Source organism: Streptosporangium nanhuense, assembly GCF_059358815.1.
In genome coordinates, this window is sequence record NZ_JCADBG010000029.1 from 57,672 (window position 1) to 113,869 (window position 56,198).

The window sequence follows — 56,198 nt, forward strand, 5'->3', positions numbered from 1 at the left end:
TGGAGGTCACATCCCGCAGCCCGCCCAGGTCGGCCATCGTGGTGCGGACCGCCTCGCTGGCCGTGCGCAGCGTCGCCACGTCCGGCGCCTGCACGATCACCTGCAGCTGGTTGGTCGACCCGCCGCCGGGCGCGCCCTGGCCGCCGCCGATCGTGACCTTGCCGATCTCGGCCTCGGGCAGCTCCGCCAGCCGCGTGCGCAGCTGCTCCTCCAGCGCCGCGCTGTCGGTGTCCTCGGCCACCGTCAGCGAGTACGAGGCCCGGTCGCCGACGCCACCGCCGCCGCCCATGCCCAGGAAACCGCCGCCGCCGCCCACGTTGACCTGGTAGTCGCGCACGCCCTTCAGCGACGCCAGGACCTCCTCGACCTTCTTGGCCGCCGCGTCCGTCGTCTCCAGGTCGGTGCCGGCCGGCATCCGCTGGCTGACCGAGATCGTGTCCTGGCCGGAGGAGTCGATGAAGTTGGTCTCCAGGCGCCCGGCCAGTCCCATCGTCGCGGCGAACACCACCACGCCGATCAGGATCGTCACCAGCCGCCGCCGCGTCGCGAACCGCAGCACCGGCAGGTAGGCCCGCTGCAGGGGGCTGCGCATCTCCTTGGCCTCGGCCTCCTCACGCACCGCCCGCGCCTGCTCCGGCGAGAGCACCGGCGCCTTCAGGAACCAGTACGCCAGCACCGGGACCACCGTCAGCGACACCAGCAGCGACGCCAGCAGCGCCACCGTCACCGTGATCGCGAACGGCGCGAACAGCTGCCCCACCATGCCGCCCACCACCGCGATCGGCAGGAACACCGCCACCGTCGTCAGCGTCGAGGCCGTCACCGCGCCGCTGACCTCGCGCACCCCGGCCAGTACCGCCTTGCGCTTGGCCTCGCCGTATCCCAGGTGACGTTTGATGTTCTCCAGGACCACGATCGAGTCGTCGACCACCCGGCCCACCGCGATCGTCAGCGCGCCCAGCGTCAGCAGGTTCAGCGAGTAGTCCCCCACCCACAGCGCGATCAGCGCGATGACCACCGACAGCGGGATCGACGCCGCCGTCACCAGCGTCGAGCGCACCGACAGCAGGAAGACCAAGATGACCAGCACCGCGAACGCCAGGCCCAGCAGGCCCTCGGTCGTCAGGTCCTCGATCGAGCGCTCCACGTAGGGCGCCTGGTCGAAGATGACCGTGATCTCCGAGGAGTCCCCGATGGCCCGCACCAGATCCGGGATCTTCTCGTTCACCTCGTGCGAGATCGCCACCGCGTTGCCGTCCGGGGTCATCGTCAGCGACAACCCCAGGCTCGGCTGGCCGTTGGTCCGCGTCAGCGACGTGCCCTCGGCCAGGGTCCGCTCCACCGTGGCCACATCCCCCAGCCGCACCGGCTTGGGAGCCGCCGCCGGGCGCTGCGCCTGGGCCTGGGCGGCCCGCTGGGCCTGCTGGAGCTGCGCCGCCGAGCCGCCGCCGGGCGGCGCCTGGCGGGCCTGCGCGGGCGCCTGCTGAGCCGTCGGCGCCGCGGGCGCGGCCGGCGTCAGGTACAGGTCCTTCAGCTGCTCCAGGGTCGAGATCCGCGCCCCCACCTGGACCGTCAGCGACACCTTGTCCTCGGTCACGCTGCCGGCCGGGATCGGCTGCCCGTTGGCCCGCAGCACCTCGGTGATCGCCGTCGGCGACACCCCCAGCAGCGCCATCTTGCGCAGGTCCGGAGTGATCGTCACCACCTCGTCGCGGGTGCCCGTCACCGTCGCCGAGCGCACTCCCTCGATGGCCTGCAGCTCCGGCACCACCAGCCGCCCCAGCCGCTCGGCCATGACCCGCTGATCGCCGCCGTCGCCCACCGCCAGCTGCATCACCGGGATGTCGTCGGTCCCGCCCGACAACACCTGCGGATCGACCCCCTCGGGCAGCTGCGCCTCGATCCGCGAGACCGCCTGCTGCATGTCGGCGACCGCGGCGTCGATGTCGGTGCCGTACTCGAACGCCACCTGGACCTGCGCCATCCCCTCCCGGGACGTCGAGGTCACCTCCGAGACCCCCTCCAGCCCCTGGAAGCTGTTCTCGATCGGCTCGGTCACCTGCTCCTCGACGATCTCAGGAGAGGCGCCCGGGTAGGAGGCCGCCACGAACGCGCCCGGGAACGACAGCGAGGGCAGCAGCTGTTGTTTCAGCGAGGGAATCGCGAACAGGCCGAACGCGCTCAGCACCAACGCGATCATTATGACGAGGCTGCGGTTGGCGAGGCTCAACCTGGCCAGGGAGGTCATGGGGGCGGGCTCCTCAAGGAGGGATGTCACAACAAGATTCGCCCTAGACTAACACTTCGCCTCATACGAATATTTAACGATGCTTACCAATCCTGATAACCTTCTCAGGAAGCGAGAGGTGAGCGTGAACGACGACCGCGAACAGCTGATCGACCATATCGGCGCCATCCAGCGCGACCTGGGCAGGCTCCTGGCCCAGCACCGCGCCCCCTCCCCTCTCTTCGACTCCAACCTGACCATGCGCCAGCTCAAAGTCGTCATGATCCTCTCCGGCCAGGGCTCCGCCTCGGGCCAGGACCTGGCCACCCACCTCGACGTCGGCCTCGGCACCGTCACCGGCATCGTCGACCGCCTCGTCGCCCACGGCCTCGTCGCCCGCCGCGAGGACCCCCGCGACCGCCGCATCCGCCGCGCCGAACTCACCCCCGCCGGGCGCGCCCTCATCGAGCAGATCGCCGACGCCGGCCTCACCGAGTTCCGGCGCCTGCTGCAACACCTCGACACCCCCACCCTGCGCGACATGTCCGTCATCATGGACAAGATCCAGCAGGCCGCCCGCACCCTCCGCAACACCGCCCCCCACAAAAAGGTCGGATGATAGGTTCTGTCGACGTGACAGCACCCACAGCACCCACAGCACCCACCGGCACCCTCTTCTCCCTCACCGGCCGCACCGCCCTCGTCACCGGCGGCAGCTCCGGCATCGGACACGCCATCGCCCGCGCCCTCGGCGACGCCGGCGCCAACGTCGTCATCGCCGCCCGCCGCGCCCCCCAGCTCGACGACGCCCTCACCCAGCTGCGCGACCACCACATCAACGCCGCCGCAGTCACCGCCGACCTCGCCGACCCCGCCGACGTCACCCGCCTGTGCCACCAGGCCCCCACCCACTTCGGCGACATCGACATCCTCGTCAACAACGCCGCCAACAACATCCGGCCCCCCATGGCCGAACTCACCCCCGGCGACTACGAGCAGACCATGGCCGTCAACATCACCGCCCCCTACCTGCTCGGCCAGTACTTCGGCCCCCGCATGGCCCGGCGCGGCTGGGGCCGCATCATCAACATCGGCTCCCAGCAGTCCCACAAGGCCTTCGGCGACAGCGGCGCCTACGGCATCTCCAAAGCCGCCATCACCGGCCTCACCCGCTCCCAGGCCGAAGCCTGGTCCCCCCACGGCGTCTGCGCCAACACCGTCATCCCCGGCTTCGTCCTGACCCCCCTCACCGAACCCGCCCAGGCCGTCCCCGGCCGCGTCGAAGCACTCGCCGCCCGCACCATGACCGGCCGCAACGGCCGCCCCGCCGACTTCGCCGGCATCGCCGTCCTCCTCGCCAGCGACGCGAGCGCCTACATCACCGGCCAGGCCATCTGCGTCGACGGAGGCTTCTCCGTCCACTGACCCGTCCACTGACCCGCCCGCCGATCGCCCACCGATCGCCCACCGACCCCGTGATCTTCCCGGACCACCGTGATTGAATACGCCCCGGAGCCCAACACACCCGGGGAGCCCATGACCACCACCCACCGGCCCCCCACGGGCGCCCGCAGGGCCGTCTCCCACTTCTTCATCCTCCTCGGCATCACCTCCGGCGCCTGGGCCGCCCGCATCCCCGCCGTCAAACACGACCTCCACCTCAGCGACGGCCAGCTCAGCTACGGCCTCCTGGCCGTGGCCATCGGACTCGTCACCGGCATGCGCTTCGCCGGGCACCTCACCGACCGCCTCGGCAGCGCCCGCCTCATCACCCCCGCCGCCGTCGCCACCGCCCTCACCGTCATCCCCCCCGGCTACGCCCCCACCCTGCCCGCCCTCATCGCCACCCTCTTCCTCTTCGGCTTCACCAACGCCTTCCTCGACGTCTCCATGAACGCCCACGGCGTCGAGGTCGAACGCGCCTACGGCCGCCCCCTCATGTCCTCCTTCCACGGCATGTTCAGCCTCGGCTGCCTCACCGGCGCCGGCATCGGCGGCCTGTTCGCCGCCCTCGGCCTCAGCGCCGCCACCACCCTCACCGCCGTCGGCATCCCCCTCGCCCTCACCTCCCTGTACGCCCGCCGCCACCTGCTGCCCGCCACCCCAGCCCCCGCCGCGACCACCACCGCCCCACGCCGGCGCGCCCCGTGGACCGGCTGGATCATCCTCATGGGCGTCGTCGCCTTCTCGGGCCTCGTCGGAGAAGGCGCCGCCAACGACTGGACGGCCGTCTACCTCTTCCAGAACCTCGGCGCCTCCCAGGCCGTCGCCGCCGCCGGATTCGCCGCCTTCTCCACCGCCATGACCCTCGGCCGCTTCGCCGGGGACCACCTCGCCCAACGCCTCGGGCCCGTACGCCTGGTCCGCTACTCCGGCCTCCTGGCCGCCGCCGGCCTGGCCGCCGCCCTGCTCGCCGGCCAGATCCCCATCGCCATCGCCGGATTCACCCTCTTCGGCCTCGGCCTGGCCACCATCGTCCCCCAGGTCTTCTCCGCCGCCGGCAACCACGACCCCGCCCGCGCCGGACAGGCCATCGCCCAGGTCGCCACCGTCGGCTACGCCGGCCTCGTCGCGGGCCCGGCCATCATCGGCGGCGCCGCCGAACTCGTCGGCCTGCCCGCCGCCCTGGGCATCCCCGCCCTCCTCGCCGCCTTCATGGCCGCCTCCGCCGGGGCGCTGCACCCCCGCAAGACACCACGGCCACACACCCACCCCACCGGCACCGGCACCGGCACCGGCACCGGCACCGGCGCTGACGCTGACGCTGACGCCGGCATCGACGCCGGCGAGACGGACACACGCTCACGATGAGCGGACGGCCCCGCCGGGGCGCGGGGCCGATTCCGGCGTACCCACCGGGCAAAACGCCGACACGGCCACGGCTCTAGGGCTCTTCGGGGGGTGCGGCGCGCCGGTCGTGGTGATCCAGCAGCCTGGACAGCACCTCGGTCAGCCCCCGCCGCTCCTGGGGTGACAGCGGAGCCAGCAGCTCGTCCTGGCATGCGGCCAGCCGCTCCTCAAGCCGCCGCAGCCGCCGCTCGCCCGCCGGGGTCAGCGAGATGACGTTGCGCCGCCGGTCGGCAGGGTCGGGGGCGCGCTCGACCAGCCCGCCCTCGGCCAGCTCGTTGACCGTCGCGACCATGTCGCTGAGATGGATGCCGCTACGGCGGCCCAGCGCGGCCTGGCTGGCCGGGCCGGACTCCTCCAGCGTCGCCAGCAGGCGGTAGTGGTAGCCGCGGGCACCGACGGAGGAGAACCCCTCACCCACCAGGCGGTGCGCGTGCTGGGCGGTCCGGCCGAGCAGCCAGCTGGGCAGGTTCTCCCACCGGGCGGGCGTCCTCTCGGTCTCCATGCGGCCAGTTTAACGACTCGTTCGGCGCACTAATGATTTGCTATCGTTAGTCGAGTAAACGTTAGCCAGCCAAACGAATCCCCGGAGCCCAGAAACCATGATCAAGCCATTCCGCATCGACATCCCCCAGACCGACCTCGACGACCTGACCGACCGGCTCACCCGCACCCGCTGGCCCAACGAGGTCACCGGCGCCGGCTGGGACTACGGCTTCCCCCTCACACGACTCAAAGAACTCGCCGAACACTGGCGCACCAGATACGACTGGCGCGCACACGAGGCCGAACTCAACAAACTCCCCCACCACACCACCGAGATCGACGGCCAGAACATCCACTTCGTCCACGTCCGCTCCCCCAACCCGGACGCCCTCGCACTCATCCTCACCCACGGCTGGCCCGGCTCCTTCCTGGAGTTCCTCGACGTCATCGAGCCACTGTCACGCGACTTCCACCTGGTCATCCCCTCCATCCCGGGCTACGGCCTGTCCGGCCCCACCCACGAACGCGGCTGGGACATCCCCCGCATCGCACGAGCCTGGGCCGAACTGATGCACCGCCTCGGATACGACCACTACGGCGCACAAGGCGGCGACTTCGGCTCGGGCATCTCCATGGCACTCGGCGCGACCGCCCCCGAACACGTCCTCGGAGTGCACGTCAACTTCCTGCCGACCCGGCCGATCCCCGACACCGACCTCGAACTGTCAGAAACCGACGAAGCCCGGCTGGACAAGGTCCGACAACTGATGGCGAACCGCCCGCCCTACCAGGCCCTGCAAGCCCTCACCCCGCAGACCATCGGCTACGCCCTGACCGACTCCCCGGTCGGCCAGCTCGTCTGGATCGCCGAACGCTTCGCCCACTGGACCGACCCCCGCTCACAGATCAGCGACGAACGCATGCTCACCAACGTCTCCCTGTACTGGCTGACCGCCACCGCCGCCTCCTCCGCACGACTGCACCACGACACCCCGCGAGCGACCACACCGTGCCCGGTACCGGTCGGCGTGGCGGTGTTCGCCCACGACATCACCCAATCGGTGCGACCCCTCGCCGAGCGGCTGTACGACATCAGGCACTGGTCGGAGTTCGACCGCGGCGGCCACTTCGCCGCCATGGAGGTGCCGGAACTGCTCGCCGAGGACATCCGCGACTTCTTCCTCACCCGCCTCGGGCACGCCACCCGCTGAGCGCCGACGACCGACGCGGCGTCGGACACGGCCGCCCGTCACAGCCTGACGTACGCCCCCCGAACCGGCCGCCGCCCACGACCGGGTCGCGCTGCCCGAAGCCGACGGGCCGACGGGGCGGCGAAGCCTGCGCACGTGCCTGACGGCGATCGATCGTCGGCCCTGGTTTCGGGTGCGACCGAAAACAGGACGCCTTTGTTTGTGGGTGATGAGTCTTTAGTCCATCGTAAATGATCTTGAACTCCAGCCGATCGCCTTTACAATGTAGATTTATTCAGTGGGCGCCTCGAAGCGGGCCAGCCAGGTGGTGAGGAGCGCCTCCAGGAGTGCCGCCTCCTCGGGAGACAGGCCGTCCAGGAGGCGGCGCTCGTTGCGCATGTGCTCGGCGAAGGCCCGGTCGATCAGCTCCCTGCCCGCGGCGGTGAGCGCGACCACCCGCCCCCGGCCGTCGCTCTCGCTCGGGCGGCGGGCGACGAGCCCGTCGCGCTCCAGCCGGTCGATGCGCTTGGTCATCGCGCCGGTGGTGACCATGGTGAAGGCGGCGAGCTCCCCGGGGGCGCGCTCGAAGGGCGCGCCCCCGCGCCGCAGGGTGGCCAGGACGTCGAACTCCCCCTCCCCGAGCCCGTACCGCCGGTAGACGACGCACAATTGCTCGGTGAGGTGCCCGGCGAGGCGGTGCAGGCGCCCGATCACCCCCTGCGGGCTCACGTCCACATCCGGGCGCTCACGGGCCCACTCGCGCTGGATGCGGGCGACGTGGTCGAAAGTTTCGCTCATGTCCCCATAGTAGCTTCCCGGGAAGGTATATTGCTTCCATGGAAGCCACTTTTCGCTGGACGCTGCTCACCGCGACGGCACCGATCGCGTGGGGGACGACCTACTTCGTCACCCACCAGTTCCTGCCGCCCGGCTACCCCCTGTACGGAGCGGCCATCAGGGCACTGCCCGCGGGGCTCCTGCTCCTGCTGCTGTGCGGGAGGCTCCCACGCGGGTCGTGGTGGTGGAAGTCCCTCGTGCTGGGCACCCTCAACATGAGCGCGTTCTTCGCGCTGGTCTACCTGGCGGCCCAGCTGCTCCCGACGAGCGTCGCCTCGACGATCATGGCGACGTCGCCCGTGGCGATGATGCTCCTGGCCTGGTCGATACTCTCGGAACGGCCGCGGCTCGCGCACCTGGCCGGAGCGGGCATCGGCATCGCGGGGGTGTGCCTCATGCTGTTCACCGGCGCGGCCGCGGTCGACGGCCTGGGCGTGCTCGCCTCCGTCGCGGCCATGGTGATGTCGTCGTTCGGCTACGTACTGGCCAAGAGATGGACCACCGGCACCGACGCCCGCGCCGGCGCGCTGGCGTCGACCTCGTGGCAGCTCATCGCCGGGGGCCTGGTCCTGCTGCCCTTCGCCGTCGCGGTGGAGGGCCCTCCGCCGGCCCTGGACGGACCGGCGATCCTCGGGTTCGGCTACGTCACCGTCGTCGCCACGGCCCTCGCCTTCGCCGCCTGGTTCGCAGGGCTGCGCCACCTTCCGGCCGCGACGGTGGGCCTGGTCGGGCTGCTCAATCCGGTGACCGGGGTACTGCTCGGCACGATGGTCGCCGGGGAGGCGCTCACCGCCCGGCAGCTGTGCGGGCTGGCGCTGGTCCTGCTCGGGATCCTGCTCGGCCAGCCCGTCGCGGCCCGCCTCGCCGCGCGCCTTCGAAGCCGGGCCGAGCTGCCCGGCCCGGCTTCGGCGGGCCGGGCGGGAGACGGCGTGCTCACCGGCGCGCACGCCGGGTGTGCGCGCCGGTGAGCACGCCGCTTCGCGGTGCGGTCACGACCGGCGCGGACCATGCCCTTGAGGCGGGGCCGGCAGGCCGGGAGGGCCACCCCCGTCGCGGCGGCCCGGATCAGGCGGGCTCCGCCGCGCAGGCCAGCTCACGCACCGGGCGCTCGCCCGTGGTCAGGAACGCCGTCACCGCGGTGTCCGCGCACGTGTTCTCGCCGAACAGGTAGACACCGTGGCCGCCCTGGTCGACCGTCACCATCCGGGCCCGGTCGCCGAGCGCCCGCCGCATCTTCATGGCGTCGGCCAGCGGCGTCCCCGCGTCACGGAGGAACTGCGCCATCAGGACGTTCGACGGGCCCCGGTCACCGACGCGCACCGGCGGCTCGACGGGGCCGGACGGCCAGAACGCGCACGGCCGGATGTTGGCCGCCGCCGCGCCGAACATCGGGTACCGCCTCCGGTCGGCTTCGACGTCGCGCTGATAGGCACGGACCGACCGGGGCCAGCGCGAGTCGCCGCAGACCACGTACTGATGGCTGGACAGCGCGTTGTCCGCGTCCAGCACGGGGACCTCCGCCGGCGGCGGCGCCTGGCCGGTGTCGGCCATCTTCCAGAAGTCGGCCAGCGCGGGGAAGGTCGTGTCGCGAAAGAGCATGCCGAACGTGATCATCCGGAACATCGCACCGTCGACCCCGTGCACCGCCGTCCTGTCCAGCCGCTTGACGAGCTCGAAGTACTTCTCGGTCACCTGCCGCGGTGTGCCGCCCAGCCCGTGCTCGGGGTGGGCCGCGGCGTACTCGGCGAAGTCGGGGAGCCGGTCCTCGAAGCCCCGGGCGAACAGGCTCCTGTCCCTGTAGGTGATGCCACGGGGAGGCAGGTTGCTGTCGATCACGATCCGGTCGCCGCGCCGCGGGAACAGCGTGGCGTACACCGCGCCGAGGTGGCTGCCGTAGGAGTAGCCGAGATAGGAGAGGTTCGGCTCGCCCAGCGCCTCGCGGATGCGGTCCATGTCGCGGGCGGTGTTGGCGGTGGTGACGTACGGCAGCATCCAGGCCGTCTTCGACGTGGCACACTGCCTGGCGACGGCCCTGACCTCCTTGGCCCGCCTCGCCACGTCGGCCGTGGTGGCCGCGTACGGCGGGACGTTGCCCTGGAACTGCTGCTCCTGCGTCAGAGCGCAGGTCACCGGCGTGCTGCGGCCGACGCCGCGCGGGTCGAACCCGATCACGTCATAGGTGTCCAGCACGCTCCGCGGCAGGCCGGCGGCCACGAGATCGACCGGGAAGCGCAGGCCCGTCGCGCCCGGGCCGCCCGAGTTGAGCAGCAGCACGCCACGCCGCCGCGCCGGGTCCCCGCTCGCCAGGCGGGACATCGCGACCTCGATCTTCCGCCCGTCCGGGTCGCGGTAGTCCAGCGGCACCTTGAGCGTCGAGCACTCCAGACCGGGCGCGGCGACGTCCTTCGGGCACGTCCCCCACCGCACCGCGCCCGGCGCGCCCGGCGCGCTCGATGCGGCCGTCACCGCGGCCGGCGCCCCCTGCGGGAGGACCGTCGCCACGATGGCGACGGCCAGGGCTGTCAGGGGGGTCAGGGCTCTTCGCAGGCTCAAGTGCTTCATCTGGTCGATTACAGCCGTCTCGGCGCTCGTCCGGCAGTGCGGCCACGTCACCACCTCACCGTGACATTTTCGCAGGTGAGGTCATGACGTGGCGTCACTGGTACCCCCCCGAAGCGATCCGGGGCCCCCTCAGCCGACGTGGACCAGGGGGCGGCGGGCGGTCTCCTGCTCGGCCTGGCGCAGCACCTCGCGGGTGAGCGGCGGGATGTCGCCGCCGCCGAAGACGAGGTAGCGCAGCAACGCGCCGACCGGGTTGCCCTCGGCGGCCCAGTGGAAGTAGACGTGCGGGGTCTTGCCGGTCTGGTCGCGCAGATACAGCAGCAGGGCGGCGATGGCGTTGGCGATGGTGGGGCTCTCCATCCGCAGGATGCGAAACCCGTGGCGCTCCTCACCGATGACGCGCAGCTCGCCGGCGAACTCCGAGGCGTCGGAGACGCTCACCTCCAGGAACAGCAGCCCCTCGCCGGTACGCAGCCGGTGCAGCTCCCAGGCCTCGCGGGCCTTGTCGACGTACTCCTTGCAGTCGCGCTCGTGCGGCTCGTTGGCGATCAGCCGCAGCTCCCCCGCCTCGCTGACGTAGCGGCGGGCCAGGTCGTCCAGGGTGACCTTGGTGACGCGCAGCTCGGTGGAGCGGGTGGCCCGGGAGATCAGCGAGGTGATCACGATGGCCAGCACGAACAGCAGGGCGATCACCAGGCCGTCGGGACGTTCGACGATGTTGGCCACGGTGGCGTAGGCGAAGATCAGCGTGATGACGCCGAAGGAGAGCGCCGCCCGGGTGCGGCCCTCGTTCCAGGCGGCCAGGGTGACCGCGACGGCGGCCGACAGGATCAGCGCGAGCACGCCGGTGGCGTAGGCGCCGCCCTGGGACTCCACGTCGGCGCCGAAGAACAGGGTGATGAGGAAGGAGATGGCGGTGAAGACCAGCACCATCGGCCGGGCCGCGCGCGACCAGTCGGGGGCCATGCCGTAGCGGGGAAGGTAGCGCGGCACGATGTTGAGCAGCCCGGCCAGCGCCGAGGCCCCGGCGAACCACAGGATCGCGATGGTGGACAGGTCGTAGACGGTGCCGAACCCGTCACCCAGATACTCGTGCGCCAGGTAGGCCAGGGCGCGCCCGTTGGCCGCGCCGCCCTCGGCGAACTCCTTGGCCGGGATGAGCACGGTGGTGGCGAAGCTGGAGGTGATCAGGAAGGCGCTCATGATGACCGCCGCGGTGGTCAGCAGCGTGCGCGCGCCGCCGATCCGCCGCTCCAGGTCCCCCTTGACCAGCGGCATCACGGCCACCCCGGTCTCGAAGCCCGACAGGCCCAGGGCGAGTTTGGGCATCACGTACAGCGAGACGGCGACCATCGCCAGCGGGCTGGAGTGCTCGGCCGTCAACGCCTCACCCCAGTTGGTGACCAGCGCGGGGTCGGCGAGCACCCGGTGCAGGGCCGTCCCCAGGACGACCACGTTCAGCACCAGGTAGACGGCCACCAGGACGACGGCGATCGAGATGGCCTCGCTGAACCCGACCAGGAACACCCCGCCGAGGGCGGCGATCAGCGCCAGGGTGACCGGGACCTGCCAGCCGGCCAGGAAGTGCGGCACGAACGGGTTGTGCAGGATGTGGGCGGTGGCGTCGGCCGCCGACAGGGTGATGGTCACGATGAACGCGGTGGCCACGAACCCCAGCAGGAACAGCACCAGCAGCTTGCCGCGCCAGCCCGGCAGCAGGCGCTCCAGCATCGACAGCGAGCCCAGCCCGTGCGGGCTCTGCCCGGCCACCGCCCGGTAGGTCGGCAGCGCGCCGAACAGGGTCAGCGCCACCAGCAGCAACGTCGCCAGCGGGCTGAGCGCCCCGGCGGCCAGCGCGGCGATGCCCGGCTGGTAGCCCAGGGTGGAGAAGTAGTCCACCCCGGTCAGGCACATCACCTGCCACCAGGAGTGCTGCCGCTCGGGCGGCTCCTCGTGGTGGGGGCCGCTGGTCCTGGGGTCGGAGCGTTGCAGCCCCTTCAGCAACCACCCCCGCAGCCCCGAGTCCACCCGTGCCGGCGCCGACGTACCTGCCACTGAATTCTCTCCCTGCGATTCCTGCGATTCCCGCGGTCCCCGCGGTCCTGCGGTCCCTGTGATCCACGTCGTTGCCCGGCTCCCGGCGGGGCCGGACGGCGCGAGCGCGCGCCGCCGGGTGCCGGTGTCCGGGCTCTAGCGCCGGTCACGTCCCGCGGCCGCGAGAATCGAGGGAGATCCGGCGAGAAGGTGGCGTGACAGGTGGCCACCGGCCGGTGAGGGGAGGGCGAGGCGTCCCGGACGGCACAGCGCGGCCGGGAGGGATCGCCGGAGGAGGGGAAGACGAGACACCCCTATTCCCTACCGGTCCGGCCGCCGGGCGCCTAGAAAATCATGCGGATCCATACGCGTTCTTGACGCCGGTTCGTCCAGGTTCCCCCCCTCTCCCCCGGATGCCGGCGTCTCACCGCGTTCTCCCGCCCTGTCCCACAGGGCCTCCGGCACGTCGCGGTGCCCGGCGCCCCACCCCTCCCCCGGGCCGCGACGCCCACGTCTTCACGCGATTCACACGATTCACGCGACGGTCACGCCGCCGCCTCCAGCGCCAGCAGGGCGCGCTTGGCGTCGGCGCCGCCCGCGTACCCCCCGGGACCGCCGTCGGAGCGCACCACCCGGTGGCAGGGCACGACGACGGGAAGCGGGTTGGTGGCGCAGGCGGTGCCCACCGCGCGCACCGCCCGCGGGCTGCCCGCGGCGGCGGCGACCCGGGCGTAGCTCTCGGTACGGCCGTAACCGATCTCCCCCAGGCACCTGAGCACCTCGCGCCGGAACCCCTTCGACAGCCGCCAGTCCAGCCGCAGGTCGAACCCGGTGCGCCGGCCGTCGAAGTACTCCCGCAGCTGGCGGCTCGTCTCCTCCAGGCGGGCCGGGGCGTACAGCACGCGGGGGCTGATGCTCTCGGCGAGCTGACGCAGCACGGCGTCGTGGTCCTGCACGGCGTAGGCCACCCTCACCAGCCCCTGATCGGTGGCGGCCAGCAGCAGCGTGCCGACCGGTGTCTCCAGGGTGCGGTAGGCGACGTCGAGGATCCCCTCACGCCGCGCCCGCTCGGCGAGCCGCCCGCGCAGCCGGGCCATCGCCGGGGCGTCCTGGAGGGGGAGCGCCGCGAACAGCTCCTCGCCGTGCGGGCCGGACGCGCTGGTCATCGGTCAGCCTCCCTTTGCTCGGCCGGTCGCGGATAGGTGCCGCGCAGGGTCTTGATGCCGTCGGCCGCCGCCCTGCGAGCGGCGTCGGCGCTCCCGCCCTGCAGGGCCGCGATCTCCTTGTACGGCAGCCCGGCCAGGTAGTGGTAGGCCACCGCCTGGCGCTGCCGGGCCGGCAGCGCCCCGAGCGCCCGCCACAGGTCGCCGTCCCACTCCTCCGGCCGTCCGATACGGCTGGGACGCTCCGGCAGCGCCTCCACCGGGGTGGGCGCGCGACCGGCGGCGCGGGTGACGTCGATGGCCTTGCGGTGGGCGATCGTCACCAGCCACGCCTCGACGTTCGCCTCGGGCGGCAGGTCCGGGTAGGCCTTCAGCGCCGCCAGAAAGGTCTCCGACCAGGCGTCCTCCGCGTCCTGGGGCCCGAGCACCGCCCGGCACACGCGCAGCACCATGGCCCCGTGGTCGGTCACGATCCGCTCGAAAGGTCGCATGCTCCCACCCTGCCCGTCGACCGCCCCCGCTTCCGGGACCGAAAGGCGCCGTTCAGAACAGCCTCGCCGCCTTCAGGGCGGCCGGCTCCTCCAGGTCCAGCAGGAACCGCTTGCGCTCCAGGCCGCCGGCGTAGCCGATCAGGCTGCCGTCCGCGCCCACCACCCGATGGCAGGGCACGATCACGCTCAGCGGGTTGCGGGCGTTCGCGGCGCCGACCGCCTGGGCCAGCGACGCCCTGCCCAGCCGCCGCGCCAGATCCCCGTACGAGCGGGTCTCGCCGAAGGGGATCTCCGTCAGCAGCCGCCACACCCGCCGCTGGAACTCATCCCCCCGAGGGGCCAGGGGGAGCTCGAAGCCGGTCCGCTCGCCGGCGAAGTACTCCCCCAGCTGACGGCCGACCTCCTCGAAGCCCGAATCGCGGTAGGCGCCCCGCTCTTCCGGCCCGGGGCCGCGAAGGTGACCTTCGAAGTACAGCCCGCTCAGCACGCCGTCCTCGGCGACCGCGGTCAGGTCACCCAGCGGCGACGCGATGACGGTGTGGGTCCTGGCCATGACACTTCGTCCTTTCCCACGCTACGGGACCATCCTCGGCCCTCACCCTCGAAGACGTCCGGCGACCGCGAAACGTGAGATCCGTAAAAGCGGCCGGGGCTGCCGATACCCGGCCGATACGTGACCGAGCGCCGGCGCATACGCGGCGTCAACGGCACCGATGTCCGGTTCGCGAAGGATAACGGCCATGTTCTTCCTTCGAATGCCCGACGTGCTGGCCGTGGTCACCGCGTCCGCGATGACGGTGACCGGATGCGGCGGCGTGAGCGCACCGGCCCGGCCCCCGGCGGCCGCCAAGCCCGGCGCGCCGAGCGCGGGCGACCCGCTCTTCGCCTACCTGGGCAACGGCGGCTACGACGTCGGCTCCTACGACGTGAGCTACGACTACCGCGCCGGCACCACGAAAATGGCCGCCTCGGTGAGGATCGACGCCACCGCGACACACGCCCTGTCCCGCTTCAGCCTGGACGCCGCGGTAGAGAAGATCACCAAGGTGACCGTGGCGGGCCGTCCCGCCGCCTTCCGCGTCTCGGGGGAGAAACTGCTGATCACGCCCGGCCGGGTGCTGCCCCGAGGCCGGCCGTTCCGCGTGGAGGTCTCCTACCGCGTCGACCGCGCCGCCAACCCGCAGTCACCCGCCTTCCCCAGGGACGAGAAACCGCACCGCACCGCCTGGGTCGGCAAGAAGGACGGCTTCGCCGTCATGGGACAGCCCGACCGGGCCCACCTGTACTTCCCCAGCAACGATCATCCCGCTGACAAGGCGAGGGTCACCTTCCGCATCACCACCCCGAAGGGCCTGCGGGCGGTCGCCAACGGAACGCTCCGCTCACGTACGGAGAAGGCCGGCCGCGTCACCCACGTCTTCGCCACCCGCGACCCCATCCCGACCCACGTCGTGCAGGTGGCCGTCGGCCACTTCACCACGCTCAAGGGCACGGGACCGCACGGCCTGCCGCTGCGCAGCCACGTCGCCACCGCCCAGGCCGCCAGGACCCGCGCCCTCGTCGACGGCATCGCCGGGCAGATGACCTGGATGGAGAAACAGGTCGGCCCCTTCCCCTTCGAGACCTACGGCGTGCTCGGCGTTCCCGGCGGCTACAACGGCGTCGCCCTGGAGAGCGCCACCCTGTCCACCTACGCCGTGGAGAACCTGACCGGCACCGACCAGCGCGGCCGGGTGACCAGGGAGGACACCCGCGACGACGCGATCACCATGGTCCACGAGCTGGCCCACCAGTACTTCGGCGACGCCGTCGCGGTGCGCGACTGGAACCAGATGTGGATCAGCGAGGGCCACGCCGAGTTCTACCAGGTCCTGTACGCCGCCGAGAAGGGCTGGCGTGACCTCGACGACCCCTCGCGCGGGCTGCGCGCCCGCTACGACTTCGACGGGGACAAGCGCGCCGAGTCAGGCCCTCCGGGGAAGATGCGGCACGCCCGCGACGTGCTGGTCGGCACCAACACCGCGGGCCTGCTGATGCTGTTCGGCCTGCGGGAGATGGTCGGCGAGGACACCTTCCGGCGGATCGAGAAGACCTTCTTCGCCGAGTTCCGCGGCCGCTCGGCAGGCACCCGGGACTACATCGAGGTCGCCAACCGGGTGAGCGGCAGGGACCTGACCGGCTACGTCAACGGCTGGATCTACGACGCCCGGACCCCGCCGATGCCGGGCCACCCGGACTGGCGGTCCTAGCGCCGCCGGTGCCGCCGTCCGCTTCGGGGGCGACGGCGGCACCGGCACGGCGAGCGCGACCAGAGCGGTTTCACCTGGGGAGGGAGCGCTCCCACGCCGAATCGATGATTGAGCAGGTCAGAATGGGTAGTGACTTCCTCACGACTTTCACAGCGACCGTTCTGATCATGGCGAACACGTCGGCAGCCCCCCGCTGAACGCCACGGACGGCACTCACCGGAGGGGACCGGCATGCACACCGATCAGCGCGGCCACTGGCCGATCAGCACCGACCTGATCGGCCTGCGCCGGCACCTGTACCGCTACATGAGCCAGGTGGGCCTGGCCGGGACGCGACGCGACGACCTGCTGCTGGCGGCCAACGAGGCCGTCATCAACGTGCTGGAACACGGCGACGCGGCCGGCAGCGTGAGCGTCTGGCAGGACGAGGCGGACCTCGTCGTCGACGTCGTCGACGACGCCGGGCGCCTCACCCCCGACCAGGCCGACCGCCACCGGCCCGCCCCGGGCTCGGTCCGCGGTTTCGGGCTGTGGCTGATGGGCCGCCTCTGCGACGAGCTCACCATCCGCCAGAGCGGCGGGCGCTCCCACGTCCGGTTGCGGATGCGCCTGCACGCCACTCCCGGCACCGGGTGACCGGTCGCCCTGGGCCGGCCGGCCACCCGCCCCGCGCTCCCGTACGGCGCGCGGCGCGCACGGGCCATCACCGCCGAGATCAGTCAGCGCGCGGATCGGGCCCCGCGGGAAGATCGACCGTGAGCATCAACGGGGTGGCGACCCCGTGCTGGAAGGCCGCGTCGGCGAGGAAGGCGGCCAGCCAGCCCAGGGCGGCCGGCGACCACTCCGCGAGGGTGCCGTAGAAGGTGACCCGGTGGTGGGTGGGCCCGTGCCACACCTCGTCGACGACGGCGGGCTCCAGGAGCGCCTCGCCCTCACCGCCGGTGGAGACGTCATCGCCCGCGAAGAGCGAGCCGCACGAGAAGACGTCCTGGTCGAACTCCCGCATCCAGCGGAGCATCTCGGGCACCGCCGAGCGGATGGACGGATCCTGCCCGCCGTCCAGCGTCACCCGCACCTCCGCCCTCAGGCGCGGGTCACCGTCGGCGAACCAGCCGGCGTCCTGGAGCAGGGTCACCACGGCGCTCACGCGCGACGAGGTGCCCACCGGGGCCTCGAGGCTCTGCACGGGCAGCAGCACCCGGACCGCCCGCAGGTGAGCGGTGCCGAGGCGCGCCACGACGTCGCCCGCGCACGCCAGGAACGCCTGCACCGGCAGCGGCCGGTCGGCCGGGACCGGCCTGGTCAGCGCCACCTGGAACCACGCGAAGCGCGCAGGCCCCGGCTCCGTGGCCGGAGCCGGGGCCTGCGCCGCGTCGTTCATCCCCCACAGGCCGCCGGACGTGTTCCCCACGGCCTCGGTGAGCCATCCCATCGCCGACGACCTCGCGACGAACAGGCTGTAGGCGTCGGAGGAGGCGTCGCAGGAGGCGACGAGAGGATCCCGCCACGGGTGCGGTGCCAGCTCGCCGTACAGAGCCGCGAGCATGGTGCCGTCGGGCCTGATACTCACGTCGCCCCTCTCCCGTTATCGCCTGCAGTAGATGTTCTGCCCCGGGGTGAAGAGCTTGCCCGGGTCGTCGGCCAGGCCGACCAGGTCCACGTCGATGACGCTACGCCACCCCGTCAGGCTGCCGCTGGTGCAACCCGCCCGGCCGGTCGCGCGGTTGCCCGCGCCGCCGCCGGACCTCACCGTCGCGCTGCCGGGCGTACCGGCGTTTCTCCAGCTGCCGTCAGCGTAGTACTGCTGCAGCTGGACCGTGACTATCGCCAGTGTGGCGTTGCAGTTGCCGTTGACCCACCAGCCGTGCCCGGAGGCCTCGAAGGCGGAGCTGGAGACGTGGACGTAGTCGCCCCTGGTCTGGAAGACGCACACCGCGGCGGGCGCCCGGCCGTTCTCCGGGGAACCCGAGTTCCTCGAGTTCGCCTCGCCCCCCGCCGGGGCGGGCCCCGGGACCGGGGCGGGAGCGGGCGGGGGGGCGGCCCGCACCGGGGCCGCGACCGCCGAGGTCTGCGACATCGCGAGAAGCACCGCGCCCACGATGCCGGCTGTTGTGGAGATCCTGCGAAAGGAGTGACGCATGACCGCACCTCCGAGCTGAGTCGAACGGGATCAGGGGGCTGTCACGCCCCCTGTCTTGCGGTTGAGAACGCACGCAGCGCTGACCTCGATCGACGCGCCGGGCATAAACAAAGTGTCATCGCATTTCTACGGTGTCAAGAAATTCAAAATTGTTGAGCAGCGTTTCGTCATGATATGAATTGCGATTTCTTGTGCATCCCGATGATTCGTCAGATAATCGGTTTAACAAGGGTTTTGAGTGCAATGTCCCATAGGCCGGAAATGGAAGCCGATTTTCCGCCATCGAATTCCGCGGCGACACACGACCGTTCGGCCGGTCTCGTCGGTGCGAGGGTTTTGTTGTGCTATTCGTGTTTTTGCACCAGCCCGACGCCTTTACAATGTAGATCAAGAGCCTGATCCCGGTGAGCCGCGTGAACAGGGCGAGGTCCACCGCGAAGGCAGGACAGGCGCCTCACTGTCGCCTCACTGTCGCCGGGCAGGACGACCGGACATGGCCGAAACCGCCCTCCCCTCCTTCGGCTGTTTCGGCGCCGGATTCGCGCCGCTCCCCCACCCGGCGGCGCGAACCAGAGTGCCGTCAAGAAAGGCCCGATGAGCCGCCGAACCGCACCTGAGCCGCGATCCCGTCCCGTGGACGGAAAAGGTACCCGAGCGCCTGGACGAAACCGCGTCGCCGTCGTTCAGGGTGAGGGCGATCTCGTCGCCGTGGGGGCGGGGTCCGTGGCCGGTGTTTGAATATGTGAAAAGGCCTGTCCCGCCGACAGCCGTTCGACGAGGGTTCGCACGGCCTCTTTCCCGCCGCTCGCTCCCGCCCGGCGACTCACCTGGCAGGCGGCTTTGGCGTACAGCCGGGGATCCGCCGACGCCGCGCGCAGCCATTCGTCGAGCGTGGCCGGGAGGGGCCCGCCGGGGTCGGCCAGGCAGCGGTCGCCGGTCGGGGCGAGGTAGCGGGGGTCGTCGCTGACCAGGACGGCCAGGCCCTCGTCGAACCACTGCGGGACGTCGGCGCCGTCGAGGCGGGCGTGGAGTTCCACGTGGGTCAGCTCGTGCGAGGCGATCACGGGGTCGACGCCGCGCGGAGAAAGCATCACCGACCGGTTCAGTATGGCGATGCCGCGTTCGCGGCCGCCGCCGATCTTGCGGTAGCAGTCCTCGGACAGGCACACGAGGATGTCCGGAGAGCCTTTTCGTCCTCCGAAGAAGGCCCGTACCCGCTCTTTCGCCTGCTCGACGACCACGATGACGTGCTCGCGCCGGGATGGCGACAGGCCCGGTTCCGCGTACAGGCCGGGCCGGAGCCGTTCCAGGCCGTAGCAGCCGGGGCAGGTGGTGGCCGCGAAGGAGGGGAAGGCGATCGCGGTGAACGCCGTGGCGGCGCCGAGGAGGACCGCGGCCACGGTGAGCGTGATCCACGCGAGTCTCCGGCGGCGGCTCTCCCGCGGCGGGATCAGGGGCACGTCGTCCCCCTGGCCGGCAGCCGGCGCTCGGTGACGCGCCTGCCGGCGTGGCCGACAGCGCGGGGGACGGCCGTCGCGGCCGGGAATGTCTTGAGCATGCGTAGAACCCTAGAAGCCCGGCGTCCCGGAGACGCCGCGTGGCGCCCGCCGGATCATCGTGACGGCGCCGCGGCGGGCCGAACAGATCCACCGGATCCCTGGATGGCTGCGGAGCGGCGCCGGCCTCGCCGCCTTCGGCGACGGTCCTCCGGACAGCGCCGGTGGAGCTTGCCCCGGCGGTCATCTGTGCACGAAAAGACGATCGACACGTCGCGCCGCCGGACGCCTGACCGGTCACGGCAGATCAGTCCGTCGCTTCGCGGACGTCCTTTCCCCGCTCGGCGAACGCCTTGAAGTCCCGCATGTGCTGTCGCGACTGCTTGCGGAAGGCACCGGGCATCAGAAGTCCTACCAGCTTCATCGCGAAGCCGCTGAACCGGTATTCGTTCTCGCTCTCCCAGAGCGTCGTCTCCGGGCCGGCTTCGGTCAGCCGGTCGCGCACGGCGCTCCACATGCCCTCGCCGACGATCTCGCGTTCGAAGTGAACGACGCTCGTTTCCGGGATCTCGCGCAGATCCGCCGGTTCCCGGCGTGTGATGGTCTCGGTGCACTCGATCTTCCGTTGGCCCATCCGCATCACGACCCGCGACGTGGTGCCGAGCTGCCCGTGCTCCCCGCTCAGCGGCTCGTGCAGCACCAGGCCCCGCAGCCATTTCGGCAGGTGTGCCGGGTCGGCGAGCAGCTGGACCGCCTTCTCCCGCGGCAGGGCGATCTCGCTGGAGACGGTGTATCTCATGGGCTTTCCTTCCGGGTGTGGGACGACGTGCTTTCGTACTGCTCGCCGCGCTCCTCTGCTGAGGGCACCGCGTCCTGTGTCCGTGAGGTGAGGGGCGGGCGTGTGATCCGCGAGGGCGCCGGTCGGCCCGTCGCGGCAGGGACGTCAGGCCGGGTCGGGTGCGTAGAACCTGGTGGTGGCCTCGACCGCGGCGGCGACGTGCTCCGGTTCGCCACCGGCGGCCAGATGAGCCTGGCCCCAGGCCGCGGCGCTGCGCCGGGCGAACTCGCGTCCTTCGGGCGAGTTCTCGAACTCCTCGTGGTCGGCGATCTCACCGTCGGCCAGGAACCGGGCCAGGGTGAGCAGGGCCAGGTCCCAGCCGACGCCGCCGGCGCCCGGGCCGTAGGTGGGGAAGGAGGGCTCCCCGACGAACGCCGCGTGGATCAGTTCGAGCTCCGTGTCGCCGGCGGGGCCCGGGACCAGGCGCACCTCCACCTCGCTCGTGCCGGGCCAGGCGTCGGCGTCCGGTCCGTAGAGCCAGGACACCTTGAGCAGACGCGGCGGCTCGCACCGGAGGATGTCGCCGTGCTCACCACCGTCCAGCTCGAACTTCCCGCCAGGCCGAAGGTCCCCGGTGACCGGCTTCAGCCAGCGGCCCAGCCGTTCGGGGCTGGTGATGGCGTCCCAGACGTCGTCGACCTCCGCGTCGTATCGGCGTCGCAGCTCCACGGTGTAGGCCTCGCCGGCGGGTAGTGTGCCGTCGCCCATCGCCCGGCGCACGGCGGCCAGCTCGTCCAGTACGTCTTTCATGTCATGCCTCTGTCGGTAGGGGATCGGTTCTGCCCGTATCGGTGCCGGACCCGGCCTGCCGGGCGGGTTTCCCGCCGGCCCGGGGCAGGCGTGCACGCCTGCCCCGGGCCAGCTCGGTCCTCAGGGCGTCGAAGTGTTGTTCCCAGGACCGGCGAAACCGGTCCAGCCACGCGTCGACCTCGCTCAGCGGCGTGGGCTCGACAGCGTAGAACCGCCGGGCGCCCTCGGCCCGCACCGACGCGAACCCGCTGTCACGCAGCACACGCAGATGCTGGGAGACGGCCGGCTGGGAGATGGCGAACTCGGCCCGGATGACGTCCGTGATCGCCCCGGAGGTCCGCTCGCCGTCGGCGAGCAGCTCCAGAATGCGCCGGCGCACGGGGTCGCCGAGGATGTCGAACGCGTGCACGACGGAGATCGTACCGGCCTGCACTTATATAAGTCAAGGGTGATATATGGGTGCCGCATGAGCGGCTCCCGTTCGGCGACCCTTCCCGGCCGGTTTCGCGGCGGGACGTCGATGAGGAACACTCGTTCGAGGGGCCCGTGCCCGGCCGGTCGCCTCACGGGGCCGGCGAGATTCGCACCCGTTCCCGGCCGTCGCGAAGCGGCCTCGGGCGAGGGCCGCCAGGCTCGTCCCGGGAAGTCTCCGAGGAATTGCCGGGGCGTGTCGATCCGGCCGTACCCCGTTCGTCGTCATGGTGAAGGGCGGCCCGTCACGCGAGGACGCGACAGAACACGAAGGAGCCAGACCATGAAGTACATATTGCTGATGTACGGCGCCCCGGCGGCCGACGGAGACGTCCAGTGCGATTTCGAGGAGTGGGTGACCTACGACAAGGCGCTGCGGGAGGCGGGGGTCCTGGTCTCCGGGTACGCGCTGAAGGACGTGAGCACCGCCACGACGGTCCGGGTCGGCCCGGCGGGCGAGCGGAGCGTCACCACCGACGGGCCCTTCGCCGAGACCCGCGAGATCCTCGGCGGCTACGACGTCATCGACGTGCCGAACCTCGACGTCGCGCTCGACTGGGCCGCCCGCTGCCCCGGCGCCCGCTACGGCGGGTCGGTCGTGGTGCGGCCGATCGACGAGTTCGAGGCCTGACGGTGGCGGGCGGGGGCCGGGACGAGGGGGTCGCCGGTGCCAGGTCGTCGGTGGAGTCGGTGTTCCGCGAGGAACGCGGCCGGCTGCTCGCCTCCCTCGTCCACCGCTTCGGCGACCTCGACCTGGCCGAGGAGGTCGCCTCCGAGGCCGTCGAGGCGGCTCTGGTGCACTGGCCGGCCGAGGGGGTTCCGGCCAGGCCCGGGGCCTGGCTGCTGACGACGGCCCGGCGCCGGGCCGTCGACCGGCTGCGGCGGGACCGGACCTACGCCGCCCGGCTCGCCGTCCTGCAGGTGGAGGCGGACCGGGCCGCCCCCGCCCCGCCCGCGGACGCGGACGGCGACCTCCCCGACGAGCGGCTGCTGCTGTTCTTCACCTGCGCCCACCCTGCCCTGCCCGCCGAGGACCGCACGGCCCTGACCCTGCGCTGTCTCGCCGGGCTGACGACGCCCGAGGTGGCGCGGGCCTTCCTCGTCCCGCCCGCGACGATGGCCCAGCGGATCGTACGGGCGAAGAGGAAGATCCGCGAGGCTCGCATCCCGTTCCGCGTGCCCGGTGCCGACGAGCTGCCGGAGCGCCTGCCGGGGGTGCTCCAGGTCATCTACTCGATCTTCACCGAGGGGTACGCGGCCAGCTCGGGCCCGGACCTGCAGCGGCTCGACCTCGCCGAGGAGGCCGTCCGGCTGGGCAGGATCCTGCGCCGGTTGCTGCCGGCCGAGCGGGAGGTCGCCGGGCTGCTCGGGCTGATGCTGCTGGTCCACGCCCGGCGCGAGGCACGCACCGGCCCGGACGGCGAGATCGTGCTGCTCGACGACCAGGACCGCGGCCGGTGGGACCGGGCCATGATCGAGGAGGGCCGTGTCCTGGTGCTCGTCGCGCTGACCGGCGGACCGCCCCGCCCGTACGGGGTGCAGGCCGCGATCGCCGCCCTGCACGACGAGGCCGCGGACGTCGCGACCACCGACTGGCCGCAGATCGTGGCGCTCTACGACGTGCTGCTCGCCCTCACGCCGTCCCCGGTGATCGCGCTGAACCGGGCCGCGGCGGTGGCGATGCGCGACGGGCCGGAGGCGGGCCTGGCACTGCTCGACGAGCTGGCCGGCGAGCCGAGGCTGCACGACCACCACCCCTACCCGATGGCACGGGCGGACCTGCTGCACCGCCTCGGGCGCCTCCCCGAGGCCGCGGCGGCCTACCGGGAGGCGCTCGGCCTGGCCGGCACCGACCCCGAACGGGCACACCTGCTGCGCAGGCTCGACATGGTCGAGACCCGCGGCCCCGACGGCACGGCCACCCCCTGACGGCGGGACATGCCGCCGTCACCACCGCGTGGACGCCTTACCGGGAACCGTCGCGGGTGCGTCCCGCCGCGAACCCTCACCACCACATGGACACCTGACCGAGAAGAGCCCTGCATGGATGACGAAGAGATTTTCGCCTGGACGGCGGACGAACGGCTTGGCGTCGCGGCGCTTCTCGGCGAGCTCGACGACCACGAGTGGCGGGCCGCCTCCCTCTGCCCCGGCTGGACGATCCACGACGTGGCCGCTCACCTGACGCTCTCCACGCACGCCCTGGTCCTCGACACGATCAAACGCGCGATCCGGACCCGGGGCGACATCGACCGGGTGTTCGCCGACCAGGCGCGGGACCGGGCGGCCAGGTTCGGGCCCGCGGAGCTCGTCGCGCAGCTCCGCGAGACGGCGGGCTCACGGCGCCGCGGGCTCGGCTCCCGCCCGCTGGACACGCTCGTCGACGTGCTGGTGCACGGCCAGGACATCGCGCGCCCGCTCGGGCGCGTGCGGGAGACGCCCGCCGAGCGGGCGGTCGCGGGACTCGGCCGCGTCCTGGGCACCGGCTTCTACGGCGCTCCCAGGCGTCTACGCGGTACGCGGCTGGTCGCCACCGACCTGGACTGGTCGGCCGGTGAGGGGCCGGACGAGATCCGGGGTCCGGCCGGTGACCTCCTGCTGCTGGCGACCGGGCGGGCCGCGGGGCTGGCGGGCCTGTCCGGGCCGGGCGTCGAGCGGGTCGCGGCCGCCCTGTAGGGGGCGCCGGGATCGTGGCCCTGCGGGGGCTGGTCTCACCACGGCCTCCCCGGGCGCGGTCCCGGCTGCCAGGCTCGCCCCCATGAGCGCATTCACCGACGGCGAGATCGCGTACCTGACCGGTCAGCCACTGGGACGCCTCGCCACGGTCGGCCGCGACGGCAGGCCGACGGTCAGGCCGGTGGGGGTCGTCTACGACCCCGAGGCCGGGGCGATCGTGATCGGCGGGGTCGCCGGTTCCGGCATGGCCGCGAGCAAGAAGTTCCGTGACGCGTGGCACCACCCGGACGTGTCGTTCGTCATCGACGACCTCGCGGCCGTGGAGCCGTGGACACCGCGCGGGATCGAGATCCGGGGGTACGCGCGGACGTACACCGAGGGCGGGGAGCGGGTGGGCGAGCGCCTCGAGGCGCCGTTCCCCTTCGACCCCGCGTGGATCCTGATCCGCCCGCGGCGGATCCTGGCGTGGGGCATCGACACCAGCTCCTTCGAGATGTCGGCGCGCGAGGTGGCCTGAGAGGGCGCGGGCTCAAACTTCCACCTTCCGCGAAGCCGTACGAGGCGGCCCGGCTCCGGCAGGACGGTTCCAGACGGCTCCTTCGAGCACGGCTTCCGCGAATCCCACGAACACCGATCCTCAGGAAGGACCCTTTTTGCGTTACCGACCGCTGGGCCGTACCGGGCTGCGGGTCTCCGAGCTGTTCTTCGGCGCGATGACCTTCTACGAGCGCGGCGGCCCCGACGTGCCGCAGGAGTACCGGGCGATGCTCGACGCCTACGCCGACGCCGGAGGCAACGTCGTCGACACCGCCTCGGCCTACGGCGAGAGCGAGGAGATCCTCGGCGAGCTCCTCACCGGCCGCCGCGACCGTTTCGTCGTCGCCACCAAGTACACGCTCTCGCGCGACCACGACGACCCGAACGCCGCCGGCAACCACCGCAAGAACCTCACCCTGTCCCTGGAGCGCAGCCTGCGGCGGCTGCGGACCGACCACATCGACCTGCACTGGGTGCACGTCTGGGACCGCCACACCCCGGTGGAGGAGACGATGCGGGCGCTGGACGACGCCGTACGCGCCGGGAAGATCCTCTATGTGGGCGTCTCCAACGCGCCGGCATGGCTGGTCAGCCGCGCCAACACCCTGGCGGAGTGGCGGGACTGGACGCCGTTCGCGGGCCTGCAGGTGCCGTACAACCTGCTCAAGCGCGACGTCGAGCGGGAGCTGCTGCCGATGGCCGAGGCGTTCGGGATGAGCGTGGCCGCCTGGGGGCCGCTCGCCGGTGGCGTGCTGTCGGGGAAGTTCGCCGGCCGGGAGGCCGCTGAGAGAGCGGAGGGGGCCACCCGGGTCGATCCCGGCTCCCTCACCGCGCGGGACCACGCGGTCGCGGGTGCCGTACGGGAGGTCGCGGGCGAGCTGGGCGTCACGCCGGCCCAGGTGGCGATCGCCTGGACCCGTGCCCGCTCCCCCGCCGTCCACCCGATCGTCGGCGCGAGGAACGTCGAGCAGCTCACCGACAACCTGGGCGCGGTCGGCGTCGTCCTGCCCGAGGAGGCGGTCCGGCGCCTGGAGTCGGCGACGGGGTTCGAGGCGGGATTTCCCGGCGACTTCATCGCCGAATGCGAGGCCGACCCGTGGGTGTTCGGCAGGGCGCCCACGGAGCCGCGCGCCCGGTCATGATCACGGAGGTCACCGCCGGAGCCGTCACCGACGCGAGCACGGGGAGCACCGGGAGCACGCGCGCCGTCATGTCCACGACAGCGAGGCGGGGGACGCCTGCCGGGTCTCCCGCCCCCGGTGCCCGGCGAACACCACGATGAGTTCCAGCCCGCCCCCCGGGTTGGGGGTCGCCTGCACGCCGGCGCCGTGCGCCTTCGCGATCGACGCGACGATCGACAGCCCGAGCCCGGCCCCCTGCTCCCGGGTCGTGTGCAGCCGCCGGAAGGGTTCGAAGAGATCGCCGAAACGCTCCCACGGCACCTCCGGGCCGGTGTTCCTGACGGTCAGGATCCCGCGGGCGAGCGTCACCTCGACGGTCCCGCCGGGATGGTTGTGGCGGACCGCGTTGTCGACGAGGTTGGTGACGAGCCGGTTCAGCAGGATCGGATCGCCCTGGACGACGAACGGTTCCGTCCGTGCCGTCACGGTGACGTCGCCCGAGCCGCTTTCGGCAAGCACGAGGTCCACCACCTGGTCCAGGGCCACCGGCCTCCTCCTTTCCAGGCCGTGTTCGGCCTGGGCCAGGACCAGCAGGGCGTCGATGAGGTTCTCGGTGCGGCGGTTGTGGAACAGGAGCTTGTCGCGGATCTCGCCGACGTCCTCGGGGAGGCCGATCTCGATCGCCGCCCGCTGGACGGCCAGGGGGGTGCGCAGCTCGTGGGACGCGTTGGCGATGAACCGCCGCTGCCCCTCGACCGAGCGTTCGAGCCGTTCGAGCATCGCGTCGAAGGTGTCGGCCAGTTCCTTCAGCTCGTCCTTCGGCCCGGTGAGCGCGATCCGTTCGTGCAGGTTCGACAGCGACAGCCGCCGCGCGGTGGCGGTGATCCGGTGGACGGGCCGCAGGATCCGCCCGGCGACCAGCCATCCGACGACCACCGACACCAGCGTCAGGACCACCACCGTCAGCGCGGTCACCTCCCACTGGTAGCCGATGACGTCGTCCACCAGTCCGGGCAGCGGCACCGGCGCCGGCCTGTCCGGCGACCCCGGCATCCCCGGCGACCCCGGCATCCCCGGCATCGGCGCGCCCGGCTCGGGGGGCTGGGGCACCGGGAACCGTGCGATCCGCGTGTGCAGCGCCTCGCTCAGCAGCAGGTTGACCGAGGTGAGCAGGACGACCGAGGTGAGCAGGAACAGCCCGGAGTAGATCAGCGTCAGCCGTACCCGCACCGTCGTCACAGCAGGTACCCCGCGCCGGGAATCGTCTGGACGCACGGCGGGTCGCCCAGTTTCGCCCGCAGGCGGCTGACCACGACCCGCACCACCGTCGTGAAGGGGTCGGCGTTCTCGTCCCAGGCCTCCTCGAGCAGCCGCTCGGAGCTCACGACCGCGCCGTCGGCCCGCATCAGCACCTCCAGGACGGCGAACTCCTTGAGCGACAGGTGCAGGTGCCGTCCGTCCCGCGACGCCTGGAGCCGGTGCGTGTCGACCACGATGCCATGCCGCCTCAGCACCGGCGGCACCCGCGACAGGCTGCGCCGTCCCAGCGCCTTCACCCGCGCGACCAGTTCGGCGTAGTCGAACGGTTTGGGCAGGTAGTCGTCGGCGCCCATCCCGAGCCCCTCGACCCGATCCGGCACCGACGCCGCCGCCGTCATCATCAGGATCCGCGTACGGCTCCCGCGCGCCACCAGCTCGCGGCACACGAGGTCGCCGTGCATCCTGGGCAGGTCCCGATCCAGCACGAGCACGTCGTAGTCGTGCAGCGCCAGCCGTTCCGCCGCCGCGGCCCCGTCGTACACCACGTCGACGGCCATGGCGTGGCGGCGCAGTCCCACCGCCACGAGATCGGCCAGGTCACGTTCGTCTTCGGCCACCAGAACCCGCATGCCGACGTTCTTACCCGAAGGGGGGTAACAGCGGCGTTAACCATTTCGTTCACCGCCGTGCAACCCGCCTCCGGCCACGCTGGCCGCCATGATCAGAACTCTCCGCGCGGCCCTCCTGGTGACGGCCTGCTCCGTGGCGGTGTCCGCGTCCATGCCCGCGTCGGCCTCGACGCCCCGGCCGAAACCCGCCTCGCCGTCGGCCGCGGCCCAGGGCGGGGACTGCGCGCCGGCCACGGCGCCCCCGCCGGAGCCGGTGCCGCCGACCTCGGTGAACACGCTCCGGCAGGCGTACTTCTGCGTGCTGGACAACTACTACGGCGGCCCGGCGATGGACTCGAAAGAGCCGCTGAAGAACGCCTTCTCCGCCTACACCCGGGACCTGATGCGGCGCGACGCCGACCGGGCCGGTCTCCAGCTGCCCGCCCTGACCGGCGACCGCGGCACCGACTGGGCCGCCGTCGCGAAGGTCCTGGGCACCGGCGACCCGGCCGCGCTGCGCGCCGCGATCACCGGCATGGTCGCCGGGCTGCACGACAACCACGCCCGGGTGGCCAGGCCGACCCCGCCGCCGGAGGGCGAGCCGGACGGGCCGGTCGGAACGGGCATCGCGGGCATCTCCGCCCAGCAGGGTCCCCAGCTCGACCCGGCGGCCCGGCCTCCGCTGTTCATCACCCGCGTCCTGCCCGGCAGCCCCGCGGCCAAGGCCGGCGTCAGACCCGGCGACATCGTGGTCAAGGTCAACGGCGTGACGCCGTTCGTCGGGGACAAGGTGAACCAGGGCTTCGTCGACGCCGTCACCGCCGCCGACCTGACGCGGATCACCCTCAAGCGTCCCACCACGGGACGGACCCGCACGATCGAGCTCAAGGAGGGCCCGATCACACGGCAGCCTCCGGCGGTGACGTCGAGGACGCTGCCCGGCGGCGTCGCCTACGTCCAGCTGCCCGGGTTCTACGAGGGCGCCGCCGACCAGGTCATCGCCAAGCTGAAGGGCGGGCCCAAGGCGGTGGTCCTCGACCTGCGCGGCAACGGCGGCGGGTCGCCCCGCGAGGTGACGCGGCTGCTCGGCGCGTTCGCGCACGGGAAGATCACCAGCTACTTCTGCCCGCTCAAGGGCGACTGCGTGCCCAACAGGACCGACGACAGCGTCCCGCTGCTCGGCCTGCGCCTGGTCGTCCTCACCGACCGCGGGTGCGCCTCGGCCTGCGACGACTTCAGCGCGGCCGTCAAGGGCAACAAGCTGGGCACCCTCGTCGGGACCCGCACCGCCGGAGCCGTCTCCGGCCCCGCCGCGGGGTATCTCCTCGACGACGGCAGCGTCCTGCTCCTGCCCAAGGTCCGCCACCTCGGCCCCGACCGCGAGATCATCGACACCGTCGGCGTGCCGGTCGACCACCACGCTCCCCTGACCGCCCTCGACCTGGCCACCGGGCGCGACCCGGGCCTGTCCAAGGCGCTCTCGCTGCTGTAGCCGCATGGTCCGCGGGCGTGGGTGTGCCGGCGGACCGTACGGGGTCCTCGAAGTACCTTTGAGTACCTTTGAGTACCTCTGAGCGCCTCAAGGCGGGCGGGCCGCGGTTCCGCCGGCCCGCCCGCCCGGCCCGCGTTCGCGCGGGGAGCGCCCGATCCGGGGCTTGGACGGCGCCCGCGTCCGCGCGAGGCGCCTATCGTGCGACGGGCCGGTACACGATCTTCCTGGTGGACCGGCCGGGGAAGACCACGACGAGGTGCTCCTCGAATTCGGCCGACTCCCGGGCGTAGACCCGCAGCCGGTAGCGTCCGGCGCCCTTCACCGCCAGGTTGGGCAGGGGCGCCCCGGCTCCCTCGTCGCCGCCCTCGGAGTACTCGGGTACCCCCAGATGGCCGCTGCGGCTGACGATGCCGACCTCGGCCACCTGGTCCCAGCCCTTGAGCCGGGGCGGCGGAACCGAGCCGAACGCCTTGACGGTCAGGCACATCGGCTCGTTCTCGCCGTAGGTCACCACGGCGGCCGAGCTGCCGGCGGAGCCGACGAACCCGTCGTCCGAGGCCGCCTCGAAGGCCCCCTCGTCGGAGGTCTCGTCCCCGGCGTCGTAGACGTAGTATCCCCCGCCCTCGAACAGGAAGTACGCCGCCGTCCCCTGCCGCCGGGCCCGCAGCCCCGGCCAGGGGTCGGCGCAACGGGCGTTCGACGCGGCCACGTGACGATCCTCGTCCGCGCCCACCTCGGCCTCGGAACGCGGCAGGCCGGGCTCGCGCGCGGCCATCGCCTCGGGACACAGGAACACCAGGACCTTCGGGTCGGCGCCCCACGTGCCGCGCGCGCTCCCGGCCCGCGCGAGCAGCGCCTCCCGCTCCTCCCCGCCCGACGCGGCGCACAGGTGCCTGCCGTAGGAGAGGACGTACTGGTCGGGGAGGGTGTCGGGGAACATCGACGGGGTGTCGTACGTCCGGGCGCGCGCGTGGCAGAGGAACGCCTTCTCCCTGTCTCGCGGCCCGGTGTCGCCGTAGCGGCGGTGCGTGAAGGTCCACTCGGCGCACTCGTCCTCCCAGCCGCCGCCGTAGGTGAGCCGGGGCGTCTCCTCGGGCTGGATCACCACGAGCAGCGGCAGGAGTACGGCCGCCGCCAGGGTCGCCCTGAGCGGGTGGGAGGGCCCGCCCCGGGAGGCGGCCGGCGCGCCGGGGCCGGTGAGCTCGCGGGCGGAGCGGACGAGCCACACCACGTGGAAGACGTTGAACCGCACGAACGGGCCCGGGGCCAGGAAGGCGAGCAGGGGGACGATCTGGGAGGCCATGCCGAGCAGCGGGGTCAGCAGCGACAGCACCAGGCCGAGCCTGCCGATCGTGATCGTGGTCTCGCTCCAGCGGCCGTCCTGCCGCTGGCCGATGATGATCATCGCCTGCCAGGCCAGGACGAGGGTCGGCAGGATGCGCTCCAGCACGGCGCGCCGGCCGGCTCCCGGCACCGGGCTCAGGGAGGAAAAGTGGAGAACTGTCAACTCCGCGTACAGCGGCTCGATCGCCCGGCCTGTCGTCGTACACCGTCAAAGCGGATATTGCCTACCATTTATGCAGGAATTAGGGTGATCCTAACGTGACCCGCAGAACGGATCCAGTATGACTACCGACAGCACGACGTCCCGGGCCCCCGGCCTGCCGGGGGCGCATGTGATCGCCGACGACGCGGAGGCGATCGCCACGGCCCGCGCGCTGGCGGCCGAGTTCGCGCCCGGCGCCGCCGAACGCGACGCCGGGCGGCTGCTGCCCGTCGCGGAACTGGACCGGCTCTCCGCGAGCGGGCTCCTCGCGATCACCGTGCCGCGCGAGCACGGCGGCGCGGAGGTGAGCGCCCAGACCCTCGCCGAGGTGGTGCGCCTGCTGGCCGCCGCCGACCCGAACATCGCGCAGATCCCGCAGAGCCACTTCGTCTACGTCAACGTGCTCCGCCGCCAGGGCACCCCCGAACAGCGCAAGTTCTTCTTCGGCGAGGTGCTCGCCGGCGCCAGGCTCGGCAACGCGCAGTCCGAGGCGGGCACCAAGCACGTGCAGGACTACCGCACGCGGCTGGTGCCCGACGGCGAGGACGGCTTCCTGCTGCGCGGGGTCAAGCACTACAGCACCGGCGCGCTGTTCGCGCACTGGATCCCGGTGCTGGCCAGGCACGAGGACGAGACGCTGCACGTGGCGTACGTGCCGAGGGACGCCGACGGGCTGACGGTGATCGACGACTGGGCCGGGATGGGCCAGCGGACCACGGCCAGCGGCACCGTGCGCCTCGACGACGTGCGCGTGCCCGCGAACCGCGTGGTGCCGCACCACCTGACGTTCACCGGGCCGCAGCTGCACGGCGCGGTGGCCCAGCTCCTGCACGCCGCGATCGACGTGGGCATCGCCGGCGGGGCGCTGGCCGAGGCGCTGGAGTTCGTCCGCACCAAGGCGAGGCCCTGGTTCGAGAGCGGGGTGGACAGTGCCGCCGAGGACCCGCTCGTCGTCCAGCGGGCGGGCGAGCTGGCGATCAAGGTGCGTGCCGCGGAGGCGCTGCTGGCCGCGGCCGGCCGGGAGGTCGACGCGGCCGCCGCGGACCTCACCGAGGAGTCGGCCGCCGCCGCGTCCATCGCGGTGGCCACCGCGAAGGCCTACGTCGACCCGGTCGCGGTCGAGCTGGGCAGCGCGGTCTTCGAGCTGGGCGGCACCCGCGCCGGCCTGGACGGCCTCAACCTGCACCGCCACTGGCGCAACGCCAGGACGCACACGCTGCACGACCCCGCCCGCTGGAAGATCCAGCACATCGGCCGCTACGTGCTCAACGGGCGGCTCCCGCCCCGCCACGGCCTGCTCTAGCCCATCCCGCCAGAAGACCGCGACCGACGACGGAAGTGCCATGACAAACCTGACGTTCCACTGGTTCCTCCCCACCTACGGCGACAGCCGCGACATCGTCGGCGGCGGCCACGGCCTGCCCGCGGGAGCGGCCGGCGGCGCCCGCCCCGCCACGCTGGCCTACCTGCGGCAGATCGTGCACGCCGCCGAGCACCTCGGCTTCGTCGGCGCGCTGACGCCGACCGGCGCATGGTGCGAGGACGCCTGGCTGACCACGGCCATGCTCACCGAGACCACCGAACGGCTGAAGTTCCTGGTCGCCTTCCGGCCCGGCCTGGTCACGCCGACCCTGGCCGCGCAGATGGGCGCCACCTTCCAGCGGCACTCGGGCGGGCGCCTGCTGCTCAACGTCGTCACCGGCGGCGAGAGCCACGAGCAGCGCGCGTACGGCGACTTCCTGGACAAGGACGCCAGGTACGCGCGGACGGACGAGTTCCTGCACATCGTGCGGGCGCTGTGGCGCGGCGAGAGCGTCGACTTCACCGGGGAGCACCTGCGCGTCGAGGGCGCGAGGCTGAACCGGGTCCCCGACCCGGTGCCCGACATCTACTTCGGCGGGTCCTCCCCGGCGGCGGGCCGGGTCGCGGCCCGGCACGTGGACGCGTACCTCACCTGGGGCGAGCCGCCCGCCGCGGTCGCCGAGAAGGTCGACTGGGTGAACGGCCTGGCCGCCGCCGAGGGGCGCACGCTGCGGCAGGGCATCCGGCTGCACGTGATCAGCAGGGACAGCTCCGACGAGGCGTGGACGCAGGCCCGCAGGCTGCTCGACGGCATCGACCCGGCCACGATCGAGAAGGTGCAGGCGGGCCTGGCCCGCAGCGAGTCCGAAGGCCAGAAGCGGATGCTCGCCCTGCACGGCGGCAGCCGCGACGGGCTGGAGATCTCCCCCAACCTGTGGGCCGGGGTCGGGCTGGTCCGCGGCGGCGCGGGCACCGCGCTGGTCGGCAGCCACACCGATGTGGCCGACCGGATCGAGGAGTACGCCCGCCTGGGCATCACCGAATTCGTCATGTCGGGCCATCCGCACGTGGAGGAGGCGTACTGGTTCGGCGAGGGAGTGCTGCCGATCCTGCGCGAGCGCGGGTTGTGGGAACACCCCGACGCGGCGCCCGCGCACGAGCCGGCCTCGATCCCGTTCGCGTCCACCGGATCGCGCTGAGCGACGCTCCCCTCCCCCTCGCTCCCGGTGTCGCCGGTCGTCAGACCAGGTCAGACCAGGTCCAGGCGGTCGACCAGCCCGGCGGCGGTGAAGGCGGCCACCAGGTCGTCGCGGCCCTCGGTGAAGTGCGCCCAGCTGTCGTAGTGGACGGGAACCACCCGCCGGGCGTCGAGGATCCCGGCGGCCTCGGCGGCCTGGACGCTGTCGAGGACGATCGGCGCGCCGTCGAACAGGGCGGGGAAGCGGGGAGCCCCGGCGAAGAGGATCGCGGTGTCCACCGGGCCGAAGCGCCCGGCTATCTCCTTCACCACGTCGAGCGAGGCGTTGTCGCCGCTGACGTACACCGTGGGCAGGCCCTCACCGGTCAGGACGAATCCGACGACCTGGCCGGTGATCGGCTCGACCTCCTCGCGCGCGCCGGGCCCGTGGACGGCGGGCACGCCCGTCACGGTGAGCGTGCCGCCGCCGGGGCGGTCGAGCTCGACCGGCTCCCAGTCGGCCAGCCCCCTGGCCCCGCCTCCCAGGCGCCGCCCGCCGTCAGGTGTGGTGAGGGTGAGCGGGACGTCGGCGAGCAGCGCCCTGCCGGAGTTGTCGAGGTTGTCGGGGTGCTCGTCGTGGGAGAGCAGGACCACGTCGACGCGGCCGAGGTCGGCGGGACCGGCGGAGGAGGGCGCGGTCTTGGTCAGGACCCTGCGCCCCTCTCTCGGGTAGTCGCCGGGCGGGTCGAAGGTGGGGTCGGTGAGGAACCTCAGGCCGCCGTACTCGAAGAGGGCGGTCGGGCCGCCGAAGACGCGGACGGGAACCTGCTCGTGGGTCGTACCGGCGGCGGCCATGGAGAACTCCTCACGGATGAATGCTTGGTTATCCGTGAAGGACGGTAGTCGTTTCTCACGGATGAATGCAAGCCGTACCATGAGAGTCATGAGCGCGCCCCCGACCGCCGAGCCCCCGCCCCCGCCCGCGCCGGGGGCGGAGCGCCATCTCGCCCTCGACTTCGTCAACAGCGCCCTCGCGCTGCCCGGCGGGCACGTCCTCGACCTCCTCGGCACCCCCGAGGCGGCGAGCCGGTGGCTCACGGGACACGGCCTCGCTCCGGCCGGCGCGGGACTGCGAGAGAAGTGCACGACGCAACTGCGCTCGATGCGCGAACACCTCAGAGTGTTGTTCGCCGCCCGCGTCGACGGGCTTCCCGCCCCGCCCGCCGCCCTGTCCGCCGTCAACGACGCGCTGACCAGGGTTCCCACCGCCGCCCTGTTGCGCTGGGACGACAGGACCGGCCCCTACCGCGCGGCCCCGCACCCCTTCGACGAGATCCTCGACCACGCCCTGGCGACCCTCGCGGCCGATACGGCCGACCTCCTCACCGGCCCCGACGCCGAGCGCCTCACCGCCTGCGGGTCCGCCCCCTGCAACCGCTATCTGCTGCGCCACGGCCGCCGCCACTGGTGCTCCACCCGCTGCGGCGACCGCGCCCGCGCCGCCCGCGCCTACGCCCGGCGCACCCGGCCGGAGGCGGACTGACGGACGGCGGGTCGTGGCCCCCCTGGCCCGCGAGCCGTCATGGGGGCCATGGGGGCCACAGGGGCCACAGGGGCCACGGCCGTCTCACCGAGACCCCGGCCGTGACCTCGCGGGTCAGGCCGGATCACCCGGAACCAGCGGGGATCAGCGGGGATCGAGGGGATCAGCCGGGGCCCGTGCCGTACAGCGTGGCGAGCTCGGCGACGGTGGCGGTCATCAGCTCGCGCAGCTCGGGCGGCTCCAGCACCTCGATGTCGGCGCCCAGGCGCAGCAGCTGCCAGCAGGCGTGCCTGGTGGACTCGGTCGGCAGGCGCAGCACGACCCAGCCGTGCTCGTCTGGCGGTCCCGCCCCGGCGAGCGCGGCCTCGGCGACCTCGGCACCCACCGTGTAGCTCAGCATCCCCTCGGTGCCGGGCGCCATCCGCACCACGGCCTCGCCGGTGTACATCCGCTCGCGGAAGTCGGCGGTGTGCTCACGCCAGAAGGCGGGCAGGTCGAAGTCGGCGGGGCGCTCGAAGTGCCCCGCCGCGAGCTCGGCGCTCACGATCCGCGACACCCGGTAGGTGCGCGGCCCTCCCTCACCGGCGACCGCCACCATGTACCACGCCCCGCCCTTGAGGACCAGCCCGTACGGGTGGGCCAGCCGGTCGACGTCGCGGGGCCCCCAGCGCCGGTAGGTCATGCGCAGCGGCCGCTGCTCCCACACCGCCTCGGAGACCTCGCCGAGGAAGGGGGCCGGGTCGGCGTCGCGGTACCAGCCCGGGACGTCGAGGTGGAAGCGCTCGCGCATCCGGGAGGCGTGGAAGCGCGGCTCCGGAGGGAGCGCGGCGAGCATCTTCAGCTCGGCGTTGGCCGCGACCTCGGCCAGCCCCAGGTCGGCGGCGGGACCGGGCAGCCCGGCCAGGAACAGCGAGGACGCCTCCTCGGCGGTCAGGCCGTTGAGCCGGGTGCGGTAGCCGTCGAGCAGGCGGTATCCGCCGGCGGGGCCGCGGTCGGCGTAGACCGGCACCCCGGCCGACGACAGCGCCTCCACGTCGCGGTAGACCGTGCGGATGGAGACCTCCAGCTCCCCTGCCAGCTCGGTGGCCGTCATCCGCCCCCGGGTCTGCAGGAGCAGCAGGAGTGAGAGCAGCCGGCTCGCGCGCATGCCGGTCATTGTCCCGCACGTTTGCCAACCTCACATAGTCCGTGTTCAAATGAACACGTGGAAAGCAACAATCGCATCCGCGCGATCATGTCGGCGCTGCGCGGCAGCGACGTCGTCTCCGTCGCGGAGCTGGCGGTCGAGCACGCGGTGTCGGAGATGACCATCCGCCGCGACCTCGACGAGCTCGCCCAGCAGGGCGTGGTCAGGCGGGTCAGGGGTGGCGCGGTGAGCCTGCTGCTGCGCGGGGAGGAGCCGCCCTTCGGGGTGCGCGAGCGCGAGGCGGTGGAGGCCAAGCGGCGGATCGCCGCCGAGGTCTCGGCCCTGCTCGCCGACGGAGAGGCCGTGCTGCTCGACAGCGGCACCACCTCCCTGGAGATCGCGCGCGTGATCCGCGACCGCCGCCTGACGGTCCTGCCGCTCTGCCTGCAGTCGGCCACCGAGCTCAGCGCGGCCCCCCGGATCCGCCTGGTGCTCCCCGGGGGCGAGGTCCGCCCCGGCGAGCTGAGCTTCACCGGCCCGCTGACCGAGAGCGCCATCCGGGCCCTGCGCTTCGACACCGCGGTCATCGGCTGCTGCGGCCTGTCCGCCGAGCACGGCCTCACCGCCCACGACCTGTCCGACGTCGCCGTCAAACAGGCGGCGATCGCCTCCGCCCGGCGCGTGATCGTGGCCACCGACTCCGGCAAGTTCACCCGCACCGCCTTCGGCGCGGTCTGCCCGCTGGAGCGCCTCGACATGGTCGTCACCGACACCGCACTGCCCCCCGCCGAGCACGACGCCATGATCGCGGCAGGCGTCACCGTCCGCACCGTCTGACTGGAGCCCCTCCCCATGCACGTCACCACCCTCGACCGGGCCGTGCTGCTACGCGGCCGGGTGGCGGTCTACCTGCTCTTCCTGCTCGCGGGCATGGCCGTCGGCACCTGGACCGCGCGCATCCCGTCGATCAAACAGGGGCTGGGGCTGAGCGAGGGCGAGCTCAGCATCGGGCTGCTCGGCATCGCCGCCGGGGCGATCGCCGGCATGCAGGTGGTCGGCCGCCTGGTCGACCGATACGGCAGCGTCAAGGTGATGCTGCCGATGGCCTTCGCGCAGGGCGTCGTGCTGATCCTGCCCGCCTTCGCACCCAACCTGGTCGGCCTGGCCCTCGCGCTGTTCGCCTTCGGGGCGGTGCACGGCACGCTGGACGTGGCGATGAACGCCAACGCCGTCGAGATCGAGCAGGCCACCGGTCGTCCGATCATGTCGTCCTTCCACGCCGTGTTCAGCATCGGCGGCTTCCTCGGCGCCACCACGGGCGGGCTGCTCGCCCAGGTCGCCCTCAGCCCGGAGGTGACGTTCATCGCGGTCGCCACCGTGATCGTCGCCCTCGCGCTCTGGGCCGCCCGCTGGGCGCTGCCCCTGACCGCGTCCGCCACCCCCAGCGGCACGGGAGCGGCGAACGGCGGGGGTGGCGGGGTGCTGCTGCTGGGCGTCCTGGCCTTCTGCTGCATGATCGGCGAGGGGGCCGCGGCCGACTGGAGCTCGGTCTACCTGAGCGAGAGCCTCAACAGCTCCGACGGGTTCGCCGCCGCCGCCTACGCCGCCTTCTCGATCATGATGACCGCGGGCCGCCTCGCGGGCGACAAGCTGGCCACCCTGCTGGGGCCGGTCAGACTGGTGCGCGCGTGCGGGGCGCTGGCCGCCGCAGGGCTCGGCCTGGGCCTGCTCGCCGACCACCAGATCGCCGCGGTGATCGGCTTCGGCTGCTTCGGGGCCGGCCTGTCCTGCATCGTCCCGCAGGTCTTCTCCGCGGCCGGCAGGCGCGACCCGGCCAGGGCCGGGAAGGCGCTGGCCCGGGTGGCGAGCCTGGGCTACGTGGGCTTCCTCAGCGGGCCCGTGCTGATCGGCGGCGCCGCCGAGCTGATCGGCCTGCCCCGCGCGCTGGCGATCCCCGCCCTGCTGGCCCTTTTCGTCGCGCTGGCCGCGCGGGCGCTCCGGCCCCCGCCCTTTACAAAGTAGATCAGGTACGGATCGCCATCGGGCTCTCGCGGGTCCACGGGTTCACGGGTCCACGGGTCCACGGGTCCACGGGTCCACGGGTCCACGGGTCCACGGGTCGGAGCCTGGAACAGATCGCCCCGGCCCGCGCGGCCGGGGCGGGAGCGTGGATCACACCGGGTCAGCGCGGGTCCGCGCGGGTCAGGACGTGGATCACAGCAGAGCCAGCGCCTGGGCGGCGACCCCGGCCATGCCCAGACGCTCGGTCAGGCGCAGCGCGCGGCGGAGCAGGTGGGCGGCCTCCCCCGAAGCGCGCGCGCCGTCCCTCAGACGCAACGCCCTGGCACGGTCGAGGTGGAGGTGCGCGATCAGCGGTGAGGCGGCGCCGGCGAGCGGGAGCGCCTCGTCGAAGCACCTCAGCGCCTCCTCGGCGTCCCCCTCGGCCAGGGCGAGCAACCCGAGATAGCGGTCCGTCGGCCCCAGCAGGACGGTGGGCCACCCGGCGAGCGCGATCTGCCCCCGGTGGGCCGACAACCGCTCCCGAACGAGGGCGGCGCACCGCGACAGCTCGGGATCGCCGTGGCCCGCCTCCATGAGCAGCGCGCACGACTCGGCCAGCAGGGCCAGCGTCGGCACCGACCACCCGTCGGGCGGCAGCGCGCCGAGATCGGAGGTCTCGCGGAAGAACGCCCTCAGCCGGTCCCTCGCGTCCTCGTGCCCGCCGATCTCGCAGAGCGCCAGGACGAGCGCCGCGCGCCAGATCGGGAAGTACTCGTACTCGACCACCTGCCTGGCCAGCCCGGAGCCGAAGAGCTCCCCCAGTCTCCCCTGCTCGCGCAGCAGCCAGTAGTGCTGCCCGATCAGGGTCTGCCGCAGGGTGTCGGCGGACATCACCTCGCCCTCCCCCTCCCTGTCGAGCCGCTTCCACTCGGCCAGGACGCGCTCCTCGGCGCGGGCGAACTCCCCGTTCCACACGTCCATCAGCGTGTCGAGGGTGGTCTGCAACCAGGGGCCGAAGACGCGGTGGTTGCGCGCGACGTGCCTGCGGTGACCGGCCACGGTGGCGGCGGCCTCCCTCAGGCGGCCCAGCCTGAGCTGGTCGATCGTGAGGGCGACCATGGCCTCGCTGCGAAAGTGCGCGGACGCCGCCTGGATGCTCGCCTCCTGGAGCCGCTCGGCGATGTCCAGCAGTTCCTTCGGGGAGGCGAAGTCGTACAGGCCCCACCTGCACTCGTTCAGCACCTCGCAGCGGATGAGCGGCCCGGCCCCGGACTCCTCCAGCTCGCGCAGCGTCGCGCGGGCCATCTCCACCCCGGGCCGCAGGCCGGCGTACGTGGGGTCGAGGCTGTCGCTGACCGCCATCGTCTGCTTGTGGGCGAGATGCGCCTGCAGCTGCAGCCGCAGCGGGACCGCCTCGTCGCCGGTGTCGTCGCGCAGCGCCCCCAGGCCGCCGCCCAGCACGTGCAGCAGCTGCCGGTCGGCCTGCCCGGGGTCCGACCAGCGGCGCGCCAGCCTGATCGCCGCCACCGCGGCGAGCCTCGGCAGTTTCTCGCCCTCGCCGCAGGCCCGCAGGTACAGGCGCTCGGCCTCCTCCAGGTCACCGGCGTCGTTGCGCGCGTCGCCCAGCGTGATCAGCAGGCTCAGCCGGGTCTCGGCGTCGCACCGCAGCCCCAGCCCGGCCAGCGCCCACGTGATCGCCGCCTCGGTGGCGAAGCCGCGCTGCTGGGCCCGCGCGGCGCCCAGGCAGGCCGCGGCGACCCGCTCCTCGGGCAGCCCGCCGCCCGAGGAGCGGGCGTGCTCGGCGACGCGCACCGGCAGCGCCGGGTCGATCCAGCCGTCCCCGGTCGTCCGCGCCAGGCGCTCGTCCAGGATCTCGAACGCCCGGCGGTGCAGCTCCATGGCCAGGGCCGGATGGCGCTTCAGCTCCTGGAGCAGGCTCTCCCTGGCCGTGTCGTGACCGAAGCGCAGCCCCTGGTGGTCGAGGACCGTCCCGGCCGTCACGGCCACCGCGCGCCTGCGGTTGGCCTCCCGCCCGTCGAGCTCCAGCATGCCGGCGACGAGGCCGGGGTCGATCTCCCGGCCCAGGGCGGTGACGGCCGCCGCGGCGAGCCAGCGGAACATCGGGCTGGAGGCGGTGTCGTGCCGGGGGAGGTCACGGGGAAGCTCGCCGGCCTCGGTGATCCGGCACAGGTCCAGCGGCAGTCCCCCGGTCTCCCGCACGGCCCTGCCGGTCTCCGCGCGCGTCGGTTCGCGGCCCCATGTCGCGCCCAGCCACTCCGCCACCTCCTCGGCCCCCAGCCGCGACAAGGCCAGCACGTCCATCCGCCCCCGCCAGCGCGACGGCTCGGAGCGGTCGGTGAGCACGAAGCCGACGGGAGCCTCCCCCAGGGCCTCCCGTACGTTGTGCAGCAGTTCCTCGGCGTCGGCGCGGAGCAGGTGGGCGTCGTCGAAGGCGACCAGGAGACCGGCACCGGCGGTCAGGCGCAGCAGGGACACCAGGAGGGCGACCAGGCGTCGCGGGTCGCGTTCGTGACCGGGCCCGCCGAGCGAGACGAACAGGCCCGCCGACATCAGCCCCTCCAGCGTCTCGCGCTCCTCGGCGCCGATCGGGACGGACGGGCCTGCCAGGTCGCGCCGCAGGTCCTCCCAGAGGGTCCCGACCAGCACCCGCCACGGCTGCAGGTCGCCGAGTTCCTGGCACGGGACGGTCACCATGCGCACCCTCGACGGCAGGAGCACGGCCAGCTCCTCCACCAGCCTGGTCTTGCCGACGCCGGGGACGCCGCAGACGGCCAGGGCCACCGGCTCCCCGCGCTCGAGCCGCCCGGCCAGCGCGGAGAGCAGCAGGATCTCGTCCCTGCGGCCGATCAGGGAGCGCGGGCCACCGTGACCGTAGACGTGACCGTGCCCGGGGGCGCGGGCGGCGGGCGGCGACGGCGGGCGGCCGAGGCCGTGCCCGCGCAGGGCCAGCAGGTCCTGTGCCCGGCTCACCGCGTCGTCCCCCGGGGAGACGGCGCGGCGCCGCTCGATCAGCTCCCTCGCGGTGACCGCCCCCTCGTCGCGCAGGGTGATGAGGAAGCGCAGCAGCCACAGCGGGCCGCTGTCCTCCTGGCCCTCGGCGGCAAACTCGGCGGCGACCTCGCCGGTGAGGAATCCCGCGTCGCCCAGGAGGTCGAGCCGGATGGCGACGCGGGCGATGAGCCGGGTCAGCTCCCGGCGCTGCTCCCGCAGCCTGGCGTGGTAGTTCTCGCAGACCCTGGGCGGGATCCAGCCGCCCGCCAGCGACGCGAACGGGTCGCCCGACCACTCCCCGAGGGCCTCCCGCAGCGTCCGCAGGGAGGCGGCGAGCTCGCCTTGCTCCAGCAGTGTCCGCCCGTCGCGCAGGTACGCCTCGAAGCGCCGCGTGTCGACGGTGGCGGCGAGGCGGCCCGGCGCGTCCTCGACCAGCTCGTAGACGTGCGAGCGCCTGGCCCGCGGGATGTCCAGCCCGCTGCCGCGCAGCAGCGAGCGCAGCCGCGAGACGGGCGGCGCCACCTCCACGTGCCTGCCGGAGGAGGGTTCGGACAGTCCGGCGGCCAGGGCGGCCGGGGAGATGGGGCCGCGGGCGGAGACCAGCATGGCCAGCGTCTTGGCCAGCTGGGGGTTGATCTCCCTGGGCACCCCGTCGACCACGATGTCCACGGCACCGAACAGCTTGATCTCGAAGCTCGCCACGTCCACCGCCCGGGGGGATCGAATCGTGTCTTTCCGGCGACGGCTCCGGCTGCAAGGTCATCGCAAGGTTGTCCGCCCCATTGTGGAGACGAGCGTGGAAAGCAGCTCGAAGCGCTCGATAACGATGTCACAGGAGACGACCGCATGGCCAAGATCGAGGATTTTTCCGTGGGCCCGACGGGCGACGGCCCGCGGAAAAAGGCCAGGGAGAATGTTCGACGTGAAAGGAGTGCTGAATCAGATAAACCACTAAGCGTGGCAATAATGGGACAAACGGGTGTAGGGAAGACGTCGCTTCTGAACTGCCTGTTCGGCACCGATCTCGCCGTCGGCCACGTCCGGCCGGTCACCCGGAGGCCGGAGCCGGTCTCGGTACCCGGCACCTCCGGTCACATGCTGACCTTCTGGGACATGCCGGGGATCGGGGAGTCGGGCGCCGCCGACGAGACCTACCTGGCCATGTACCTGGAGAGGCTGATCCAGTGCGACGTCGTCATCTGGGCCTTCCACGCCGACAGCCGCTCCACCGCCTATGACGAGCGGTGCCTGAACGGGCTGCTCGACAGCGTCGCGGTCGAGACGCGGCGGCTCATCATGAGCAAGCTGACCTTCGTCCTCACCAAGGCGGACGCCCTGACCCCGCCCCCGTGGATCTTCGACATGCGCGGGAAACAGGGCACCTTCGGGCCCGGGGGGGCGCTCCTGCGCCGCCTGGAGGAAAAGGCCGCCTACTACGAGAGCGTCTTCCTCGGACCGCGCGCGGACCTCCTCCGCACGAGCACCTACGGCACCGGGGAGTTCACCGTCTCCGACGAAAGGCTCGGTTTCGACCGTCGCGGCGTCCACTATCGCGGCCATTTCTCGCAAGCGGTGTGCGACGCGTACTCGGAGCGCTATCCGGCGCACCGGGAGGTCTTCTCCCGTTTACGCGACAATCACCGCGTGCTGCCCTGCTCGGCGCTGTTCAGGTTCAATCTCACGCGGCTGATGACCGGCGTCGTGAACAGGCTCGGCCCCGCGGCCGTCTTCCACTTCCGGCGCCTTCTCCAGGAGGTGGACGAGCTCACCGACGTGCCGGTGGACACGGCGCGCACGTACGGCAACATGATCATCTGGGACGGCGAGCGCGGCACCAAGGCCTTCGACCTCACCGAGCTCCCCCTCTGAGAGGGAGCCCGGCCGAAAAACCAGGGGACCAGGGGACGGCCGCGCCGCGACGGCGTCCCGCCGGAAGGGGAGACCCGGCGGGACGCCGTCGCGGGTGGCCGGCGCCACCTGACCGGCCGGACGGGGTCCGGCCGGTCAGGGGCGCCCGGGGCCGCCGGAACGCCGGCGGCCCCGAGTCGGGGATTCTCCAGGAGGGTCAGGCCGTACGGAGCCAGGCGGCGGTGTCGGAGGGGAGCAGGTTCCCCTCCAGCGGGCCGCTGGTCAGCAGGACCGACTCGTGCTCGGGCAGGGAGACCGGCTCCTGGCCGAGGTTGACCACGCAGACCAGTCCCGACTCCCGGCGGAAGGCCAGCACCCCCTCCTGGGCGTCCAGCCAGGTCAGCGTGCCGTCGCCGAGCAGCTCGCGGCGCAGGTGCAGCCCGGTGCGGTAGAGGGTGAACATGGAGGTGGGGTTGGCGGCCTGCGCCTCGGCCGTCAGCGCCTTCCACTCCAGCGGCTGCGGCAGCCACGTCGGCCCGGCGCCGAACCCGAACGGCGGCTCGTCGCCCGACCAGGGCAGCGGCACCCGGCAGCCGTCGCGGCCGTGGTCGGTGCGGCCCGAGCGGATCCAGATCGGGTCCTGGCGCAGCTCGTCGGCGATGTCCTCGACCTCCGGCAGCCCCAGCTCCTCGCCCTGGTAGACGTACAGGCCGCCGGGCAGCGCCATCGCCAGCAGCGCGGCCGCGCGGGCCCTGCGCTCGCCCAGCACCGGGTCGGAGGGCATGCCGTGCTTGCGGTCGGCGTGGCTGAAGGAGGTGTCGGCCCTGCCGTACTTGGTGACCGGGCGGGTCACGTCGTGGTTGGACAGCACCCAGGTGGGCGGCGCGCCCAGCGGGATGTGCGTGGCCAGGGTCAGGTCGATCGAGCCGCGCAGCGCCGCCGCGTCCCAGCTGCACGCCAGGAAGTCGAAGTTGAACGCGGTGTGCATCTCGTCGGGGCGCAGGTACTGGGCGAACCGCTCCTGGTCGGGCAGCCACACCTCGCCGATCAGGATGCGGTCGTCGTACTCCTCGGCCACCCGGCGCCAGCCCCGGTAGATCTCGTGGACGCCGTCGAGGTCGGTGTAGGCCTCCTCGCCTCCCAGGCTGTCCATGTCCTTGACCAGCAGGGCCGCCGAGTCGATCCGGATGCCGTCCACGCCCCGGTCGAACCAGAAGCGCAGCACGTCGTGGAACTCCTGGACGACCTCCGGGTTGTCCCAGTTGAAGTCGGGCTGCTCGGGGGCGAACAGGTGCAGGTACCACTCGCCGTCGGCGATACGGGTCCACGCGGGGCCACCGAAGATCGACTTCCAGTCGTTAGGCGGCAGCTCGCCGCCCTCCCCCCGGCCCTCGCGGAAGTGGAAGCGCTCCCGCTCGGCGGAGCCCGGTCCGGCCTCCAGCGCCTGCAGGAACCACTTCTGCTGGTCGGAACCGTGATTGGGGACGATGTCGGTGATCGTCTTGATCCCCAGGGCGTGCGCCTCGGCGATGAACTCCTCCGCCTCGGCGAGCGTGCCGAACGATGGCTCGATGTCACGGTAATCGGCCACGTCGTACCCACCGTCGGCCATCGGCGACGGGTACCAGGGGTTGAGCCAGATCGCGCCGACGCCCAGGTCGGAGAGGTACGGCAGGCGCGCGCGGAGTCCCGCGAGGTCGCCGATGCCGTCGCCGTTGCCGTCGGCGAAACTCCGGAGATAGACCTGGTAGATCGCGGCTCCCCGCCACCACGTTTCGGACATGCTGGAACAACTCCTTAGTAGTTGTCAGTGGGTGACGAGGTCAGCCCTTGAGGCTGCCGGCGGTGAGGCCGGCCATGATGCTGCGCTGGAAGATGAAGAAAACGATCATCGTCGGGATGCTCGCGATCACCAGCGCGGCGATCAGCACGTTCTGCGGCATCTGCGCCGAGAGCGAGGCGATGCCCACGCTGATCGTCATCTTGTCCCCGTCCGGCAGCACCAGCAGCGGCCAGACGAAATCCTTCCAGACGTTCACGACGGAGAGGATGGACACCACCCCGAGGATCGGCCGGGAGACGGGCAGCACGATCGACCAGAGGATACGCGCAGGTGAGGCGCCGTCGATCTGGGCGGCCTCCAGCAGTTCCTTGGGGATCGAGTCGAAGAAACGCTTGAGCAGGAAGATGAAGAACCCGTTGGCCGCGGCGGGAAGCCAGATCACCCAGGGGGTGTTCAGCAGGTCCCAGCCGAAGATCGGCATGTCCTTGACCGTCAGGTAGGCCGGCAGCAGGATCACCATCGGCGGGATCATGAGCGTGGCCAGCATCAGGCCCAGGACCAGGTTGCCCAGCACCGGCCGCAGCTTCGACAGCGCGTAGGCGGCCGAGACGTCGATGGCGAGCGTGAACAGCAGGGCGCCGCCGGCGTAGATGACGGTGTTGGTGAGGAAGGTCCCCAGCTCCAGCTGGTCCCACGCCTCGGCGTACACCCCGAAGTCGAACGACGACGGGAAGAAGCTCGGCGGGATCTGGGCGAGTTCCTCGGGCGACTTGAGCGCGCCGGTGACCATCCAGTACAGCGGGAACACGAACACGGCGGTGAACAGGAGCACCACCGCGGTCAGCACGATGCGGTAGATCCACCGCCCGTGCGGGGTGGTGAGGGTGTGCGGGGAGACCAGGCTCCGGAACTCCCTGGCCGGCTCCTTGGACCTGCGCGGCCGCTTCGGCCTCTTCGCGGAGCTCCGCTCCGGCGGCCGGGCGGGAGCCGGGCGACTGGGTTGAACGGTGAGGTTCGACATCGGCTCAGCTACCTCCTTAGCTCTGGTTGTCCCGCGACAGGCGCAGGTAGAAGGCGGAGAACACCATCAGCACGACCATGAGCATCAGCCCGAGCGCGCCTCCGGCGCCGAAGTCGCCGAAGTTGAAGGCGTACTGGTACATGAGGTAGGCGACGGTGAGCGTCGCGTTCTCCGGGCCGCCGCCGGTGAGCAGGTACGGCTCGATGAAGACCTGCATGGTCGCCACGATCTGCAGCAGCAGCATCACCAGCAGGATGAGCCTGGTCTGCGGGATCGTCACGTGCCAGACCCGCTTGAAGAGCCCGGCGCCGTCCAGCTCCGCGGCCTCGTACAGCTCGCCGGGGATGCTCTGCAGCGCGGCGAGGTAGATCAGCGTGCCGGTTCCCAGGTTCATCCAGGTGGAGACGATGACGAGGGAGATCAGCGCGGTGTCGGTGGAGTCGAGCCAGCTCAGGGCCGGCAGGTGCGCCAGGTCCAGGATCTGGTTGAACAGGCCGGCGCCCGGGTCGTAGAACCACTTGAACAGCAGCACCCCGACGGCGGGCGGCAGCATCACCGGGAGGTAGACGATGAACCTCAGGTAGGCCCGCGCGTGCCGCAGCTCGTTCAGCACGATCGCCGCCACGAACGGGACGACATAGCCGAACACGAGCGCCAGGCCGGTGAAGGCGAGGGTGTTGATCCACGCCTGGGCGAACGCCGAGTCCTCCGTCACGGTACGGAAGTTGTCCAGGCCGACCCAGGTGGGGTCGTCGACGAAGTTCGTCTGCTGGAAGCTGAGCAGGACCTCCCTCACCATGGGGTACCAGGAGAAGAAGGCGAAACAGATCAGCGCCGCGCACAGGAACCCGTAGGCGGTCAGGTTGCGTCGCAGCCCTCGCCGGAACGCTCCCGGCTTCCGCCGCCGTGGACCTTTCACGGTCATAGTGGTCATCGGTTGACTCCCGATATCGACATGAGTTTCGGGGTGCCGGCCGACGGGCCGGCACCCCGGGTGTCAGAAGGTCAGCTCGACTTCGCCAGCACCTTGTTGGCCTTGGCCTCGGCGTCGGCGAGAAGCTTGTCGATGTCGGCGTCCTGCCTGGTCAGCACCGCGGACATGGCCACGTCGAGGATCGCGTAGAGCTCCTGCGACTTCGGCGGCTCAAGCTTGTTCTGGATGGCCGCGGAACCCTCCACGAAGGGGGTGAAGTTCTCCACGGGAACGGTGGCGTTCGCCTTGCGCAGCTCGACGATCTCCTTGCCCGGCGCGGTGTCGCCGTACAGGTCGGGGATCGGCAGGCCGACGGGGCGGCCCTGCTGCTTGCTGCGGGCGTAGTTGAACTGGCCCTGGCCGGGGGTCAGCTCGTGGAAGTCCAGCCACAGCATGGCGGCCTTGATCTTCTCGGGCGTGGCCTTGGGGTTGATCATGTAGCCGTCGCCGCCGCTGAGCGAGGCCTTGGCCTCGGGCAGGGCGGTGACGCCGTAGTCCTCGAACTTGCCCTTGAAGTCGTTGTTGACGGCCTGGACGACGTCGGGGGCGCCGATCATCATGCCGAGCTTGCCGCCGCCCATCATGCGCATCAGGTCCTCCCACTGGAGGAGCTGCTTGGCGCCCATGCTGTTGTTGGTCCAGCGCATGGTCTTGAGGTTCTCCAGGACGGCCTTGCCCTCGGGGCTGTTGAAGGCCGCGGCCTTGCCGTCGGGGGTGACCATCTCGCCGCCGCGCCCGTAGAGGGAGGCGGCGAAGTGCCAGCCGCCGGTGTTGCCGGCGCTGTACTCGCCGAAACCGACGTGCCCGGGACCGAGCGCGGTGATCTTCTTGGCGGCCTCCTGCACCTCGGCCCAGGTCTTGGGCGGTGCGGCGGGGTCGAGGCCGGCCTGGGTGAAGAGCTTGCGGTTGTAGACCAGGCCCATGGAGTAGTTGTTCCTGGGCAGGCCGTAGAGCTTCTCGCCCTCCTTGAAGGTGGCGAGCACGTCGGGCCGGATGTCGTTCAGCAGCTTGATGTCACCGACGTACGGGGTGATGTCGGCGGCCTGACCGGCGGCGATGATCTTCTTGATGTCGGTGAAGTAAACGTAGAAGACGTCCTCCATCGAGCCACCGGCCAGCTTCGCCTGGAAGGTGTCCGGGTTGATGCAGGGGAAGGCGTCCTTGCTGTCGATCGTGATGTGCGGGTGCAGCTTCTTGAACGCTGCCACGTCCTCGTCCCAGGCGGTCCGCTCCAGCGGGTTGCTCTTCGGCGGCTGGCAGCCCACGGAGATCGTGACCGGGGCCTCGGCACCGGCGGCACTCGGCTTGGTTTCCGCGGCCTGTGATCCGCTGTCGTCGTTGCCGCACCCGGCGGCGGTGAGCGCGATGGCTGCGGCGAGCAGCATCGAGAGCTTGGGGGATTTCATCCGAGGCACTCCTTGGCGGGTCGGTTGCGAGAAACATATAGAGGCGTGCAGGAAGTAGCAAGAGCCCGTCAATTCAGATGCAAAAAAGTGACAGTGATCGATCCGCCATCTCCCGGTAACACGCTCGCCGCGAGCGGAACCCCCTTCCCACCTGGGGCTACACACGGATGACACGGAGTGGAGTCATCCACTTGCGGGAAGATGCATGATGACGTCATCTTCCTGTCGAAATTTTTAGAGGCGATCGCCGAGGAGACCGGAAATAGGGGCGCGGGAGGGCCGGGGCCGAGGATGGGCACGACGCGGCCGCCGGGCCGGTGGGAGCCCTGGCCAGGCGGTGGAGGAAAGGGCCCTGCCGAGGGGCCGGACCTGGGAGGACGGCGGGACGCCCGGCACCCGGGAAACGCCGGTCACGGCGGCCGGGCCGGCACCGGGGCGACGACCCGGCCGTCCCGGACCTGCCGCGGACCTGCCTCGGGCCGGCCCTGAAACGGTCAGGCCGATATCGCCCCGGGCGCCGCCGGGGCGGTGGAGGCGCGGACCACGAGTTCGGGGTCGAACAGCAACTCGCCCCCCGGCAGGGCGGCGGCGTCGATCTGGCCGACCAGCAGGTCCACGGCCGCGCGGCCCATCGCCTCGATCGGCTGGCGCACCGTGGTCAGCGGCGGGTCGGTCCGGTTCATCATGGCCGAGTCGTCGTACCCGATCACCGAGACGTCGCGCGGCACCGCCAGCCCCTCGCGCCGGGCGGCGCGCACCGCGCCGAGCGCGAGCAGGTCGCTGCCGCAGATCAGGCCGGTGACGCCGCGTCGCACCAGCCGGGTGGCGGCGGCCTGGCCGCCCTCCATCGAGAACATGGCGTGCTCGACGAAGCGGTCGCCGAACTCCATGCCGTGCGCCCGCGCGTAGGCGGCGAAGGTCTCCAGCTTGCGGCGCGACGGCATGTGGTCGGCGGGCCCGAGGAGCATCCCGACGCGCTCGTGACCGAGGGCGCGCAGATGGCCGGCCGCCATCTCGGCCGCGGTGACGTCGTCGCAGGAGACCTGGGAGAAACCGAGGTGACCGGCCGAGGCGTTCACCAGGACGGCGGGCAGGCGCCGCTCCAGGATGCGCGCGTAGTGCTCGTGGGAGGCGTCCCCGTCGGCGTACGCCCCCCCGGCGAAGACCACGCCCGAGACGTGCTGCGCCAGCATCAGGTCGACGTAGTCGGCCTCCTGCAGCCCGCCCGCGGTGCGCGTGCACAGCACGGAGGTGAACCCCTGCTGGGCGAGGGCCCCGCCGACGACCTCGGCGAACGCGGGGAAGATCGGGTTGTGCAGGTCGGGGAAGACCAGGCCGATCAGGCGGGCACGGTCTCGGTGCAGCCGGGTCGGGCGCTCGTAGCCGAGGGCGTCGAGCGCCGTCAGCACCGCGTCCCTGGTCGACTCGGAGACGCCGCGCCTGCCGTTGAGCACGCGGCTGACCGTCGCCTCGCTCATCCCGACCCTCTTGGCCACCTCAGCAAGCCTCCGCGTCATACCCGCAAGCATACGGCGGCTTTCGCAAGTGTTTACATCCATTTTGCGGATCGATGTCATACCAGATCGTGATCATGACGCGTTATGTCGGCCTGAGATGCGGGCTTCATGCCCCGATGGAGGCGATTGCCGGACCTCACCTCGACGGCCGCAACGCTCTTACCGCGCAGCTCCGCCCGCTTGCGGGCCTGGAGAGACCTGCCCGGCGTCGCAGCCATGACAACGGAGTACTCCGCCTGATCGATTCTTTGCGACACACGGATAAAATATTGCGGCTATCTGTTCGTCATCCTATGAATTTTGTATCACCCGATACCGCTCTTTTGTCAAGACGGCAGCACCTCAGAGCCGTCCGGCGCCCCGGAGGGGTCGTCGGTCACACCCCGGCGGTGTCCAGGGACCCGCGCCCGGCACCTCCTACTACTCCCCCGGTCGTAGGCCCTCGCCCGCCCGGCCCCTCGTACCCCCGGAGAAGTACGGCCGAGCGCTTCGCAGGGGTGACGACGCCCGCGCCCCGGACCGGGAGCCTGGGCAGCGAAATCCCACGGAGGTGTCCATGAGTTCCCCACCCGCTCCGACCGGCCGGGCCCGCGTACCGGCCCCGGCGGATCCGGCCCGCGTGCCCGCCCGGACCGATCCGGCCCGCGTGCCCGCCTGGATCGTCTGGTCCCTGCGGGTCACCGCCACCCTGCACCTGGTGACCGTGCTCGGCCAGGCGGTCATCGCCGGCATGTTCGTCACCGGCGAGGTGGACATGCTGGCCCACCACAACCTCGGCGCCGTCATCACCACCGTGCTGGTGGGCCTGCAGCTCGTCGCCGCGATCACGCTGTGGCGGCCGGGACGCGGCCCGCTGTGGCCGCTCGGGGTGAGCCTCGTGCAGGCGACGCTGGTGAACGTCCAGTTCGTGCTCGGCCAGGAGCGCCAGATCGCGATGCACATCCCGCTGGCGATGGTCGTCTTCGGCATGGCCGTGTCGATGACCGCCTGGACGTGGCGGGGACAGCTGATGTGGCGGGGACAGCGAAGGACGGCGGCGTGATCTCCAGAAGGCGTCTCCTGGGCGGCGCGCTCGGCGTGACGGGCCTGGCCGCGGCCGGATGCGGCGCGGTGTCGGCCGAGACCGCGGGCCAGGCCCTGTCCAGCGCGCTGCCGCTGCCCCGGCCGTTCACCGTCCCGCTGCCGGTCCCCGCCGTGGCGCGCCCCGCGCGGCCCGGTCACTACGAGGTGGTCCAGCGCGCCGCGAAGGTGGAGATCGTCCCGGGGACGACGACCGAGGTGTGGGGGTTCGACGGCACCTTCCCCGGGCCGACCTTCCAGGTGCGGCGCGGCGGCCCCGTCACGGTCCGGGTCCGCAACGAGCTGCCCGTGCCGACCTCCACGCACCTGCACGGCGGGGTGACCCCGGCCGGCTCCGACGGCTACCCCACCGACCTGGTGGTGGCCGAGGGCCGCGGCTTCCGGCCCCCGCCCGGCGGCCACTCCCACCACGGCATGCGCGTTGACCCTTCACAGTGGACGCTGCACGCGGGGGCCAGGGACTACGCGTACCCGCTGGACCAGCGGGCCGCCACGCTCTGGTACCACGACCACCGGATGGACTTCACCGCCCCGCAGGTCTGGCGAGGGCTGGCCGGGTTCATGATCGTCGGGGACGACGAGGACGACGCGCTGCCGCTGCCCAGGGGCGAGCGGGACGTCCCGCTGATGATCTGCGACCGCGCGTTCGAGGAGGACGGCTCGTTCCGCTACCCGGCGGTCGATCCCAGCCTGCTGGTGAGCGCCGGGGTCGAGGCCGCCTACATGGAGGGGGTCGAGGGCGACGTGATCCTGGTCAACGGCGCCCCCTGGCCGGTGCTCGAGGTTTCGGCCACCCGATACCGGCTGCGGCTGCTCAACGCCTCCAACGCCCGCCGCTACCGGCTGGAGCTGGCCCCCGGCGGCGCGTTCGTCCAGGTCGGCAGCGACGCCGGGCTGCTCGCCGCCCCCGTCGCGCACCGGGCGATCACGATGGCCCCCGCCGAGCGGTTCGACGTGGTCGTCGACTTCTCCGCCTACCCGGTCGGCGGCGAGGTGACGATGGTCAACACCCTCGGCACCGGCCCGGCGCGTGACGTGATGCGCTTTCGCGTCGTACGCCGGGCCCGGGAGGACAGCGCGGTGCCGGGGCGCCTGGCGGCGGTCGAACCGGCCGTCAGGTCGTCGGCCGCCGCCTCGCGGCTCTTCGACTTCCGCAGGACCGGGCAGGGGCCCGAGGCCTCCTGGACGATCAACGGCCTGCCGTTCCGGCCCGGCAGCCCGCTGGCCCGCCCCCGGCTCGGCACCACCGAGATTTGGCGTCTCACCAGCGACTTCCACCATCCCGTGCACGTGCACATGGCCCACTTCCAGGTATTGTCGCGCAACGGCCGGGCCCCGGCGGCGACGGACGGCGGATGGAAGGACACCGTCGACGTCCGCCCGTACGAGGTGGTCGAGGTCCTGGTGCGCTTCGAGGGCTTCCGGGGGCGCTACATGATGCACTGCCACAACCTCGAACACGAGGACATGGCGATGATGGCCGACTTCGAGGTGGTGTAGGGGCGCCCCCGGCCGTACGAGAGCCTCGTGGCGCCGGGGCGCCGACGAGTTCCCCGGACGCGCACGGCGTCGCGCGGTGATCGTTTGACCGGTCCCCCGGACCCGCACGGCGTGGCGCGGTGGCCGTTTGGGCGGGGCCCGTGGAGGAAGCCGTACCATCGGCGGTCCACAGGGGGGATGGGAACCATGGCTGAACGACTGGTGGTGATCGGCGGCGACGCCGCGGGGATGAGCGCGGCCTCCCAGGCCAGGCGCAGGCGCGGGCCCGAGGACCTGCGCATCGTCGCCTTCGAGAAGGGCGCGCACGCCTCCTACTCGGCCTGCGGGATCCCCTATCTCGTGGGCGGGGAGGTCACCGGCGTGGACTCCCTGATCAGCCGGCGCCCGGAGGTGTTCCGCGACGAGCTGGACATCGACCTGCGGCTGCACAGCGAGGTCGTCGAGATCGACCTGGACCGGCGCGCGGTGGCCGTGCGCGGCGAGCGGGGCGACGACCCGAGCTGGGAGCCGTTCGACCAGCTCGTGGTCGCCACCGGCGCCGTTCCCGGCCGCCCCGACCTGCCCGGCGCCGACGCCGAGGGGGTGTACGGGGTGCAGACCCTGGACGACGGCATCGCGCTGCTGCGGGCCCTGGAGGACAAGCCGCGCAGGGCCGTGGTGGTCGGCGGCGGCTACATCGGCCTGGAGATGGCCGAGGCGATGGTACGGCGCGGGCTGGAGGTCGCGCTCGTCGACGCCGCCGAGCAGCCGATGAGCACGCTGGACCCCGACATGGGCGCCCTCATCGCCGACGCCCTGCGCGACCTGGGCGTGGAGGTGCACCTCGGCGAGTCCATCGAGGGCTTCGAGGAGTCCGGCGGGCGGGTCACCGCGGCCCGCACCGAGAACCGGACCCTCCCCGCCGACCTGGTCGTCCTCGGGCTCGGCACCCGGCCGAACAGCGCGCTGGCCAAGGCCGCGGGCATCCCGGTCGGCGAGACCTCGGGGATCGTGACCGACCGGCGGATGCGGACCCCGGTGGAGGGCGTCTGGGCCGCCGGTGACTGCGTCGAGACCTTCCACCTGGTCTCCCGGCGGCCGGTCGCGATCGCGCTCGGCACCCACGCCAACAAGCAGGGGCGTGTCGCGGGCATCAACATCGGCGGCGGGCACGCCGCCTTCCCCGGCGTCGTGGGCACCGCGGTGTCCAAGATCTGCGAGTACGAGGTGGCGCGCACCGGCCTGTCGACCGCGGAGGCGGCCAGGTCCGGGTTCGAGCCGGTCGGCGGGATCGTGGAGTCCACCACGCGCGCCGGATACTACCCCGGCGCCCGCGAGATGAAGATCAAGACGATCGCCGACCGGGGGACGGGCCGCCTGCTGGGCGCCCAGATCGTCGGCCAGGAGGGCGCCGCCAAACGGATCGACGCCCTGGCCGTCGCCATCTGGAACGAGATGACGGTGGAGCAGATCTCGGGGCTCGACCTGTCGTACGCTCCCCCGTTCGCCCCCGTGTGGGATCCGGTCCTGATCGCCGCGCGCAAGGCGGCCGAGCACATCGACCGCCTGGACGGGAAGGCCTGAGCCTCCGTTCACGAGAAGGGCTGAGCGGCCGGTTCACGGGAGGGGCCGGTTCACGGGAGGGGCCGGGCTCCCGGTTCACCGTCCTGGCGCCCGCCGGCGGAGCCGCGCCGCCGCGCGCCCGCATGATCGATCGGGCGCGGGAAAATCCGCGGGAATGGTTGGGCCGGATGAGAGCGGGCAAGGGCGAAGAATCCAAGTCCCGATCCCGACAAGGAGTAGCAATGCTCACATTGACGGACACGGCAGCCCAGGTAATCCGGGATCTCAGCTCGCAGGTGACAGACTCTCCGGACACCGGGGTTCGCATTTCATCCCAGAGCGACGGAACCGGATCGCTCGTGCTCTCGATCGCGGAACACCCCGAATCCGCCGACAGGGTGGTGGAGTCGGAAGGGGCACGAATCTTCCTCGACCCGCAGGTCGTGGACATGCTCGACGACAAGTCGCTGGACGCGGACGTCGACGAGGGGGGCGGCGTCGCGTTCCTCGTCACCGAACAGCTTCACTGACCACCCGGGCCGGACCCGGCGGCGGGCCCCGGTCCCCTCTCCAGGGGACCGGGGCCCGCGTGTTCTCGTAGGCGACCGGCGGGGCACGCCCCTCAAGATCCGCACAGATGTGCGAGAGGGCGTGTCCATCTCTCCCGGGCCCGTGCGGCACGTGGCCGGGAGGCAGGCGCCTGCGGGCGGTGGCCGGGGGTCAGGCGCGGGCGCTGCTCAGGGCGAGCGGGTCCTTCGGCGCACCGGCCTTGGCCTTCTCCATCTCCTCGCCGAGCTCCTGGAGCCTCTTGCGTCCCATCGCCTCCCGCACCTGCGGGAACCACTCCTGCTCCTCCTCCTCGACGTGATGGCGCACGTTCTCGATCAGCACCGTGACCTTGGCGTCGAACCGCTCGTCCTGGGGGTCGAGCTTGGTCAGCTCGGAGAGCATCCAGACCACCACGTGGTGCTCCTCGACGCTCTCCAGGACGTGGTCGGAGGTCTCGGGAACGCTCTCGCGGGCGGCCGGGTAGAAGATCTGCTCCTCGATGTGGGCGTGGGCGGTGAGCTCCTCGATGATCTGGTCGACGAGGTCCCGCTTCTTCTTGTACGCCCGCTCGCCCGCGTTCTCGAACTCCTTGAACAGCTTCTCGACGGTCTTGTGGTCGTCCTTGAGCAGAACGATCGCGTCCATATCTTCTCCTCCTACGACTTTTACGACATATCTGGTGTGTCAGGGATTGAGCAGGACCTTGATGGCCCCGTCCCGCTTCTTCTGGAAGATCTCGTAACCGTGCGGCGCCCGGTCGAGGGGGAGCCGGTGGGTGGCCAGGTCCATCACCCCGAGCGGGTCGGAGTCGTCGGTCACCAGCGGCATCAGGTCGTCGATCCAGCGCTTGACGTGGGCCTGGCCCATCCGCAGGGTGACGCCCCTGTCGAACATCCTCAGCATCGGCATCGGGTCGGCCATGCCGCCGTAGACGCCGACGACGGAGATCGTGCCGCCGCGCCGTACCGTGTCCACGGCCTGGGTGAGCGCGGCCAGCCGGTCGACGCCCGCGTTGGACATCAGCGGGGCGGCGATCGCGCCGGGCAGCAGGCCGGTCAGGGCGTGGGCGAACTTGGCGACCGGCGAGCCGTGCGCCTCCATGCCGACCGCGTCGATCACCGAGTCGGTGCCGCGCCCGCCGGTCAGCTCCCTGACCGCCCCGGGGATGTCCTCGGTCGCCGAGGCGTCGAGCACCTCGGCACCGTGCCTGCGCGCCATCGCGAGCCGCTCGGGCACCCCGTCGACGCCGATGACCCGGTAGCCGAGATGCCTGGCGATCCTGCAGGTCATCTGCCCGATCGGGCCGAGCCCGAAGACGGTGACGCTCCCGCCGTCGGGGATGTCGGCGTACGCCACCGCCTGCCAGGAGGTGGGCAGCACGTCGGACAGGTAGACGAACCGCTCGTCCGGCGGCCCCTCGGGGACCTTGATCGGGCCGAACTGCGCCTGCGGGACCCGCAGGTACTCGGCCTGCCCGCCGGGGACCTCGCCGTACAGCCTGGTGTAGCCGAACAGGGCCGCCCCCATGCCCTGGTCGCGGACCTGGGTGGTCTCGCACTGGGCGAAGAGGTTCAAGCCGCACATGTGGCAGTGGCCGCAGGAGATGTTGAAGGGGATGACCACCCGGTCACCCGGCTTGATGGCGGTGACCTCGGGGCCGACCTCCTCCACGACGCCCATCGGCTCGTGGCCAAGAATGTCGCCCTCGCCCATGAAAGGCCCCAGGACCTCGTACAGGTGCAGGTCCGAACCGCAGATCGCGGTGGTGGTGACCCTGATGATCGCGTCGTTCGGTTC

General features: G+C 72.1%; 50 protein-coding genes (2 of these 50 cut by a window edge). 23 read left to right on the forward strand and 27 right to left on the reverse strand.

Translation table 11 applies throughout. The features are described 5' to 3' along the window. On the reverse strand, positions 1–2,278 hold the 5' portion of the coding sequence (locus tag AC5L38_RS38190; RefSeq protein WP_495247687.1) for an efflux RND transporter permease subunit. The gene continues 1,052 nt to the left of window position 1, outside the view; the window shows 2,278 of its 3,330 coding nt (coding positions 1–2,278); it begins with the start codon at positions 2,276–2,278; its stop codon lies off the left edge, out of view. Between the two features lie 88 nt (positions 2,279–2,366). Between AC5L38_RS38190 and AC5L38_RS38195 the strand changes: the two genes are divergently transcribed. The 3 genes from AC5L38_RS38195 (at position 2,367) to AC5L38_RS38205 (ending at position 5,038) form a co-directional block, all read left to right on the forward strand. After that, positions 2,367–2,846 carry a MarR family winged helix-turn-helix transcriptional regulator gene (locus tag AC5L38_RS38195; protein WP_495247688.1) on the forward strand — a complete coding sequence of 160 codons (480 nt, stop codon included), beginning with the start codon at positions 2,367–2,369 and terminating at the stop codon, positions 2,844–2,846. Positions 2,847–2,860: 14 nt separating this feature from the next. Then, the gene (locus tag AC5L38_RS38200) at positions 2,861–3,652 is read left to right on the forward strand and encodes an SDR family NAD(P)-dependent oxidoreductase (protein ID WP_495247689.1); all 792 of its coding nucleotides are present in this window, start codon (positions 2,861–2,863) and stop codon (positions 3,650–3,652) included. A 111-nt stretch (positions 3,653–3,763) separates the two neighbouring features. After that, complete coding sequence (locus AC5L38_RS38205) at positions 3,764–5,038, forward strand: MFS transporter (protein WP_495247690.1); 1,275 nt, start codon at positions 3,764–3,766, stop codon at positions 5,036–5,038. 73 nt (positions 5,039–5,111) lie between these two features. Here AC5L38_RS38205 and AC5L38_RS38210 read toward each other — a convergent pair whose 3' ends face one another. Next, on the reverse strand, positions 5,112–5,579 hold the full coding sequence (locus AC5L38_RS38210) for a MarR family winged helix-turn-helix transcriptional regulator (protein ID WP_495247691.1): 468 nt from the start codon (positions 5,577–5,579) through the stop codon (positions 5,112–5,114). Between the two features lie 97 nt (positions 5,580–5,676). Between AC5L38_RS38210 and AC5L38_RS38215 the strand changes: the two genes are divergently transcribed. Further along, complete coding sequence (locus tag AC5L38_RS38215; protein WP_495247692.1) at positions 5,677–6,771, forward strand: epoxide hydrolase family protein; 1,095 nt, start codon at positions 5,677–5,679, stop codon at positions 6,769–6,771. Between the two features lie 270 nt (positions 6,772–7,041). Here the strand turns inward: AC5L38_RS38215 and AC5L38_RS38220 are convergent, their stop codons facing one another. Beyond that, positions 7,042–7,548 carry a MarR family winged helix-turn-helix transcriptional regulator gene (locus tag AC5L38_RS38220; protein ID WP_495247693.1) on the reverse strand — a complete coding sequence of 169 codons (507 nt, stop codon included), beginning with the start codon at positions 7,546–7,548 and terminating at the stop codon, positions 7,042–7,044. 38 nt (positions 7,549–7,586) lie between these two features. Here AC5L38_RS38220 and AC5L38_RS38225 point away from each other — a divergent pair, with 38 nt between their 5' ends. Then, positions 7,587–8,555 carry an EamA family transporter gene (locus AC5L38_RS38225; protein WP_495247694.1) on the forward strand — a complete coding sequence of 323 codons (969 nt, stop codon included), beginning with the start codon at positions 7,587–7,589 and terminating at the stop codon, positions 8,553–8,555. Between the two features lie 97 nt (positions 8,556–8,652). Here AC5L38_RS38225 and AC5L38_RS38230 read toward each other — a convergent pair whose 3' ends face one another. From AC5L38_RS38230 to AC5L38_RS38250, 5 genes are all read right to left on the reverse strand, one after another. Continuing rightward, complete coding sequence (locus tag AC5L38_RS38230; protein WP_495247695.1) at positions 8,653–10,149, reverse strand: alpha/beta hydrolase; 1,497 nt, start codon at positions 10,147–10,149, stop codon at positions 8,653–8,655. Between the two features lie 129 nt (positions 10,150–10,278). Then, positions 10,279–12,204, reverse strand: coding sequence for an APC family permease (locus AC5L38_RS38235; protein ID WP_495247696.1), 1,926 nt, complete (start codon positions 12,202–12,204; stop codon positions 10,279–10,281). Between the two features lie 524 nt (positions 12,205–12,728). Then, positions 12,729–13,349, reverse strand: a complete 621-nt coding sequence (locus AC5L38_RS38240; protein WP_495247697.1) for a methylated-DNA--[protein]-cysteine S-methyltransferase — start codon at positions 13,347–13,349, stop codon at positions 12,729–12,731. Continuing rightward, positions 13,346–13,837, reverse strand: a complete 492-nt coding sequence (locus tag AC5L38_RS38245; protein WP_495247698.1) for an RNA polymerase sigma factor — start codon at positions 13,835–13,837, stop codon at positions 13,346–13,348. Before AC5L38_RS38245 ends, AC5L38_RS38240 begins: the two co-directional genes overlap by 4 nt. A gap of 52 nt (positions 13,838–13,889) precedes the next feature. Next, positions 13,890–14,390: a methylated-DNA--[protein]-cysteine S-methyltransferase gene (locus AC5L38_RS38250; RefSeq protein ID WP_495247699.1), complete on the reverse strand. Its 501-nt coding sequence runs from the start codon at positions 14,388–14,390 to the stop codon at positions 13,890–13,892. A gap of 187 nt (positions 14,391–14,577) precedes the next feature. Between AC5L38_RS38250 and AC5L38_RS38255 the strand changes: the two genes are divergently transcribed. After that, positions 14,578–16,086 (forward strand): M1 family metallopeptidase, encoded by a 1,509-nt coding sequence (locus AC5L38_RS38255; protein ID WP_495247700.1) that lies wholly within the window; start codon positions 14,578–14,580, stop codon positions 16,084–16,086. 231 nt (positions 16,087–16,317) lie between these two features. Beyond that, positions 16,318–16,722 (forward strand): ATP-binding protein, encoded by a 405-nt coding sequence (locus tag AC5L38_RS38260; protein WP_495247701.1) that lies wholly within the window; start codon positions 16,318–16,320, stop codon positions 16,720–16,722. A 79-nt stretch (positions 16,723–16,801) separates the two neighbouring features. Here AC5L38_RS38260 and AC5L38_RS38265 read toward each other — a convergent pair whose 3' ends face one another. The 6 genes from AC5L38_RS38265 to AC5L38_RS38290 form a co-directional block, all read right to left on the reverse strand. Continuing rightward, on the reverse strand, positions 16,802–17,656 hold the full coding sequence (locus tag AC5L38_RS38265; RefSeq protein WP_495247702.1) for a hypothetical protein: 855 nt from the start codon (positions 17,654–17,656) through the stop codon (positions 16,802–16,804). Between the two features lie 15 nt (positions 17,657–17,671). Then, the gene (locus AC5L38_RS38270) at positions 17,672–18,226 is read right to left on the reverse strand and encodes a hypothetical protein (protein ID WP_495247703.1); all 555 of its coding nucleotides are present in this window, start codon (positions 18,224–18,226) and stop codon (positions 17,672–17,674) included. A gap of 683 nt (positions 18,227–18,909) precedes the next feature. Beyond that, positions 18,910–19,686 carry a hypothetical protein gene (locus AC5L38_RS38275; protein WP_495247704.1) on the reverse strand — a complete coding sequence of 259 codons (777 nt, stop codon included), beginning with the start codon at positions 19,684–19,686 and terminating at the stop codon, positions 18,910–18,912. Positions 19,687–20,029: 343 nt separating this feature from the next. After that, positions 20,030–20,521, reverse strand: coding sequence for an SRPBCC family protein (locus tag AC5L38_RS38280; RefSeq protein WP_495247705.1), 492 nt, complete (start codon positions 20,519–20,521; stop codon positions 20,030–20,032). 144 nt (positions 20,522–20,665) lie between these two features. Then, complete coding sequence (locus AC5L38_RS38285) at positions 20,666–21,310, reverse strand: SRPBCC family protein (protein WP_495247706.1); 645 nt, start codon at positions 21,308–21,310, stop codon at positions 20,666–20,668. A gap of 1 nt (position 21,311) precedes the next feature. Further along, positions 21,312–21,719 carry an ArsR/SmtB family transcription factor gene (locus tag AC5L38_RS38290; protein ID WP_495247707.1) on the reverse strand — a complete coding sequence of 136 codons (408 nt, stop codon included), beginning with the start codon at positions 21,717–21,719 and terminating at the stop codon, positions 21,312–21,314. 345 nt (positions 21,720–22,064) lie between these two features. Between AC5L38_RS38290 and AC5L38_RS38295 the strand changes: the two genes are divergently transcribed. The 5 genes from AC5L38_RS38295 to AC5L38_RS38315 all read left to right on the forward strand — a co-directional run bounded on the left by AC5L38_RS38295 (position 22,065) and on the right by AC5L38_RS38315 (position 26,136). Continuing rightward, entirely contained in the window at positions 22,065–22,412 is a 348-nt protein-coding gene (locus AC5L38_RS38295) for a YciI family protein (protein WP_495247708.1), read from the forward strand. 2 nt (positions 22,413–22,414) lie between these two features. Beyond that, on the forward strand, positions 22,415–23,710 hold the full coding sequence (locus AC5L38_RS38300; protein ID WP_495247709.1) for an RNA polymerase sigma factor: 1,296 nt from the start codon (positions 22,415–22,417) through the stop codon (positions 23,708–23,710). 114 nt (positions 23,711–23,824) lie between these two features. After that, the gene (locus AC5L38_RS38305) at positions 23,825–24,457 is read left to right on the forward strand and encodes a maleylpyruvate isomerase family mycothiol-dependent enzyme (protein WP_495247710.1); all 633 of its coding nucleotides are present in this window, start codon (positions 23,825–23,827) and stop codon (positions 24,455–24,457) included. An 82-nt stretch (positions 24,458–24,539) separates the two neighbouring features. Further along, a complete protein-coding gene (locus tag AC5L38_RS38310; RefSeq protein ID WP_495247711.1) occupies positions 24,540–24,974 on the forward strand; it encodes a PPOX class F420-dependent oxidoreductase in 435 nt (144 codons plus the stop codon). Between the two features lie 136 nt (positions 24,975–25,110). After that, the gene (locus tag AC5L38_RS38315; RefSeq protein ID WP_495247712.1) at positions 25,111–26,136 is read left to right on the forward strand and encodes an aldo/keto reductase; all 1,026 of its coding nucleotides are present in this window, start codon (positions 25,111–25,113) and stop codon (positions 26,134–26,136) included. A 66-nt stretch (positions 26,137–26,202) separates the two neighbouring features. On the opposite strand, the gene AC5L38_RS38320 is transcribed toward AC5L38_RS38315, so the two are convergent. After that, positions 26,203–27,354 carry an ATP-binding protein gene (locus AC5L38_RS38320; RefSeq protein WP_495247713.1) on the reverse strand — a complete coding sequence of 384 codons (1,152 nt, stop codon included), beginning with the start codon at positions 27,352–27,354 and terminating at the stop codon, positions 26,203–26,205. Beyond that, on the reverse strand, positions 27,351–28,004 hold the full coding sequence (locus AC5L38_RS38325; protein WP_495247714.1) for a response regulator transcription factor: 654 nt from the start codon (positions 28,002–28,004) through the stop codon (positions 27,351–27,353). The genes AC5L38_RS38320 and AC5L38_RS38325 overlap by 4 nt, the downstream gene beginning before the upstream one ends. Before the next feature lie 88 nt (positions 28,005–28,092). Between AC5L38_RS38325 and AC5L38_RS38330 the strand changes: the two genes are divergently transcribed. After that, positions 28,093–29,475 carry a S41 family peptidase gene (locus AC5L38_RS38330; RefSeq protein ID WP_495247715.1) on the forward strand — a complete coding sequence of 461 codons (1,383 nt, stop codon included), beginning with the start codon at positions 28,093–28,095 and terminating at the stop codon, positions 29,473–29,475. A 193-nt stretch (positions 29,476–29,668) separates the two neighbouring features. Here the strand turns inward: AC5L38_RS38330 and AC5L38_RS38335 are convergent, their stop codons facing one another. Continuing rightward, the gene (locus AC5L38_RS38335) at positions 29,669–30,925 is read right to left on the reverse strand and encodes a hypothetical protein (RefSeq protein ID WP_495247716.1); all 1,257 of its coding nucleotides are present in this window, start codon (positions 30,923–30,925) and stop codon (positions 29,669–29,671) included. A gap of 175 nt (positions 30,926–31,100) precedes the next feature. On the opposite strand from AC5L38_RS38335, the gene AC5L38_RS38340 reads away from it, so the two are divergent. After that, the gene (locus AC5L38_RS38340) at positions 31,101–32,324 is read left to right on the forward strand and encodes an SfnB family sulfur acquisition oxidoreductase (RefSeq protein WP_495247717.1); all 1,224 of its coding nucleotides are present in this window, start codon (positions 31,101–31,103) and stop codon (positions 32,322–32,324) included. A 40-nt stretch (positions 32,325–32,364) separates the two neighbouring features. Beyond that, positions 32,365–33,522 carry an LLM class flavin-dependent oxidoreductase gene (locus AC5L38_RS38345; protein ID WP_495247718.1) on the forward strand — a complete coding sequence of 386 codons (1,158 nt, stop codon included), beginning with the start codon at positions 32,365–32,367 and terminating at the stop codon, positions 33,520–33,522. A 50-nt stretch (positions 33,523–33,572) separates the two neighbouring features. Here the strand turns inward: AC5L38_RS38345 and AC5L38_RS38350 are convergent, their stop codons facing one another. Continuing rightward, positions 33,573–34,355, reverse strand: coding sequence for an MBL fold metallo-hydrolase (locus AC5L38_RS38350; RefSeq protein ID WP_495247719.1), 783 nt, complete (start codon positions 34,353–34,355; stop codon positions 33,573–33,575). An 88-nt stretch (positions 34,356–34,443) separates the two neighbouring features. Here AC5L38_RS38350 and AC5L38_RS38355 point away from each other — a divergent pair, with 88 nt between their 5' ends. Next, entirely contained in the window at positions 34,444–35,043 is a 600-nt protein-coding gene (locus tag AC5L38_RS38355) for a CGNR zinc finger domain-containing protein (protein ID WP_495247720.1), read from the forward strand. Positions 35,044–35,206: 163 nt separating this feature from the next. Here the strand turns inward: AC5L38_RS38355 and AC5L38_RS38360 are convergent, their stop codons facing one another. After that, positions 35,207–36,190: a helix-turn-helix transcriptional regulator gene (locus AC5L38_RS38360; RefSeq protein WP_495247721.1), complete on the reverse strand. Its 984-nt coding sequence runs from the start codon at positions 36,188–36,190 to the stop codon at positions 35,207–35,209. Between the two features lie 57 nt (positions 36,191–36,247). Between AC5L38_RS38360 and AC5L38_RS38365 the strand changes: the two genes are divergently transcribed. After that, on the forward strand, positions 36,248–37,006 hold the full coding sequence (locus AC5L38_RS38365; protein WP_495247722.1) for a DeoR/GlpR family DNA-binding transcription regulator: 759 nt from the start codon (positions 36,248–36,250) through the stop codon (positions 37,004–37,006). A gap of 15 nt (positions 37,007–37,021) precedes the next feature. Then, entirely contained in the window at positions 37,022–38,191 is a 1,170-nt protein-coding gene (locus AC5L38_RS38370) for an MFS transporter (protein WP_495247723.1), read from the forward strand. A gap of 192 nt (positions 38,192–38,383) precedes the next feature. Here the strand turns inward: AC5L38_RS38370 and AC5L38_RS38375 are convergent, their stop codons facing one another. Further along, complete coding sequence (locus AC5L38_RS38375; RefSeq protein WP_495247724.1) at positions 38,384–41,884, reverse strand: AAA family ATPase; 3,501 nt, start codon at positions 41,882–41,884, stop codon at positions 38,384–38,386. Positions 41,885–42,028: 144 nt separating this feature from the next. Here AC5L38_RS38375 and AC5L38_RS38380 point away from each other — a divergent pair, with 144 nt between their 5' ends. Beyond that, positions 42,029–43,051: a GTPase family protein gene (locus tag AC5L38_RS38380; protein ID WP_495247725.1), complete on the forward strand. Its 1,023-nt coding sequence runs from the start codon at positions 42,029–42,031 to the stop codon at positions 43,049–43,051. Positions 43,052–43,247: 196 nt separating this feature from the next. Here AC5L38_RS38380 and AC5L38_RS38385 read toward each other — a convergent pair whose 3' ends face one another. The 5 genes from AC5L38_RS38385 to AC5L38_RS38405 all read right to left on the reverse strand — a co-directional run bounded on the left by AC5L38_RS38385 (position 43,248) and on the right by AC5L38_RS38405 (position 49,790). After that, positions 43,248–44,813, reverse strand: a complete 1,566-nt coding sequence (locus tag AC5L38_RS38385) for a glycoside hydrolase family 13 protein (RefSeq protein WP_495247726.1) — start codon at positions 44,811–44,813, stop codon at positions 43,248–43,250. A 40-nt stretch (positions 44,814–44,853) separates the two neighbouring features. Next, positions 44,854–45,834, reverse strand: coding sequence for a carbohydrate ABC transporter permease (locus AC5L38_RS38390; RefSeq protein ID WP_495247727.1), 981 nt, complete (start codon positions 45,832–45,834; stop codon positions 44,854–44,856). Positions 45,835–45,850: 16 nt separating this feature from the next. Then, positions 45,851–46,768 (reverse strand): carbohydrate ABC transporter permease, encoded by a 918-nt coding sequence (locus AC5L38_RS38395; RefSeq protein ID WP_495247728.1) that lies wholly within the window; start codon positions 46,766–46,768, stop codon positions 45,851–45,853. A gap of 71 nt (positions 46,769–46,839) precedes the next feature. After that, positions 46,840–48,213 carry an ABC transporter substrate-binding protein gene (locus tag AC5L38_RS38400; protein ID WP_495247729.1) on the reverse strand — a complete coding sequence of 458 codons (1,374 nt, stop codon included), beginning with the start codon at positions 48,211–48,213 and terminating at the stop codon, positions 46,840–46,842. A 494-nt stretch (positions 48,214–48,707) separates the two neighbouring features. Further along, on the reverse strand, positions 48,708–49,790 hold the full coding sequence (locus tag AC5L38_RS38405) for a LacI family DNA-binding transcriptional regulator (protein ID WP_495247730.1): 1,083 nt from the start codon (positions 49,788–49,790) through the stop codon (positions 48,708–48,710). A gap of 496 nt (positions 49,791–50,286) precedes the next feature. Here AC5L38_RS38405 and AC5L38_RS38410 point away from each other — a divergent pair, with 496 nt between their 5' ends. The 4 genes from AC5L38_RS38410 to AC5L38_RS38425 all read left to right on the forward strand — a co-directional run bounded on the left by AC5L38_RS38410 (position 50,287) and on the right by AC5L38_RS38425 (position 54,382). Then, on the forward strand, positions 50,287–50,772 hold the full coding sequence (locus AC5L38_RS38410) for a hypothetical protein (protein WP_495247731.1): 486 nt from the start codon (positions 50,287–50,289) through the stop codon (positions 50,770–50,772). Then, positions 50,769–52,310, forward strand: coding sequence for a multicopper oxidase family protein (locus AC5L38_RS38415; RefSeq protein WP_495247732.1), 1,542 nt, complete (start codon positions 50,769–50,771; stop codon positions 52,308–52,310). The genes AC5L38_RS38410 and AC5L38_RS38415 overlap by 4 nt, the downstream gene beginning before the upstream one ends. A 186-nt stretch (positions 52,311–52,496) precedes the next feature. Beyond that, positions 52,497–53,873 (forward strand): FAD-dependent oxidoreductase, encoded by a 1,377-nt coding sequence (locus tag AC5L38_RS38420; protein ID WP_495247733.1) that lies wholly within the window; start codon positions 52,497–52,499, stop codon positions 53,871–53,873. Positions 53,874–54,094: 221 nt separating this feature from the next. Next, positions 54,095–54,382, forward strand: coding sequence for a Fe-S cluster assembly protein HesB (locus AC5L38_RS38425; protein WP_350976162.1), 288 nt, complete (start codon positions 54,095–54,097; stop codon positions 54,380–54,382). A gap of 190 nt (positions 54,383–54,572) precedes the next feature. Here AC5L38_RS38425 and AC5L38_RS38430 read toward each other — a convergent pair whose 3' ends face one another. Both AC5L38_RS38430 and AC5L38_RS38435 read right to left on the reverse strand, forming a co-directional pair. Continuing rightward, positions 54,573–55,046: a hemerythrin domain-containing protein gene (locus AC5L38_RS38430; RefSeq protein WP_495247734.1), complete on the reverse strand. Its 474-nt coding sequence runs from the start codon at positions 55,044–55,046 to the stop codon at positions 54,573–54,575. A gap of 39 nt (positions 55,047–55,085) precedes the next feature. Further along, positions 55,086–56,198, reverse strand: partial view of a zinc-dependent alcohol dehydrogenase gene (locus AC5L38_RS38435; protein ID WP_495247735.1) — the 3' portion only. 69 nt of this gene lie beyond the right edge of the window; 1,113 of the gene's 1,182 nt are visible here — the last part of the coding sequence; its start codon lies beyond the right edge, outside the window; the stop codon is at positions 55,086–55,088.

What these genes read in the sequence shown, in the direction of transcription:
- AC5L38_RS38205 (WP_495247690.1), top strand. Translation starts at nt 3,764, where the DNA reads ATGACCACCACCCACCGGCCCCCCACGGGCGCCCGCAGGGCCGTCTCC.
- AC5L38_RS38210 (WP_495247691.1), bottom strand. Translation starts at nt 5,579, where the DNA reads ATGGAGACCGAGAGGACGCCCGCCCGGTGGGAGAACCTGCCCAGCTGG.
- AC5L38_RS38215 (WP_495247692.1), top strand. Translation starts at nt 5,677, where the DNA reads ATGATCAAGCCATTCCGCATCGACATCCCCCAGACCGACCTCGACGAC.
- AC5L38_RS38220 (WP_495247693.1), bottom strand. Translation starts at nt 7,548, where the DNA reads ATGAGCGAAACTTTCGACCACGTCGCCCGCATCCAGCGCGAGTGGGCC.
- AC5L38_RS38225 (WP_495247694.1), top strand. Translation starts at nt 7,587, where the DNA reads ATGGAAGCCACTTTTCGCTGGACGCTGCTCACCGCGACGGCACCGATC.
- AC5L38_RS38230 (WP_495247695.1), bottom strand. Translation starts at nt 10,149, where the DNA reads ATGAAGCACTTGAGCCTGCGAAGAGCCCTGACCCCCCTGACAGCCCTG.
- AC5L38_RS38240 (WP_495247697.1), bottom strand. Translation starts at nt 13,349, where the DNA reads ATGACCAGCGCGTCCGGCCCGCACGGCGAGGAGCTGTTCGCGGCGCTC.
- AC5L38_RS38245 (WP_495247698.1), bottom strand. Translation starts at nt 13,837, where the DNA reads ATGCGACCTTTCGAGCGGATCGTGACCGACCACGGGGCCATGGTGCTG.
- AC5L38_RS38250 (WP_495247699.1), bottom strand. Translation starts at nt 14,390, where the DNA reads ATGGCCAGGACCCACACCGTCATCGCGTCGCCGCTGGGTGACCTGACC.
- AC5L38_RS38255 (WP_495247700.1), top strand. Translation starts at nt 14,578, where the DNA reads ATGTTCTTCCTTCGAATGCCCGACGTGCTGGCCGTGGTCACCGCGTCC.
- AC5L38_RS38260 (WP_495247701.1), top strand. Translation starts at nt 16,318, where the DNA reads ATGCACACCGATCAGCGCGGCCACTGGCCGATCAGCACCGACCTGATC.
- AC5L38_RS38270 (WP_495247703.1), bottom strand. Translation starts at nt 18,226, where the DNA reads ATGCGTCACTCCTTTCGCAGGATCTCCACAACAGCCGGCATCGTGGGC.
- AC5L38_RS38280 (WP_495247705.1), bottom strand. Translation starts at nt 20,521, where the DNA reads ATGAGATACACCGTCTCCAGCGAGATCGCCCTGCCGCGGGAGAAGGCG.
- AC5L38_RS38285 (WP_495247706.1), bottom strand. Translation starts at nt 21,310, where the DNA reads ATGAAAGACGTACTGGACGAGCTGGCCGCCGTGCGCCGGGCGATGGGC.
- AC5L38_RS38295 (WP_495247708.1), top strand. Translation starts at nt 22,065, where the DNA reads ATGAAGTACATATTGCTGATGTACGGCGCCCCGGCGGCCGACGGAGAC.
- AC5L38_RS38305 (WP_495247710.1), top strand. Translation starts at nt 23,825, where the DNA reads ATGGATGACGAAGAGATTTTCGCCTGGACGGCGGACGAACGGCTTGGC.
- AC5L38_RS38310 (WP_495247711.1), top strand. Translation starts at nt 24,540, where the DNA reads ATGAGCGCATTCACCGACGGCGAGATCGCGTACCTGACCGGTCAGCCA.
- AC5L38_RS38325 (WP_495247714.1), bottom strand. Translation starts at nt 28,004, where the DNA reads ATGCGGGTTCTGGTGGCCGAAGACGAACGTGACCTGGCCGATCTCGTG.
- AC5L38_RS38330 (WP_495247715.1), top strand. Translation starts at nt 28,093, where the DNA reads ATGATCAGAACTCTCCGCGCGGCCCTCCTGGTGACGGCCTGCTCCGTG.
- AC5L38_RS38340 (WP_495247717.1), top strand. Translation starts at nt 31,101, where the DNA reads ATGACTACCGACAGCACGACGTCCCGGGCCCCCGGCCTGCCGGGGGCG.
- AC5L38_RS38345 (WP_495247718.1), top strand. Translation starts at nt 32,365, where the DNA reads ATGACAAACCTGACGTTCCACTGGTTCCTCCCCACCTACGGCGACAGC.
- AC5L38_RS38350 (WP_495247719.1), bottom strand. Translation starts at nt 34,355, where the DNA reads ATGGCCGCCGCCGGTACGACCCACGAGCAGGTTCCCGTCCGCGTCTTC.
- AC5L38_RS38355 (WP_495247720.1), top strand. Translation starts at nt 34,444, where the DNA reads ATGAGCGCGCCCCCGACCGCCGAGCCCCCGCCCCCGCCCGCGCCGGGG.
- AC5L38_RS38360 (WP_495247721.1), bottom strand. Translation starts at nt 36,190, where the DNA reads ATGCGCGCGAGCCGGCTGCTCTCACTCCTGCTGCTCCTGCAGACCCGG.
- AC5L38_RS38370 (WP_495247723.1), top strand. Translation starts at nt 37,022, where the DNA reads ATGCACGTCACCACCCTCGACCGGGCCGTGCTGCTACGCGGCCGGGTG.
- AC5L38_RS38380 (WP_495247725.1), top strand. Translation starts at nt 42,029, where the DNA reads ATGGCCAAGATCGAGGATTTTTCCGTGGGCCCGACGGGCGACGGCCCG.
- AC5L38_RS38385 (WP_495247726.1), bottom strand. Translation starts at nt 44,813, where the DNA reads ATGTCCGAAACGTGGTGGCGGGGAGCCGCGATCTACCAGGTCTATCTC.
- AC5L38_RS38390 (WP_495247727.1), bottom strand. Translation starts at nt 45,834, where the DNA reads ATGTCGAACCTCACCGTTCAACCCAGTCGCCCGGCTCCCGCCCGGCCG.
- AC5L38_RS38395 (WP_495247728.1), bottom strand. Translation starts at nt 46,768, where the DNA reads ATGACCACTATGACCGTGAAAGGTCCACGGCGGCGGAAGCCGGGAGCG.
- AC5L38_RS38400 (WP_495247729.1), bottom strand. Translation starts at nt 48,213, where the DNA reads ATGAAATCCCCCAAGCTCTCGATGCTGCTCGCCGCAGCCATCGCGCTC.
- AC5L38_RS38405 (WP_495247730.1), bottom strand. Translation starts at nt 49,790, where the DNA reads ATGACATCGATCCGCAAAATGGATGTAAACACTTGCGAAAGCCGCCGT.
- AC5L38_RS38410 (WP_495247731.1), top strand. Translation starts at nt 50,287, where the DNA reads ATGAGTTCCCCACCCGCTCCGACCGGCCGGGCCCGCGTACCGGCCCCG.
- AC5L38_RS38420 (WP_495247733.1), top strand. Translation starts at nt 52,497, where the DNA reads ATGGCTGAACGACTGGTGGTGATCGGCGGCGACGCCGCGGGGATGAGC.
- AC5L38_RS38425 (WP_350976162.1), top strand. Translation starts at nt 54,095, where the DNA reads ATGCTCACATTGACGGACACGGCAGCCCAGGTAATCCGGGATCTCAGC.
- AC5L38_RS38430 (WP_495247734.1), bottom strand. Translation starts at nt 55,046, where the DNA reads ATGGACGCGATCGTTCTGCTCAAGGACGACCACAAGACCGTCGAGAAG.